The organism is Geojedonia litorea, from assembly GCF_042654525.1.
GTDB lineage: Bacteria > Bacteroidota > Bacteroidia > Flavobacteriales > Flavobacteriaceae > Geojedonia > Geojedonia litorea.
The window spans coordinates 57,672-115,342 of sequence record NZ_JBHSGP010000012.1; the positions used below are offsets into that span (position 1 = coordinate 57,672).

The window sequence follows — 57,671 nt, forward strand, 5'->3', positions numbered from 1 at the left end:
TTACTAATGGGGACGAAGTTCTGTGCCAAACTAATACCTTTATAGCTTCAGTTAACCCTGTTACATATTGTGGAGCGACACCCATATTTGTTGATAGTGAACCTGATAGCTGGAATATCTGCCCAAAACAATTAGAAATTGCTATTTCAGATCGCATAAAACTTGGCAAAGCCCCAAAAGCAATTATTGCCGTTCATTTATATGGCATGCCCTACAATGTTGATGAAATAAACAAGATTGCTGAAACTTATAAAATTCCAGTGATTGAAGATAGTGCTGAAGCACTAGGCAGCAGCTATAAAACTAAAAAATGCGGCACATTAGGAACACTTTCTACCTTGTCATTCAATGGTAATAAAATCATAACCACTTCTGCAGGAGGTGCTCTTATAACAAAAGATATTCAACTAAAGCAAAAAGCAGTATTGTTGGCTAATCAAGCTAGAGAACATTCAACTGAATACCTACATAACCAAATTGGTTATAATTATAGAATGTCTAACGTGTTGGCAGGAATTGGTCGTGGGCAACTTCAAGTTATTCAAAAGCGTGTAGAAGCTCGTCGAGCCATTTATAACATATATAAGGAGGAATTAGGTTCTATTGAAGAAATTGAATTTCAAAATGAAGCTGAAAGCTCATACTCAAATAGGTGGTTAACATGTGTCTTACTTCCAAAAGTATCTGATAAAGAAGGGTTAAGGCTTTTATTAGAACAACATAATATTGAATCGAAACCATTATGGAAACCTATGCATCAGCAACCCGTTTTTAAAAACTTAAAAAGTTATATTAATGGAGTTTCCGATAAGCTTTTTAGTAGAGGACTTTGCCTTCCAAGTGGATCAAACTTAACCCAAGAGGAACAATTTCGTGTCATCTCGGTCATAAAGAACTATTTTAGCAGTTAATGAAATCAGCCGTGGAATTCTTTATAAAAGTAATGCTATGAATCCAAATAAATCTAATGCACTCATATTAGGGTTTAGAGGCTTAAATGATGAGGCTTTTGATATCCTATATCAAAGCTTTAATATTATAGGCATTATTACTGATGGTGACGAATCCATTTCAACTAAAAATGATTTTAAACAATTTGAGTTTAAAGATATAACTCAACAAGTTTTAGAATTTCACAAAATCACACAAGTAATTATTGAATTGCAATCGATTGACCCTTATAAACTATTAGAGCAAGTCATCTATTTTTATAATTTAGGTCTTGAAATCAAATCACTTACTATTAAATCAACACATGAATCCAATTCACACAATACTTTTACAGTTAATAATTTAAAATTTACAGATTTAATTAATGAAGAGGTTGCCCCCTCCTATAGCGAAACGCTTTTAAACCATATGAAAGACCAAACGCTATTAATCACTGGAGCAGCAGGTTCAATCGGCAGTGAACTGGCAAGAATGTTGTTAAACTTTAATTTTAAGACTCTTGTACTATTAGACAATGCGGAATCTGCATTATATGAACTACAGCAAGAGTTAATTACTCGTAGCGTATTAAATGTTATTTATACGATTGGGGATGTAAGGAGCTACAACAGCATGGATTCGATTTTCAAATTATATAAGCCAACATTAGTTTTTCATGCTGCAGCTTATAAACATGTGCCATTAATGGAAGCGCATCCCGCCGAAGCCATTCAGACAAATATTTTAGGCACAAAACATATCGCTAATCTTGCTAAAAAACATCATGTAGAGCAATTTGTCTTAATCTCATCAGACAAAGCTGTAAATCCAACAAACGTAATGGGTGCTACCAAGCGGGCTGGAGAACTCTATATTGAATACTTAAACTCAATCTCTGACACACAATTTAAAACTGCTCGATTTGGAAATGTATTAGCATCAAATGGGTCCGTAATTCCATTGTTTCATAAACAGATAGAAAAAGGTGGCCCAATTACCGTGACAGATAAAGCGATTGAGCGATATTTTATATCCTTAAAAAAAGCCTGTGAATTGATACTTGAATGCACCGTTTTAAAAGATGAAGCGTCCATTTATGTATTTGAAATGGGTAAGCCTGTTCGTATTTATGATTTAGCTAAACTAATGATAGGCCTTAACAAAGCACATAATCAATCCGATATCAAAATAAGAATCACAGGTTCAAGACCTGGAGAAAAAATACAGGAAGAATTAGTTTCAAGTGAAGAAAATTCAAGTCCAACAGAACACAAATTTATTAAGGCTATTCAAGCATCAGCTCAAAACATTAGTGACTTTGAAACTAAAATATCTAAACTTTGTTCAAAAACTCACGAATTTTCAAATTTAGAACTCGTTGAGGGTATTAAAGCAATTGTCACTAATTTTACTCCTAACAATCCTATCTACAGTGAAATTGAACCAAAATCAAAACAATCCTAAAGTTTTCGGCGCTTCTTCTCTTGTTTCAAAAGATTGAGTTCTCTGCTTGTTTGACCAGCTACCGAAGTATTCTCTTCTGCCCTACGAATGAGATAAGGCATCACATCTTTCACGGGCCCAAAAGGCACATATTTAGCTACATTATAGCCTAAATTAGCAAGATTAAAACTAATATGGTCACTCATACCGTATAACTGACCAAACCAAACTCTATTGTCTTCTTTTGCAATACCATATTTATCCATGAGATCCATGGCTAAATAGCAACTGTACTCATTATGAGTACCCACAAACAATGAAATGTCCTTCAAGTTATTAAGAATATAAGCTAGTGTTTCGTTAAAATTAGTGTCTGTAGCTTCTTTAGATTCGCAAATTGGCGAAGGATATCCTTTTTCTAGAGCACGTTCACGCTCTTTTTCCATGTAGGCCCCACGAACAATTTTCATCCCAATGCTAAATCCTTGTTTTTTAGCACGTTGATGCAATCCTTTTAAATACTCTAAACGATCCCAGCGATATAATTGCAAGGTATTATAAACAACTGGCACACTAGTATTATACGTTCGCATCATCTCTTCAACCAAATCATCTGCTGCATCCTGCATCCAACTTTCTTCACCGTCAATTAAAACTTCAACATCTTTTTCTTTGGCCAATTTACACACCTTATGATAACGTGCTACTATTCTATCCCATTCTTGCTGTTCTTCAGTGGTAAATGTTTTACCTTCACCTTTCTTTCGATACAAATAAAAACGACCAAAACCAGTTGGTTTAAAAACAGCGATAGGCATAGCATCCTTTTCATGTGCAAAATTGATGATCTTCAATGTTTTCTCCATGGCAGCATCAAAATGAGATTCTATCTCCTTGCCTTCAACAGAAAAATCTAAAACAGAGCTTACTCCTTTTTCATACATTTTATCAATAACTGATAAACAATCATCTTCATTTACGCCACCGCAAAAATGATCAAATACGGTTGAACGAATCAATCCCTCAACCGGCAAATGCGCTTTTAACGCAAAGTTGGTAGCAGCTGTCCCTATCCTAACTAATGGTTCATGGGAAATCATTTTAAATAAAAAATAGGCACGCTCAAGTTCTGAATCACTCTTTAGCTGGAATGCGATTTCAGTATTATCAAAAAGATGTTCTCTGGTCATGTTATAAAAATATTCACAAAAATATAGATTCAAAATCTAATATTTTATTAAAAACTGCTTATTTTCACGCTCTCATTTAAGAATGAATTTCATGATCTCTATCACGTCAAATACATACGCGGTACACTTTAACGATACTTGTTATAAAGAACTTAATGCCTATTTAAAGGCGAATCGTTTTTCTTTGATATTTATTATTGTCGACACCAATACTCACGAACACTGTTTGTCGAAATTTATGTCACAACTCGAAACTGACGTGTCAATTGAAGTCATTGAAATTGAAGCTGGTGAGCAGCATAAAACTATAGACACCTGTGTTGGTGTTTGGAATGCATTATCTGATTTAGGTGCCGATCGAAAAAGTTTAATAATTAATCTTGGAGGTGGCGTTGTAACAGATTTAGGAGGTTTTGTTGCCTGTACATTTAAGCGCGGACTAAAATACATTAATGTTCCTACGTCTCTTTTAGCAATGGTTGATGCCTCTGTAGGCGGAAAAACTGGAGTTGATTTAGGGAGTTTGAAAAATCAAATAGGCGTTATCGATTCTGGTGAAATGGTTCTGGTAGACACCACTTTTTTAGAAACATTACCGCAAAACCAATTACGATCTGGACTTGCTGAAATGCTAAAGCATGGGCTCATTAGTGATAGAATCTATTGGAACAAAACCAAAGACCTATCTCAAAACACCTGGGATGAATTACCACAACTTATTTATGAATCAGTACATATAAAACACGAAATTGTTGAAAAAGACCCTTTAGAAAACAATTTACGCAAACACTTAAATTTTGGTCATACACTAGGCCACGCCATTGAATCATACTTTTTAAGCCATCCTAATAAGAAAGAATTGTTACATGGTGAAGCTATAGCAATTGGAATGATTATGGAGAGTTTTATTTCTTCTGAAATTTTAGGATTTTCAAAAGAAGACTTGTTAGACATTACCAATGTGTTTAAAACTATTTATGGACATGAAACTATAGAAACTGAAGACCACCAGGCCATTATAGAGTTACTTAAATACGACAAAAAGAACGAACACGGAAACATCAACTTCGTACTTCTTGAGGCTATTGGCCAACCAAAAATCGATTGTTTAGTAGACAACACTTTACTTATAAAAGCATTTGAGTACTACAAAAATTTGAATTAACTATTCAAATACCGCTCTTTAATCACATCACAATGATGGATTTCGTGTCCTATGATGATAAATCCTATAGCTCGAACGGAGATTGGACTGTTACTTGCTGTCCCTAGTTGTATCAACATTTCATCAGAGAAACTATCAAATAAAGTAACCGTTGCCTGTCTTACAGCCGCATACTCATTCAATAATTGATCCAACGAACGATTATTCGCTTTACTTGGTAAAACATAGTCATCTTGTTCAAAACCAGGTAAGGGAGTTTGGTCCTCTCTTGCTATTCTTAATGCACGATACGCAAATACGCGTTCTGCATCGATAAGATGCTGTATTATTTCTTTAATAGTCCATTTGCCTTTAGCATAACGATACTCAAGTTTCTCATTGGAGATCGATTTCAAAAAATTAATCGTACGCTTACCACCTACTTTTAGACCACTTTTAAGGTCAAGTCCTGCAGTTTTATCTATATAAGTCCCATAATATGGATTGAATTCACCTGGTTTAAGATTATCTTTTGTCATATTCATTAAAATTAATCATTAAAATTAATAAAAAAACCCATGATTACGAATGTAAATCATGGGTTAAATGTTGATTTAAATCGAACTAAAGCTCATTAAAAATAGTGTGCATTAATCGCTTTTTATCATTGATGCTTTCTTCAAGAGAAATCATACTTTCTGTTCTATAAACCCCTTCTATATCATCTAATAAAAAGATAATATCTTTGGCATGTGACGTATTTTTGGCTCTAATTTTACAGAAAATATTGAATTTCCCTGTGGTAATATGGGCAACGGTAACATACGGAATCTCATTGATTCTCTCCAACACAAACTTAGTTTGTGAAGTGTTATGTAAAAATACACCAACATAAGCTATAAACGAATAGCCTAGTTTTTTGTAATCTAAAGTTAAAGATGAGCCTTGAATGATACCGGCTTCTTCCATTTTTTTAACTCTGACATGAACAGTACCCGCCGAAATGATTAATTTTTTTGCAATATCGGTAAACGGAACCCGAGTATTGTCAATTAACATGTCTAAAATTTGATGATCGACCTCATCTAATTTGAACTTACCCATTATTTTAGTTTATTAAATTAAATACAAAAATAATAGAATTTTATTGAAGATAATGCATGTATTGTTAGATATTTTTCAATATCAATGAGAAATTCTCACTATTTATTGAAACGAAATCGATTTCGTCACCCACTTTTAGAGGTTCTGAATTTGCCTTTAAGACCTTGTTTTCCTTAGCATTAATCTCCTTATGGCCATAAAAACCATTTAAATCTTCAATTTTTTCAACAATGGGCACAAATTGTATGCAATTTTCAATTAATTTCTCCTGAAATAGGATGGCTATATCTAAATTACCATATAAAGTTTGGGCATTTCTAATAATGATATCAAAAAAAAGCTTTTCATTTTGAGGAATTTTAAAATATTCTTGAAACCCACCTCCTTTAACCTCTACTGTGGCGATATAATGTATCCCAACTAATAGTGATTTAAATATAAAACGTCTTGTTACCTCTCGTGGGTAGTCCTTAGCATAATGCCCAGCTTCAAAAAGTATTGTGGGCACATTATCACTTTGAAACGTGTCGCCAACACAATTTATATTAAATGAGTCGTCATACACGCCAACCTGATTAGGAATCTCCTCCTGAAGCACGCTGTTCATTTGAGCAATGATTTCCATAGCTTTCTTCCGATTTTCAGTAACTGTACAGCATTCATCCTGCGCCGGTGCTAAAAAAGAAACTGTGGCTGACTTATTAGTCTTTCCTGCACTAAAAATAGTACGTTGACCATGAAGATTAAAACAAAAATCTGGCTTAAACGATTGATAAAAGTTCATCAAAACTCTACTTTCTGGTTGCGATTGATCTTGAGCATCCCGATTTAAATCAATCTCATTCGCATTAACACGAGTATAAGCTTTTGCACCATCAGGATTGAGCATAGGGATAATAGCAAGTGTGCAAGACTTTAAAATGCATTTGATATGATGATCATCACAGTGTTTAAGTACATTCAATAAATCAAAAAGGGCTTTTGTAGTTGTACTTTCATTCCCATGCATTTGTGACCACATGAATATCTTTGTTTGGCCCGTTCCTAACAATATCACTTCTATAGATTCACCTAAAACGGATTCTCCAATACTTTTTATTTCAAAAGCACTATTATGTTTTTTAAGAAGTGGATTAATGTGATCATGCGTAATATAACGATGAGAAAGCGAACTTTCTTTATAGGTATTAAACCATTGATTAAGCAGGGATATTGTCATTGGTATTTTGATAGGATACAAATGTAAACATTTACGAATTTACATTTGTAAACATAAAAATTGATTGTTTTGTACACATCATTAAACAAATATATCAGCCATGCAGTATTGATCAGCACAATAATTGTGTTTAATATTTTTTAAACATTTAATGTATTATATATCAATTGTTTATTAGGCTTTATATAAAGTTTTTATTTTATTATAAAGTAAATAATATGTTAAAATATAAGCTGAATTTAAGTGAATTAGTTACATTTGTAACACCTGATTTCAAATATACAAGTTTACAATGATAAACAGTGAAGATTTCACAAAACGACTGCAAAAAGTAATGGATTTTTATGGTGAATCCTCTTCATCTTTTGCTGAAAAAATTGGCGTTCAACGTTCAAGCATTTCACATATTTTATCGGGTAGAAATAAACCAAGTTTAGATTTTGTCCTCAAAATCCTCTCCTCTTTTCCTGAAGTTGAATTATACTGGCTTTTAAACGGCAAGGGTGTATTTCCTACTTCTACAGATAACAAACCATTAAAAGTTACTACAAATAAGTTAGAATCGACTCCAACACATCAACAGGTTACTGAAAAGTTAGATAAAGACATTGAGCGCATCGTCATTTTTTATAAGGATGGTAGCTTTAAAAACTTCGATAATTTGTAACAAACCCAATTAATTTTCAATTACTAAATTCTCATAAAGGATGATTTTACAATTATTCTTTAGTAATTTTGTTGAAAATTAGGCTGAATGAAATTTATAGCACTATTATTTCTAGTCTTGACACTAAATTCATGTTTTCAGCATTCTAGAGACTGTCAGGACTACAAAACGGGAACTTTTCAATTTAATTACACAATAAATGGTATTGAAAAAACCGGAATGTTTAAACGTACAGATTCTTATAGCATCGATTATTTCGATAACAAAATTGACTCTTCTTCAGTGCGATGGATTAACGATTGTGAGTTTGTATTGAAGAAAATTAATCCTAAAAGCAGAGCTGAAGAAGATGCGATACATATGAAAATATTATCAACAACCGATAGCAGCTATACGTTTGAATATCAATTAGCCTTAAAAAAACCTAATCAGAATCAAATTGTAAAAAAAGGCCTTGCCATTAAAATAGAATAGAACAATGTTAGAATTTTTGCTTTCAAGTGATGCCATCATGGCCTTGATTACCTTAACGTTTTTAGAAATAATTTTAGGAATTGACAATATTGTTTTTATATCAATTGCGGCAAACAAATTGCCTGAAAATCAACGGAATAAAGTTACAAATATTGGACTATTATTGGCAATGGCACAACGTGTTATACTTTTATTTTTTGTATCCTTTTTAATTGGTCTGAACAAACCATTTTATGAAATAGACACTTCATGGCTGACAACTTCAGTGAGCTGGCAAGGTATAATACTACTAGGTGGTGGATTGTTTTTAATTTTCAAAAGTACATCAGAGATTAAGCATAAAGTAGAAAGCCCAAAGGAAGAAGATCTAAAAAACAAAAAAATAACCTCACTTTCTCAAGCCATAATACAAATCCTTTTAATTGACTTTATCTTTTCTATTGACTCTATTTTAACTGCTGTTGGGATGACTAACAATTTACATCAAAATCATAATTATAATTTGGTGTTAATGGTTATAGCGGTGGTAATTTCAATAATTGTTATGATTGCCTTCGCTAACCCCATACGAAAGTTTATAGACAAACACCCAAGTATGCAGCTTTTGGGATTGGCGTTTTTAATTCTAATCGGATTTATGTTAATTACCGAAGCCGCCCATTTATCTCATACCAAGTTTTTAGGAAATACCGTTGGTGCCATCCCTAAAGGCTATTTGTATTTTGCCATTGCATTCTCCCTATTTGTAGAGTTTTTGAGCCTTAGAATTGATAAGAAAAAGAAACCTAAAATTGAAAGTTAGTACTGAATAAAATCAAAAAAGAGTAATCTGCCCCTTACCATCTTTATTCCCGATATCATCATCGTCAGTAGTAGACTTTGATGCTTCATTAGAGGTAGTTGTTTCATTTTTAGATTCATTAGAAACCTCTGTTTCACCTACAACTTCAATTTCCTCTGCAGGAATTTCTTCTGGAGCATCATAGGGCAAAGGGTCTAATAAATTTATCTGATTTACCTTTTCTTTAGTAAGCTGATTGCCTAAAGCCGTTATTCCTTTTATGGCTATAAATTCTTCGAGATTCACTATAAGATTGTCTTTGCGGTCCTTACCTCGTTCTTTTGTAAACTCTACTTCGGCCAGAGGTTTCCAATCGGTTGAAACAATTTCCAAATGCGATTTAGAATGATCAGAAATAAAAACTTCTTCCTTGTTTTCATTTTCAATTAGAAAACGTTTTACAAAATAGCGCTCTTTTTCTCCATCAAAATAGATTACTGAAATGGGTTTTTTAGGCACCCATTTTTCTAACACAATCATATCATCATCAAAGTGAGTTGTCAGTTCAGGCAATATAGTTTTTACTGTACCCGATTGCGTTATTACCAGCAATCTGTCTTCACCTCTAAATTCGCCTATAAGCTCACCACGTTCATCAACATTTAAACGTTGTACAGCATCGTCAAACCAAATTTTACGCGGCTTTAAAGTAGAAACACCCTTTTCTTTGAGTTCTATTTTTTTAACCGAATATTTAGTAACTAAATTTCCTTTTGAAGCACGACCTTTTATAAGAACTTCAGCAAAATCTAAATCCCATTTCAGCTTTTTTATACTTCCAACTTGTCGTAAGAACACTGTAACCACTTCGGCTTCACCATTTGGATTAGCAGAAAAATACCATACTACAGAATTTGAACTACCATTGGTCAAGTCGTATTCTTTATCACGAGTTGTACCTGTAACGTAAAAACGCTTTACATAAGTTGGCCCACCTTTACCATCACGATAAATCATGTTGTAAATGGTACGTTTATCTTTTTTCTTGAATACAGCGACATGAATAATATCCTTGCCAACAAAGGTTTTTGCATCCACCTTGGTAATCATCATTTTACCATCTTTGGTGAATACAATGATATCATCAATATCACTACAATCGCATACATATTCATCGCGCTTTAAAGAGGTGCCTATAAAACCTTCTTCCCTGTTGACATAAAGCTTTGTATTTCTAATAACTACTTTAGTAGCATCTACATCGTCAAATGTGCGGATTTCGGTTTTTCGTTCTCTACCAGCTCCATAGTCCTTTTTTAGTCTTGTAAAATAGGCAATCGCATAATCTATTAGGTTGGCTAAATGATGCTTTATTTCTGCAATTTGATCTTCTAGGGCATCAATTTTTTGTTGAGCCTTATCTATATCAAATTTTGAAATACGTTTAATTCTGATTTCGGTTAACCGTACTATATCGTCTTCTGTAATGGCTCGTTTCAGGTGTTTAATGTGTGGCTGAAGTCCTTTATCAATAGCTTGAATCACGCCTTCCCAAGTTTCTTCTTCTTCAATGTCGCGATAGATACGTTTTTCTATAAAAATACGCTCTAAAGAAGCAAAATGCCATTGTTCTTCAAGTTCGTTGAGTTTAACTTCTAAATCACTTTTTAAAAGTTGAACTGTATTGTCTGTTGAACGTCGCAACATTTCAGAAACACCAACAAACAGCGGTTTATTATCTTCAATTACACAACCCAAAGGCGATATAGAAACTTCGCAATTTGTGAAAGCATAAAGTGCATCAATTGTTTTGTCTGGTGAAATACCTGAAGGCAAATGAACCAGAATTTCAACATCGGCTGCAGTATTGTCCTCTATTTTCTTAATCTTGATTTTACCTTTGTCATTGGCCTTTAAAATAGAATCTATCAACGAAGAGGTGTTAGTACTAAACGGAATCTCGGTAATGACCAAGGTGTACTTATCTAATTGCGATATTTTAGCACGAACTCTAACTCGACCGCCTCGCATTCCGTCATTGTAATTGCTAAAATCTGCAATTCCGGCGGTAGGAAAGTCAGGATACAAAGTAAAGCGCTTTCCATTTAAATGTTTTATTGAAGCATCGATGAGTTCAATAAAATTGTGCGGCAAAATTTTTGTGGATAGACCAACGGCGATCCCCTCTCCTCCTTGCGCTAATAATAAAGGAAACATTACGGGAAGATTTACTGGCTCTTTACGTCGACCATCGTAACTAGCCTGCCAACTTGTGATTTTAGGGTTATAAACAACGTCTAAAGCAAATTTTGAAAGTCTAGCTTCAATATATCTAGATGCAGCGGCACTGTCCCCTGTTAATATGTTTCCCCAGTTACCTTGGGTGTCTATCAGCAAATCTTTTTGCCCTATTTGCACCATGGCATCGGCTATACTAGCATCTCCATGGGGATGATACTGCATAGTGTGACCAACAATATTTGCAACCTTATTATAACGACCATCATCGAGGTCTTTCATCGAATGCATGATTCGGCGTTGTACGGGCTTAAATCCATCTTCTATGGCTGGTACTGCACGTTCTAAAATCACATAAGATGCATAATCTAAAAACCAATCCTTATACATTCCAGTAACCCTTGTAATGGTTTCCTGGTTGTCATCATGTTCAGTGTTCAAGTCGTCGTTCTCTTCTATCATTAACTATTAGATTTTTTATTTAATTTGATCATTTTGCTCAATGATTGCCTAATATATCTTCTTTTCTTTCTATTAACAAGTGTTACGTTAAACACTTCCTTACGTTTATTACCTTTTCGATCCTTTACATAAATGACAAGTGTTTTATAAAATAGGTAATTATAAAATTTATATGCCAATAAATTTTCCTTACTGAACTCTATTCTATGTTCTCTGTAATTAAAGTGATCAGACAATAATAAGCCTTTGTTTATAATAACCACCTTTATTCCGTCACTATCATATTCAAAATATTTTGAAATAAAATGAACCAAAAAAAACAGCACAATAAATGCAGTAAGAATTATAAAAAACGTTAGCGTTGGATTACTGGTTAAATCACTAAAAGCACTAAAAACCGTAGCTAAAAAAATGGCAAACACTATCAGCACAAAATATACCGATATAATGACGTTTTTAACTTTAGAGTTGTTAGTCCGCATTTGCCTCTTCTACTAAATCAAGTTCAACTTTAAGGTTATTAATAATAAATTCTTGACGATCGGGTGTGTTCTTACCCATATAGAATTCTAGTAATTCTTCAATAGACATGTCTTTATCTAGCATAACAGGATCTAACCTGATATCTTCACCAATAAAATGAACAAATTCATCTGGTGATATTTCTCCAAGTCCCTTAAACCTAGTAATCTCTGGCTTTGGTTTTAGCTCTTCAATAGCATTACGGCGTTCTTCATCTGAATAACAATAAATTGTTTTCTTTTTATTTCGAACTCTAAATAGTGGTGTTTGTAAAATATACAAATGCCCCTCTTTAATCACTTCAGGAAAAAATTGTAAAAAGAAAGTTATAAGTAATAAACGTATGTGCATTCCATCAACATCAGCATCGGTAGCGATTACCACATTATTATAACGCAAATCTTCTAACGATTCTTCAATGTTCAATGCCGCTTGAAGCAAATTAAACTCTTCATTTTCATAAACTACTTTTTTACTTAATCCGTAACAGTTTAAAGGTTTTCCTTTGAGACTAAATACAGCTTGAGTATTGACATCTCTCGATTTGGTAATACTACCTGAAGCTGAATCTCCCTCTGTGATAAATAAGGTGGTTTCAAGATTTCGTTCACTTTTAGTGTCGCCAAAATGAATTCGACAATCCCGTAATTTTTTATTATGAAGACTCGCTTTCTTGGCGCGATCTTTTGCTAATTTCCGAATTCCTGAGAGTTCTTTTCGCTCACGTTCGGCCTGCAGTATTTTACGCTGGATTTTTTCAGCGGTTTCAGGATTTTTATGAAGGTAATTATCTAAATGCGTTTTTAGAAAGTCGTTCACATAAGTTCTGACCGTTGGAAGTTTTCCGCCCATGTCAGTCGACCCCAATTTAGTTTTGGTCTGACTTTCAAATACTGGCTCCATTACTTTAATCGATACCGCAGTCACTACCGACTTTCTAATATCTGATGCTTCGTAATTTTTACCATAAAACTCGCGAAGTGTTTTTACTAAAGCTTCTCTGTAAGCTGACAAATGTGTTCCACCTTGAGTCGTATTTTGTCCATTCACAAATGAATGGTACTCTTCACTATATTGGGTTTTACTATGGGTTAAGGCAACTTCAATATCATCTCCTCTTAAATGAATAATTGGATATAACATGTCTGAATCGTTGATGTTTTCAGACAACAAATCCTTCAGTCCGTGCTCACTATAGTACTTTTCACCGTTATATACTATGGTTAAACCCGGATTAAGGTAAACATAGTTTTTGAGCATTTTGACTACATACTCGCTACGGTATTTATAATTTTTAAAGATGGTGTCATCAGGAATAAAGGACACTTTAGTTCCTTTTCTACGCGACGTATCATCAAGTAAATCTTGACTTGTTAGATTTCCTTGTTCAAATTCGGCTGAGGCAGATTTATTGTCGCGAGTAGATTCAACTCTAAAAAACGAAGACAAGGCATTTACAGCTTTGGTACCAACGCCATTAAGTCCAACAGATTTTTTAAATGCTTTGGAATCATATTTCCCTCCGGTGTTCATTTTAGAGACCACGTCTACCACTTTTCCTAGAGGAATACCACGACCATAATCTCGAACAATCACTTTATTACCTTGAATTGAAACTTCAATGGTTTTACCAGCACCCATAACATACTCATCTATTGAGTTGTCTAGTACTTCTTTTAGAAGAATATAAATACCATCATCTGGAGATGACCCATCACCAAGTTTACCAATATACATTCCAGGTCGCATACGGATATGCTCTTTCCAATCAAGGGAACGTATATTATCTTCGGTATAGTGGGTTTCTTGAGACATAAAAGTGTAAAAATTTAAGATAGGTTGCTAATATAGTATTTCAGTTATAAAAATGAAACCTCTATATAGTAAAGTAATTAACAATAAAAAGCCAATATTGTTGAGAACATTGGCTTTTTTTATAAAATAATTTATTGTTTAGACATTGAATAAGAAATGCATCACATCACCGTCTTTTACAATATAATTTTTTCCTTCAACACGCATTTTTCCAGCTTCTTTTACTTTAGCTTCACTTCCATAACTTACATAATCATCGTAGGCAATTACTTCTGCTCTAATAAATCCTTTTTCAAAATCGGTATGGATAACTCCAGCAGCTTGAGGTGCAGTAGCACCAATATCAACTGTCCAAGCCCTTACTTCCTTAACACCGGCCGTAAAATAGGTTTGTTGTTTTAAAAGTTTATAGGCCGATCGAATTAATTTTGAAGAACCTGGTTCATCTAAACCAATATCTTGAAGAAATAATTGACGTTCTTCAAAATCATCTAATTCATTGATATCTGCTTCGGTACCAACAGCTAGAACCAAAACTTCAGCGCTTTCGTCTTTAACTGCAGCCTTTACTTGTTCAACATATGCATTTCCAGAAACAGCACTGCCTTCATCTACATTGCAAACATACATTACAGGTTTATCTGTAATAAATTGCGAAGGTTTTACATAATCTTCATAATCGTCTTCACTAAAATCTAATGCTCTTATGGAAACACCTGCTTCGAGGTTTTTCTTTATATTCAACAATACGGCTTCTTCCTTTTGCGCTTCTTTATTACCCGTTTTAGCTGCACGTTTTACTTTTTCTAGCTTTTTATCAACCGTTTCAAGATCTTTTAACTGTAATTCCATATCTATGGTTTCCTTATCCCTAATTGGGTTTACTTTACCATCAACATGTACAATATTATCGTTATCAAAGCAGCGTAACACATGCAAAATTGCATCAGTTTCTCGAATATTAGCTAAAAATTGATTTCCTAATCCCTCTCCTTTACTAGCACCTTTTACTAATCCTGCAATATCAACAATTTCCACGGTGGCAGGTATAACACGTTCTGGTTTCACCAAAGATTCTAATTTTTGTAATCGTGGGTCTGGAACGTTTACCACACCAATATTAGGTTCAATAGTGCAAAAAGGAAAGTTAGCACTTTGCGCTTTGGCGTTCGATAAACAATTAAATAAGGTTGATTTTCCAACATTTGGCAACCCTACAATACCTGCTTTCATATCTTGTTATTTTGAGGCTGCAAATATAATTCATAGTTTTAATTATAGCTCTAATATTTCAAATTAAGTATGGATTTGTTATGCAGGCATATATAATTACGATAAAAATCAACTATTTTTGCTTTATACTAATTCAAAAACTTTAATATGAAACACATTTTACTCTTAATACTAACTATGTTTAGTATGAATTTAATGTTAGCACAAAGTGTTAGTGGAACTGTGTCGGACCTTGCCGGCAATCCGCTTATAGGTGTTAACATTTCTGAAAAAGGTACAAGTAATGGCGTAGTTACCGATTTCGATGGGAAATATTCCATTACTGTTGGTAGCGATGCTGTACTTATTTTCAGTTATGTTGGTTATAACTCCCAAGAAATTTCCGTTAGTGGTCAATCAACTATTAATGTGACCATGGAAGAAGGTGTAAGCCTAGATGAAATCGTTTTGGTTGGATCAAGAAGCCCAAGACGAACAGCAGTTGATACACCTGTCCCTGTAGATGTACTTGACGTTGCTGAAATTGCTAATACAACAGGTAAAGTTGAAGTCAATGACATACTTCAATATGCAGCGCCTTCTTTTAATGCGAGCAAACAATCAGGGTCAGATGGTGCAGATCATATCGTTCCTGCTTCTTTAAGAGGTTTAGGTCCAGACCAAACTTTAGTACTAATTAATGGAAAAAGAAGGCACCAATCTTCTTTAGTAAACATCTTTGGCACAAGAGGGCGAGGGAATTCTGGAACGGATTTAAATGCTATACCTGCTTCATCTATTAAAAGAATAGAAGTGTTGCGTGATGGAGCATCGGCTCAATATGGATCTGATGCCATTGCTGGTGTTATTAATATAGTTTTAAAGGATAATACTGGTGGATTTACCGGTGGTGTTACTTATGGTGCTTACAGTACTGCTATAGGTAGTGGCTGGGAAGAAGCTACTGGAGAAACTCTTTACAATGTTGAAGGTAAAAACAGGTTAGATGGAAAAGATAAAAGTTTTGATGGTGAAACTATAAAAATTGATGCCAATTACGGGGCTGCCCTAGGAAATAATGGAGGGTTTATTAATTTCACAACCGAGTTTCTTACCAAAGACAAAACTTTGAGACCAGGATTTTCTTGGAGAAAAGGCTATGGAAGCGCCGGAGTTGATGGGTTTAATTTTATGGTCAATGCAGCTGTTCCTATAGATGAAAACACCGAGCTTTACGCTTTTGGTGGTAGAAATTTTAGAGATACTGACGCCAACGCTTTCTCACGTGATAGTTTTGATGATGGTGATAATAGATCTGTTCCTAGTTTATATCCAAATGGATTTACCCCTAGAATTACTTCAAATATTACAGATGTTTCAGTTTCTGCGGGATTAAGACATAAAATGGCTAATGGCTGGAATGTTGATTTTAATAATACCTATGGAAAAAATAATTTCCACTATTATATTAAAAATTCAAACAATGCTTCAATGAAGGACGCTTCACCAACCGATTTTGACGCTGGTGGACATTTTCTTTCACAAAATACTACAGGAATTGACTTTAATAAATACCTAGAAGATGTTGCTTCAGGAATGAGTATTGCTTTTGGTATGGAATACCGTACCGAAAACTTTGGCATTTTCGCTGGTGAAGAAGCTTCATATGCACTTTATGACGAAAATGGTGTGCCTATCACAAACCCCGCTGCTCAAAACGTAGCTACCGATTCTAATGGTGACGATTTACCAGGTGGCTCGCAAGGTTTTCCTGGTTACAGCCCAGACAATGAAGTAGACAGAAGCCGAACTAACTATGGTTTATATGTAGATTCTGAATTAAATATTACCGAAGACTTCTTACTTAGTGGTGCTCTCCGTTTTGAAAACTATAGTGATTTTGGAAATACCATAAATGTAAAACTAGCGAGTAGATATAAATTTAGTGACGCATTTTCAATGCGAGGGTCTATATCAACTGGATTTAGAGCTCCATCTCTTGCACAATTGTACTACAACCTTATTTTTAATAATATTGTTGCTGGAGCTTCTGTGCCGTCATTACTTTCAGCAAATAATAGCACCGTTACTAAAGCTTTTGGTATAGGGCAATTAAAAGAAGAAAAAGCAGTAAACGCCAGTATAGGTTTTACATTTAGAAAAAATGGATTTACCGCCACTGTTGATGCCTATTCCATCTCTGTTGATGATCGAATTATTTTAACAGACAACTTTACAGACCAAGCTATTTTAGGCCCATTAAACGTAGATGCTGCCCAGTTTTTTGCCAATGGTGTGGATACAAGAACAACAGGTCTTGATGTGGTTTTAGGTTATGAAACTAATGTAAGTGATGATGGTAAAATAAAAGTTGGTTTAATAGGAAACGTAAACAAACTAAAAATTGATAAAATCCATAATGGAAACCTTAATCAATTCACCTTCTTTGGACCATTCTCTCAAGCCTATTTAGAAGCTGCGGCTCCTGACTATAAGTTTGGATTGAATTTAGGGTACTCATGTTCTAAATTTGATGCAATGGTATCTTTAACTCAATTTAGTGAAGTTACTTTACAAGATTTTCAATGGGTTGACACACCTGCAACAACGCAGGCAGAAGCCGATGCACTTTACCCTATAGCTACAGATATTTATGAAGCTGCATTAACGGTTGATCTAAGTTTAAGCTATGAATTTTCTAAAAGCTTAAAACTTACTTTAGGTGCCAATAATTTATTTAACACCTACCCTACACCACAATTTGATGGTTGGACAGACCAAGGTGGTCTAGCCGATTCTGTTCAAATGGGATCAGACGGAACTTATGTGTTTTCAAGACTTGGTTTTAGATTCTAAAATTTGACCTATAAACATAAAAAAAACCGAGCAATTTGCTCGGTTTTTTTATGGTATTAAACTCTTTTATTCTTCAGGATGCATAAAACGTTGCTTTCCTAAAAGTACTTCTTCTGTTTCTACGTGGTCTTCATCAGGAACACAGCAATCTACCGGGCAAACAGCAGCACATTGAGGTTCTTCATGAAAACCTTTACATTCTGTACATTTATCGGGAACAATATAATAAATCTCATCACTTACAGGTTCTTGAGCTGCATCAGCATCTACAGCCTTACCATTAGGTAAAACTACTTGACCAGTTAAGCTAGTTCCATCCTTATATCGCCAATCATCAGCACCTTCATAAATGGCTGTATTAGGGCATTCTGGTTCACAAGCGCCACAATTTATACATTCATCAGTTATAATTATTGCCATAGCATTTTTCTTTTCTAACTTTGCGAGCAAAAATAACGCCAAAACAATTCATAACCAAACCTTGTATGGATTTACAACAAAGAATTAACGCTTTTGTAAAATTAGGGGAGTTTTTAAGTCAATTCTCTAATGAAGGTGTAAAAAAGAAAGAAGGAATTGCTAATAATGATTTGTTTTATGAAGGTTTTTTACATCAAATCAATTTAGCACATGAACACAATGGTTGGTTTACAAAAGAAAACATTTTGTTTTCGTTGAATCAATGGTTTAATGCATTGATAAAAAGCAATCTTACGACATGGTTAGAAAAGTATAACTTTAATATAGTTCAGTCAAAAAAAGTAGCTGTAATTATGGCCGGAAATATTCCTTTAGTCGGCTTTCATGACTTTATTAGTGTTTTAATTTCTGGACATGATGTTGTTGTAAAACAATCTTCAAACGATAAGCACCTACTTCCCTATTTGGCCAAATATTTAGAAATTTTAGAGCCTGATTTTAGAGGTAAAATTGAATTCACAAACGATAGACTTAATGGATTTGATGCTGTAATTGCTACTGGAAGCAATAATACGGCGCGTTACTTTGAGCACTATTTTAAAGGTAAGCCCTCAATTATAAGAAAAAACAGAAATTCAGTTGCCATTTTAACAGGTAAAGAAACTCATTCTGAATTACAATTATTATCAGAAGATATTTTCAGGTATTACGGTCTGGGTTGCAGAAATGTTTCTAAATTATTTGTTCCTAGAAATTATAATTTTCAGGCGTTCTTTGAAGCAATGTATCATTGGAATCCTATTATTAATCTGGCAAAATATGCAAATAACTACGATTATAATAAGGCTGTTTACCTTATGAGTGAATTTGACATGCTAGAAAACGGGTTCTTAATGATTAAAGAGGATAAGAGTTACTCTTCGCCAATTGCGACCGTATTTTATGAATATTATGACGATATCAACCAATTGCACCAAAAGTTGGAAACTGATAAAGAGCAAATACAATGTGTGGTTGCAAATGGTGTGATAAAATCTGAAGTTCCATTCGGAAAAACCCAACAACCACAGCTTTGGGATTATGCAGACAATGTAGATACAATTGCATTTTTGTTAAAAATATAGTTGATAAATTATCATTTTATTATAATGAAATCAACAATTAATTAGCAACTTTGCATCGGTTTAAAAAATCATAAAAATTTCGGGATTAAGATTTCAAACTGCACCGACAGAAAGTCTGATTCCAATGAAACAAATTAAAATAACACAACTATGAAACGACATAATTTTAGTGCAGGACCATCAATTTTAAACCGCGAAGTCATTGAGAAGGCCTCTCACGCCGTTTTAGATTTTGATAACGGACTTTCGCTTTTGGAAATTTCACACCGAAGCAAACCCTTCGTTGATGTTATGGAAAACGCTCGTGCTTTGGCATTAGAGCTTTTAGGACTTGAAGGCAAAGGCTATAAAGCTCTTTTTTTACAAGGCGGTGCGAGCACTCAATTTATGATGGTCGCCCTTAATTTACTTGAAAAACGAGCAGGTTATTTAAATACAGGTACCTGGAGTGATAAGGCCATAAAAGAAGCTAGAATCTTTGACGACATCTATGAAGTAGCTTCATCTAAAGATGCTAATTATACCTATATCCCAAAAGGTTATGACATCCCTGCAGACTACGATTATTTCCACTGTACATCAAACAACACCATCTTCGGAACTCAAATTAAACAATTTCCAGATTCACCAATTCCAATGGTTTGTGATATGAGCAGTGATATTTTTTCGCGTACATTGGATTTTTCAAAATTTGATCTTATTTATGCCGGAGCGCAAAAAAACATGGGACCAGCCGGAACAACTTTGGTTGTAGTTAGAGAATCTATATTAGGAAAAGTCTCTCGTAAAATTCCTTCAATCATGGATTATAAAGTTCATATTGATAAAAGCAGCATGTTCAATACACCCCCTGTTTTTGCTGTATATGTTTCTATGCTAACTATGGAATGGTTAAAAGGATTAGGAGGAATTGCTGCAATTGAAAAAGAGAATGAGAAAAAGGCACAACTTATCTATTCTGAAATAGATTTAAATCCACTTTTTAAAGGCTTTGCTACAAAAGAAGATCGTTCTATAATGAACGCAACCTTTACATTAGCAAATGAAGATTTAAAAGAAACTTTTGATACCATGGTAAAAGAAGCTGGTATTAGTGGGATTAATGGACACCGAAGTGTTGGTGGCTACAGAGCATCCATGTACAATGCCATGCCATTAGAAAGCGTAGGTGTTTTAGTTGATGTCATGAGTGAATTAGAAAGAAAAGCATAACATATTCAAGTAAGTAATTATTTGTAAAAATTTTAAGTAAAATGAAAGTATTAGCGAATGACGGAATCTCTAAAAGTGGAATTAACGCGCTTGAAGAGGCAGGATTTGAAGTCATAACAACAACTGTTGCACAAGAACAATTAGCCAATTATATCAACACAAATAATGTCGTTGTGCTTTTGGTGAGAAGTGCAACAACAGTTAGAAAAGATTTAATAGATGCTTGCCCATCATTGAAGATCATTGGTCGTGGCGGCGTAGGTATGGATAATATAGACGTAGAATACGCCAAAAGCAAAGGTTTAAGTGTTATTAATACACCAGCAGCCTCCTCACACTCGGTCGCAGAGCTTGTATTTGCGCACATGTATGGTTTAGCTCGTTTTTTACATAATTCCAATCGCGATATGCCTTTAGATGGCGACACTAGATTTGGTGCACTTAAAAAAGCCTACGCTAAAGGAACTGAATTAAAAGGAAAAACTTTAGGAGTTCTTGGTTTTGGAAGAATTGGCCAGGCTACGGCTAAAGTTGCTATAGGTGCTGGAATGAAAGTTGTTGCTTTTGATCCATTTATTGACAAAGCCAATTTGGAACTAGACTTTTTTGACGGTCAAAAATTAAATTTTGAAATCGCGACAGTTTCTAAAGAAGAAGTCATTAAGAATTCAGATTTTATAACCCTACACGTTCCTGCACAAAAGGATTATGTGATTGGAGCTGACGAATTTAAAGCCATGAAAGATGGTGTAATTTTAGTGAATGCCGCCCGTGGTGGTGTAATCGATGAAGTTGCGCTGGTTCAAGCCATTAAAGATGGTAAAGTTGCACGTGCTGCATTAGATGTGTTTGAAAAAGAACCACAACCTGAAATTCAGTTATTAATGAACCCTGCCTTGTCCTTAACGCCTCATACAGGTGCAGCAACTAATGAAGCACAAGACCGAATTGGAACCGAATTGGCCTCTCAAATTATTTCTATTCTAAATAATTAAAGGACGGATTTTCCATTTAAAGTAAACAAGAAGCTCTTAAGTAAGAATCCTTAAGAGCTTTTTTTGTTTGTTAAAGTCCCTTTAAACAGTAGCTGTTGTGGTACATTTTTTGTATTTTTAAGAGAGGAATTGCTTAGGATGCTTGCATCCCAAAAAAATTAATGCCATGAAAATATTATTATACATTATTATTATTTCTGTTGGAATTTTAAGCTGTGGTCCCACAAACAAAATAGTTCCGCAAAATAATGCTGTTACTTCCATAGAGCAGGATACGGTTAGAATTGTAAATGACGATCTTGAGTACGAAATCATTATCATTGAACCAGGATTTAACGCTTGGCTTCAATCAATGGCACGCCCTGAAGGCTATTATTCCCAATCATTTTTAGAGAGTAGAAATCGTGTTTATGTTCAGGCCTGGAATCAACGGGTACAACAGCCATTTAACTACAATCCTAATCTATACGAAATGCAAATTGACTATCAACCGTTTATTGATTATGGTTACGACGTAAACTATAAATTGTACAATTATTTCATTTACTTTCAGTTAACATACAAACAACGCTTATCTAGTTTTATTCCTAGAATTTAAATTATATTTGCAGCGCAAAAATTCGCAATGCAACGATTTAAAACTTATTGGCAAATTCAACATAATTGGCAGTTACTTTTTCCATTGCTGGGAATACTGGGACTTATATACTGTTCCTACATAATTGCCTTACTTTTCTCAAAAAACTCTGGTGTAATTTTAACAACTATTATTACAGGCATAACTACTTACCTCTTACTAATATTGGTTTTATTCATTTTTAAAAAGCTAGAGAACAAATGGATCCTTACCTATAAATGGGAAATGATTCGCGTGTTTATAGTATTTGCCATTACCGGATCTACATCTGCCTTTATTGGAAAACCAATTATGGGGTTGATTGGAATTACTAAAGAAAACTTAAACCCTATCCTATACTGGATATTATTTATTATTATTGGGCTCATTTTTTATCAAATCCTATTAGTGAGCTTTGGATGGTTATTTGGTCAATTCAAATTCTTTTGGGAATTTGAAAAGAAAATGCTCCGTAAATTGGGATTAAAAAAATTTATCGATTAATGCAGTCAATTAGGCAACAGTTAGTATTTAAATTATCGGCACTTTTACTAGTGTTGGCTTTAACTGCTCCAACAGTTGTGAAATTTGGCCATATCTTCGAACATCATAAACACGAAGTATGTCATGGCGAATTACAATCGCATATCCATACCTTTGATATTGACTGTAACTTCTATAAATTTAAGCTGAAAAATACATTTACTTTTGTGAATGTTAATTTTGAGATTCCTGAATTTCCAGTAGTCAATCAAATAATTTATTCACAATATTCATTTTTAAGTCAATTTCAACGACTTCATTTTTCTCTCCGTGGTCCCCCATTAAATGATTTAGCATAAACATCATTTTTTACAAAATCATTTAATTAAAAAACACATGAGAATACTCTTATATGCAACGTTGTTTTGCATGACTTATTTAACAACAAGTGCCCAAAACTTTATTGAAGGGCACATCATTGATGAAGACCATACAGAAGCTATTGTTTTTGCCAACATTTATATGCCACAAATAGAAAAAGGAACAACTACTAATGAAAAAGGCTATTTTAAAATTGAAAATATAGCATCAGGAACCTATAAAATTGTTGTTTCATATATAGGTTATGAAACCAAATCCTTACAATTAAAAATCCCAACAGATACGCCTGTACGTATTGCTTTAAAATCTTCGGCTATAGAAATGGAGGAGATTATCGTTTCTACACCATTTCATAAATTACAAAGTGAAAATGTTATGAAGGTAGAACGCGAAAATATTTCAGACTTAAGGTCTAAAGGCGCAATGAATTTGAGCGATGGTCTATCTAATATTGCTGGAGTAGAAACTATTACTACAGGTCTTAGCATTGGCAAACCTGTGATTAGGGGTTTGAGCTCCAACCGTGTATTGGTTTATGCTCAAGGTGTCCGTCTAGAGAATCAACAATTTGGGGATGAACACGGTTTAGGCCTCAGTGCTGCTGGTATTGAAAGTATTGAAGTCATTAAAGGTCCAGCCTCGTTATTGTATGGTAGTGATGCGCTTGGAGGAGTACTCTACTTAAACCCAGAACGATTTGCTAAAGAGAATACATCTGCTGCCGATGGCAACTTTAACTATTTTTCAAATACCAATGGTTTTAACACCAACGCAGGTTATAAGGTATCAAAAGGAAAATTTAAATATATATTCAGGGCCGGATTAGCTGAACACGCCGATTACCAAACTCAAGAGTATCGGGTTACGAATACACGATTCAAGGAAAAGGATTTTAAGGCGGCATTAGGTTATCAGGCTTCAAAATTTAAAACTGAACTTCGTTATAATGTGAATGCTTCAAAATTAGGAATACCTGAAGAAATTGGAGTTCAATCGACAAATGTCACTCCTTTATTACCTTTTCAGGATATCACTAACCACATTTTTAGCTCAAAATCTGTTTTATTTTTTGAAGATTCCAATTTGGAAATCAATTTAGGTTATTTGTACAATGATCGTAAAGAATTTGAAGAACATCATGAAGAAGATGAAGAAGAAGAAGAGGAAGAACATGAAGTTCTTGAAGCCGCCTTACAAATGAAGCTTAAGACCTTTAATTATGATATAAAATACCATTTACCTGAAATTGGAAGATTTGAAACCATACTTGGAGTTCAAGGTATGAATCAAACAAACACTAATTATGGTGAAGAGCAATTAATCCCTAATGCTTCAACTAACGATTTTGGACTTTTGGCTACTTCCCATATCCATTTTGACCTATTAGACGTTCAACTTGGTGCGCGTTACGACAATCGCAATATAGATGTTGAATCAGGATTAACTAAATCCTTTAATAGTTTCAATGGTGCTTTAGGCTTTAAAACCAACATTGCTAATAAGATTACAGCACGTTTAAATTTTGCCACCGGTTTTAGAGCTCCAAACCTTGCTGAATTAACTTCAGACGGTTCACACGAAGGCACTAATCGTTATGAGATAGGAAATCCTAATCTCAAAAACGAACAAAATTTCCAAACTGATTTAGCCCTTGAATTTAAAAATGATCATATCGAACTATTTGTAAACGGGTTTTACAACAAAGTGAACAATTATATTTTCATTGCGCCTAATGGACAAATTATTGATGGTGATGATGTATTTGTTTACGAACAAAATGATGCCAAGTTATTTGGTGGCGAAATTGGTTTACATTTCCATCCTCACCCACTCGACTGGCTTCATATTGAAAGTAGTTTCGAATCTGTCACTGGAAAACAAAACGATAATAGTTATTTACCCTTAATCCCTGCAAATTCAATTAATAACAAAGTGCGTGTTGAGTTAGTTAATGATTGGTTATCTGAAGGTTATGCGTTTTTAAAGCTTACTACTACATTAAAACAGGATAATTTAAGTGAGTTTGAAACTATTACACCAGGCTATAACCTTTTAAGTGCGGGTATGGGTGGAAAAATAACTGTTTTGAATCATGAATTGCAAATAAATATTTCAGGTAATAATTTAACTGACAAATCATACATCCATCACCTTTCGCGATTAAAATCGGAAGGAATTTATAACATAGGAAGAAATTTTAGCCTAGGCTTAACTTACACCTTATAAAAAAAGCGGCCATTAGGTCGCTTTTTTCTTTATGTCTTCTGTGGTTTCTTTATTTGTAAACACATAAGTGTATAACCAAGTTAAGGTAAATGTCGGGATGACATCAACACCAGGTAATGCTTCTTCAAGAAAAGAAATACCAGCAGCAACCTTTCCTGTTTTACCTTTATAAAGTTTAGTCATTAACCACGCCGACAATGGAGCCCAAACAATATCAGACAATTCTCCAAATCCTGGGATGATAAATGACACGTAGCCTAAAGCATCTAAAATTAGGCTTAAAATCAACTTTTTATATTTGTTCATAATTTAAATTCAGAATTCAATTCAAGTTACTAAAACAAGAAACGTACCACGAAAAATCAAGACAATTTTTCACTAATCAATTTTAAAAACTCGTTTCTGGTTTCCATATTTTGAAATGCTCCTCTAAAACCAGAGGTTGTAGTCACCGAATTTTGTTTTTGTACACCTCTCATCATCATACACATATGGGATGCTTCAATAACAACGGCAACTCCTTGAGGTTTTAGGGTATTATTAATGCAGTTTAATATCTGTTCTGTAAGTCGCTCCTGTACTTGCAATCTGCGGGCAAATACATCAACAATACGAGGAATTTTACTTAAACCAACAATATAGCCATTTGGAATATAGGCAATGTGCGCTTTACCAAAAAACGGCAACATATGATGTTCACATAAGGAATATAACTCAATATCCTTTACAATAACCATTTCATCATACGACTCTTTAAACATAGCACTTTTTAAAATTTCGGCAGCATCTTGATGATAGCCCTGTGTTAGAAATTGCATAGCTTTAGAAGCACGCTCCGGTGTTTTAGTTAACCCATCTCGATTAACATCTTCCCCTAAATCTTCAATGATTTTTTTATATCGAGCTTTAACATCATCGGTGACCTGAATGTTATACTCTTCAAAATGTTTATAAGGCATTTTATTTGTTTTCTTTCTATAAAAATACATAAAATAACTTCTCCTCAATTATTTTCAATACTTATCAAAACATTAACAAACATGTAAATATTTTAACGTTTACTTATGAAAATAGCAAAATATACAACTGTAGTTTTGTAGACGACTGTAACAACACCCAAAGATTTCGGTCTTTATAAATACTATTTAAGCTTACCATCAATCAAATCTAATGACAGCCCGCTTACTCTACTTTTTAATATACTTCATTGCATTTCATACCGTTTTCGCACAAGAAAAAAAGACTTTAAATATTAATAAGACCACTGAAGCGCCTAAAATAGATGGTGTTTTGGATGATGAAGTTTGGCAAAATGCAGAAGAGGCTACAGATTTTATTCAGTTTAGACCCGAAATGGGAGTAATAGAAACCGAAGACCAAAGAACAATTGTTAAAATGGCCTATGATGACAATGCCATTTATGTCGCCGCATACCTTTATGATAGTCCAGAGCTTATTATGAAACAGGTCAACCAACGTGATAACTTTGGGCAACAAGATTTTTTTACTGTGGTTTTAAACCCAAATAATGATGCACAAAACGACACAGAATTTTTTGCGTTTCCATCGGGAAATCAGGCTGATGCGATTGTCTCTCCTGGTAATGGTAATGATTTTGGCTGGAATGGCGTTTGGGACAGCACAGTTAAGATTGTAGAAGACGGATGGATTGTAGAAATGAAAATTCCTTATTCTAATTTAAGATTTTCAAATCAAGCAATTCAAACTTGGGGGATTCAGTTTCACAGAAGGTTTAGAAGAGACAACACCCAGTACTCATGGAATCCTATTGATAGAACTAAAGGGAATACTGGTTTATATCATGGTGTGCTACAAGGAATTGAAAATATAAAACCGCCTACCCGATTAAGTCTTTACCCTTTTGCTTCAGGATTATTTACTACTATTGATGGAAAGAGTGAAAATAAGCAAAGTCTTGGATTAGACCTTAAATATGGTGTTACCGAAAACTTCACAATTGATGCCACTTTAATTCCTGATTTTAGCCAGGCTGGATTTGATGATGTTAGACTAAATCTTGGACCTTTTGAACAAATGTTTTCAGAGCAACGTCAATTTTTTACTGAAGGGGTCGATCTGTTTAATAAAGGAAATCTTTTTTATTCTCGACGTGTTGGTGGTAGCCCAGCTGAACGGCCGCAACTCAATGAAAATGAGGAGTTCGTTAACTATCCAAATACTATAAAAGTACTTAATGCGGTAAAACTTTCAGGCCGCACCAAGAAAGGACTTGGTGTTGGAATTTTTAACTCCATTACCGAAAAAACAGAAGTGACTATTAAAAACACAGATACAGATGAGTTAAGAAAAGCAATTGCAGAGCCTTTTACAAACTATAACATTATAGTTCTAGATCAGCAATTCAACAAAAACTCATCAGTTAGCTTAATTAACACTAATGTTACACGAAACGGTCATTATAGAGATGCTAATGTAACAGGTTTATTGGCCGACATTACAAATAAAAAGAATACATTTAATTTAGAAGCTGAAGTTAAGATGAGCTCACTTAATTTAGCTGATGGCAATCAAAATGGATATAGTACCGAATTTGAAATCAGTAAAGTAGGTGGAAACTTTCGTTATGGTATAGGTCATGATTTAGCTGACAATAAGTATGACATCAATGATTTAGGTGTTCAGTTTAGAAACAACTACAGTAATTATTCAGCAGATTTTTCATATCGAACTTTTGAACCAACAGAAAACTTCAATAGTTTGAGTATTGGCATAAGAACACAATATCGTCAACTCTTTAAACCTAGCACCTATACAGGCTTTAATATAGGAATCAATTTTGACGCGCAAAGCAAGAAGCTTCATAATTTTGGAATTAACTTTAATACCGAACCCGGTAAACAATATGACTATTTTGGTCCTAGAACGGAAGGGCGATATTTTATTTATGAAAATGCGGCAAGTCTAAATGGCTTCTTTTCATCAAATTCTAATAAAGTAGTTTCGTTTTTTTCACGAGTAAGCTTTTATACTCAATTTGAAAGTGATAGGGATTTATTTAGTTATTCATTTGATTTTGGACCAAGAATTCGTTTTAATGATCATTTTAGCTTGAGATATTCAATTGATTTTAACCGAACAGGTGGAAGTCGTGGCTATGTAACCGATTTTAATGCTGATATCATTTATGGTGAGCGCGATCAAGTGACTTTAGTAAATAGTATTCGGGGGAGTTATAATTTCAATTCTTATCATGGCTTATCATTATCGTTTAGAAACTATTGGGCAACTGTAGATTATGATGAGGATCTGTTTCATCTTTTAGAAAACGGAAAACTATCTAGAGAAAAAGGATACACTGTAAACGATATAGCCGATCCGAACATTAATTTCAATACTTGGAATCTAGATTTCTCATACACATGGCAATTTGCTCCTGGTAGCCAACTTTCGGCATTATATCGCAATCAATTGTTCAATTATTCAAATGCGGCTTCGGATGATTACTTTGATAGTTTAGAGACTTTATTTGAACAACCAATTCAGCATACGTTATCGCTTCGATTAGTGTATTTTATAGATTATAATAATGTGAAGCATCTATTTATGAATAATGAAGGTTGAATATTGTACAAAAGCACTTAAAGTAGTAAATTGTGGGCATGATTGAAGCCAAAAACATTCATAAGTATTATAAAGATTTACACGTATTAAAAGGTGTTGATTTAACTATTTCAAAAGGTGAAATAGTATCCATTGTTGGGCCATCAGGCGCAGGAAAAACAACACTTTTACAAATTTTAGGCACTTTAGATCACATCTCTTCCAAAACCGATGATCAATTACTTATCAACGGCACTAATGTGGTCAACTTAAAAGATAAAGCATTAGCAAAATTTAGGAATGAGCATATAGGCTTTATTTTTCAATTCCATCAACTATTGCCCGAATTTAGTGCTCTGGAGAATGTATGTCTTCCTGCTTTCATAAAAAACACATCCAAAGCCAATGCCGAAAAACGAGCCAAAGAGCTTCTGGATTTTTTAGGACTCAAAGAACGTTATCATCACAAGCCCAATGAGCTTTCTGGTGGTGAGCAACAGCGCGTTGCCGTTGCACGGGCATTAATAAATAACCCTGATATTATTTTTGCTGATGAGCCTTCGGGTAATTTGGATACAGAATCAGCAGAAAACCTTCACAATCTTTTTTTTAAGCTTCGAGATGAATTTGGACAAACTTTTGTCATCGTTACTCATAATGAAGATTTAGCCAATATGGCTGATAGAAAATTGACTATGGTAGATGGGAAGATTATAGATTAGTTTAGAAATCAAAGCTTTCTAAATTCTAAACTAACTTGACCATAACTCAACATTCCCTTTTATAATTTCACATATATTTTAGTGGTAATGCTTATGTTTAAATAAAGTAAGCGTCCCTTAATTCGCTATATTTGTATTACTTACATGGGGATATGAAAAAACTACTCTTAATAGGGCTTCTTTCAATTTATAGTTTTTCATACAATAGTATTGAAGCCCAAATTGTAGATAGTATTAGGCATAAAGAGAATACTTCCACATTATTTTCAGAACAAAAGCCTTTAGAAATTAAGCTAAAATTTTCATTAAAAGATCTCAAAAAAAACACCAATGACAGCACCTATATGGAGTCAATGCTCTATTATAAAAACGAATCAATTAATTGGGATTCTCTAAAAGTTAAATTAAGAGCAAGGGGGAATTTTAGACGCAATAATTGCTACTATGCCCCACTAACCTTAAAGCTAAAAAAATCAGCAATAAAAAACACTTGTTTTGAAGGTCATAAAAAGTTAAAAGTGGTGTTGCCCTGTTTAATAGAATCAAATAATGATGATTTTGTCCTTAAAGAGTACATGGCCTATAAGATGTATGAATTAGTTGCACCTGTACATTTTAAAACACGATTATTAGATTTAGAATATATTGAAGAAAAGGGCAATCGGACAAAATCAAACATGCTCAAAGCAATTTTTATCGAAGACATTGACGCTATTGCTGAACGTCTCAACGGGAATGAGCTTAAACGACGAATACATCCACTAGAACAAGACGATTTGGCATCCATTAGAAATGCCTTTTTTCAATATTTAATTGGTAACACCGATTATTCCACCAGATATATGCATAACGGGAAATTAGTGGTAATAGGCCAGAAAATAATTCCAGTACCCTATGATTTTGACATGTCAGGCCTTGTTAATGCCAGTTATGCTGTAGTCTCCAATATTCAGAATTTGACACTTAACATCTCCCACGTGACAGAACGTGTTTATAAAGGCTACAAAAGAGATCAAGCTTTATTTGAACAAGTAAGGAAGGAATTCATTGCTAATAAATCCAATATGATTAAAACTATTGATGAATTAGAAGTCTATTTTAAGGACAGAAATCAGTGGGTTCGAGCTAAAAAGTATGTTTCTGAATTTTTCGAAATTATAGAAGACGATAAAAGTTTTAAAATGCGTATAATTGATCGCACACGAAATGATTAAAAATTAAAGCTTTTATGACATTTATTGATCTCAAGGAATTTCTTGACACCAAAGTAGAACAATACAATAACCCAAAGTTTATTGAAACAGACCCAATTCAAGTTCCGCATTCATTTAGCTTAAAAGAAGATATAGAAATTTCTGGCTTTTTGACTGCCACAATTGCCTGGGGCAACAGAAAAAGTATCATCAATAATGCAAAACGCATGATGACTCTCCTTGACAATGCTCCTTATGACTTTGTCATAAACCATCAAGATTCCGATTTAGAAAAGCTCTTACCTTTTGTTCATAGAACTTTTAATGGTGATGATTTAATACAATTTATGGTGAGTTTAAGACACATCTACGAAAACCACAACGGTCTTGAACACATTTTTTCGACTTATGCCGAAAAGGATTCTCTTCAAAACAGTATTCATAAATTTAAATCACATTTTTTTGAAATAGACCATTTGGCTCGAACTCAAAAGCATATAAGTGATCCATTAAAAAATTCAGCCGCAAAACGCATTAATATGTTTTTGCGTTGGATGGTACGGCAAGATAATGCTAGTGTAGATTTTGGTATTTGGAACAGCCTCTCTCCTAGTCAATTATCCTGCCCTCTTGATGTACATTCTGGAAACGTGGCACGAAAATTAGGATTACTATCCCGAAAACAGAACGATGCAAAAGCATTACAAGAACTTGATCAGGCATTGAGAACATTAGATAAAAATGATCCCGTAAAATATGATTTTGCCTTGTTTGGATTGGGTGTTTTTGAATCATTTTAACTAATTATTCCTATCGCTTTGATTATATTTAGCCTCATTTAAAAACCAATTCAAAACAAATGAAACATTCCATCCTTTCGCTAATCACATTAGCAGTTTTTTCCATTTCAGCCCAAGAACGAACACTACCAGTTGATACTACGATAATTACCAAACATAACATCACAGTTAAAGGTGTTAATTTTTCATATACTGCTGCTACGGGAACACAGCCAGTATGGGATGCCGATGGCCAGCCTGTTGCAAGTCTCTTCTACACCTATTATACAAGAGATAACGTTAAGGATAGGGCTAGCAGACCTTTAATTATCTCCTTCAATGGTGGACCAGGTTCAGCTTCAGTTTGGATGCATATTGCTTACACGGGACCACGAATTTTGAACATTGATGATGAAGGTTACCCTGTACAACCTTATGGGTTTAAAAGTAATCCCCACTCTATCATTGATGTAGCTGATATTGTTTTTGTGAACCCTGTAAATACCGGATATTCTAGAATGATCCCTAATAAAGAAGGAAAAATGCCTGATAAAAGTTTGTTTTTCGGTATTAATGAAGACATCAAATATCTAGCAGAATGGATTAACACCTTTGTCTCTCGAAATAATCGCTGGGAATCTCCAAAGTATATTATTGGGGAAAGCTATGGTGGTACTAGAGTTATGGGCTTATCCCTAGAGCTTCAAAATAACCAATGGATGTACTTAAATGGAGTTATATTGGTTTCTCCTGCCGATTATAAGGTATTACGAGTTGGCGGACCAGTATCTTCAGCCTTAAACCTTCCTTATTTTACCGCTGCTGCTTGGCATCATAAAATGCTACCTCAAGACTTACAAAGTAAAGATTTACTAGACGTATTACCTGAGGCAGAAGATTATGCTATAAATACTTTGATTCCTGCATTAGCAAAAGGAGGATTTATTAATGAAAATGAAAGAAAGGACGTTGCTAAAAACATGTCGAGATATTCAGGATTAAGTGAAAAAGTAATACTTCAACATAATTTAGATGTACCAACTCAATTTTTCTGGAAAGAGTTGTTACGAGATAAGACTGGTCAAACCATTGGGCGTTTAGACTCTCGTTATTTAGGTTATGACAAAATAGAAGCAGGTACATCTCCTGATTACAGCGCCGAATTAACCTCTTGGTTACACTCATTTACACCTGCTATAAATCACTACATTAAAAATGAATTAAAGTTTGACACAGATCTTAAATACAACATGTTTGGTCCTGTGCGTCCATGGAATAATGACAATGATAATGTAAGAGATAATTTAAGACAGGCGATGGCACAAAATCCTTATCTACATGTATTAACTCAATCAGGCTACTATGATGGAGCAACTACTTATTTTAATGCCAAATATACCATGTGGCAGGTAGATCCTAGTGGTAAAATGAAAGATCGTTTTACATTTAAAGGTTATCGTAGCGGACATATGATGTACTTACGTTATGAAGATTTGATTTCCGCCAACGAAGATTTAAGAGAGTTTATAAAAAAATCATCGGCTAAAGGAAAAGCTGCTAAATACTAATTAACACAAATAAATAAGAATGAATCAATTTATAAAACCATTTTGGACAATTTTATTAGCTCTGATAATTGTACAATCCTGTGATAATAATACTAAACAACTTATCACTGATATTCCTTCACCCGCTGCTGAAAAAAGCTCTGAGCCCAATTTGCATCTTTCAAAAGATGGTAATGTGTATTTAACCTGGATTGAAATGACACCAGATACAACAAGCATATTAAAATTTTCCACATTAAAAGATCACATATCATGGTCACAACCAAAAACTATAGCAAGTGGTAAAAACTGGTTTGTCAACTGGGCTGATTTTCCTGGGATGACTTCATTTGGAGATACTAATTTAGCCACACATTATCTAGAGAAAAGCGCCAATGGAACTTACACTTATGATGTGAAATTAAAATTTTCAAAAGATGAAGGAAAAACTTGGGGCGAAGCTATAAAACCACATACTGACAATACAAATACGGAGCATGGTTTTGTGAGCAAATTAGCACTAGACGATGACAAGATGCTATCTGTTTGGCTTGACGGTAGACAATATGCCTATGCCGAAGAAAATGATTCTATAACCAAAGAAATGACTTTAAGAAGTGCTTCATTTAATGCTAATGGAGAAATGTTAAATGAATTTGTAATAGATTCAAGGGTTTGTGATTGTTGTCAAACCGATCTAGCAATGACCAACGAAGGCCCTATTGTTATATACAGGAACCGATCGGAAGATGAAGTTAGGGATATTTATTATTCAAAGTTAATTAATGATAAATGGACCAATCCAAAACCTGTTTTTAACGATAATTGGAATATAGCTGGATGTCCGGTAAACGGACCTTCTATATCTGCTTTGGGTAACACTGTAGCTGTAATTTGGTATACCTTACAAAATGATGCACCTCATGTTAAATTGGCATTTTCTAACAACAACGGCAATAGTTTTGAGACCCCTGTAACATTAAGCAACTCCTTTCCAATTGGTCGTGTAGATGTAGAACTCATTGATAACAACTCCGCAATTGTCACTTGGGTTGACAATGTAAATTATGAAACCGTGATACAAATGCAACGCGTTTATAAAGACGGCAGCAAAAGTGAACCATTAACATTAGCCAAAACATCTGAAAGTAGATCGAGTGGATTTCCAAGAATGGTAATAAAAGACAATATCGTCTATATAGCCTATACCTTGAGTGGTAAAGAAAACTTAAGTGTTAGAACTTTGGCTATTGATCTAGAACAGTTACAGCCTTCTAAAAACGAAATGCTTTAACGGGTAAGGTGTTACTTATTCTAGATTGAGTTTAACCAAGCTTTACGTAATTTAAGTTGCGATTGTGATGGGTTTTCAGAAGAAACTACTTTACCCGTTTCATCAATCTTTAAACCCATTTTGTTAAAAAATTCACCGTAATTTATAGGAGTATTTCCTTCAACATGAGTATTAAAAAAAGTACCTATAGAAGGAGAAGTCATTTTAGTTATTTCCTCAATAATGGAATCGTCGTCAAATGGTTTGTCTTTTCCGTATTTTAGGGTTAATTCCTTCATTAATGAAAGTAGATTGCGAGTACCTTGACTTTCTTCGAGCATAAGTATATCCAGACACATTCCTATCAATGCTCCTTTTTCATATACATTTACGTAATTTGAAGCGTATTGAGACTCGATTATATATTCACTCATTGAGGTGAAACTCATGGCGTCGTTAAATCGTTTTGAGTTACTTATTTTTTGCATCATCCTCACATAAAATTCCTCTTCAGAAATTAATCCCTCATAAACTTGAAAGTGATGTGCAAAATACTCGGTTACTCCTTCGTACATCCATAAATGTTTTGAAAACGTTGGTGTGTGATAATCAAAATAATGTACGTCTTCTGAGTGAACTCCCAAAGGTGTAACAATATGAAAAAACTCATGAGCAACAATATCAATTATGGCTTTTTCTAAATAAGATTTAGGGATATACTCTCCTAATACCAAAACTGTTGAAGTATGGTGTTCTAAAGCTCCAAAGCCCTTTGGGGAAGTAGCGCTTCCATCAGATAAAAACATATAAATATCATAGCGCTTTGTTGAATTAATTGGACCTAAGTAGGCCTTCTGCGCCTCCATCATTTTATAAACAGTTTCCTTAAGACCTTTTGCTGTGTATACTTTATTTGGTGAATAAAGACTCAACACTATTTTAATATCACCAACTAAAAATTCTTCAACGTCTAGTTCACCAATCATCATAGGGTTATCAGTAATGTCAAAATACCTTGGTGCAAAATAGCTTGATATTATTTTGTTATCATTTGTAAGTAAAGTTTTGGTTTCTTGCAGAGCAGAAGTCCTTACAAATTGAGCAGGTGAAGTGATATCTAATGTATACGCATTTCGTTTTAAAGAATCAAAATAGCCTATCAACCCATGCAGATTTAACACAAAATTATCGTTAGAAAAATTTGTGCCTTCAGGTGAAAAAATGGCCTTAAACGTTCCACTGCGTTCAATATCATAAGTATCATTGACCAAATAAGAGATTTTATCTAATTTAACGGCTTCAGAAATTAACCAAGAACTTTCATCAATCTTTTCAACCTTTAACGGATTTCCATCATAATCTAGAGCACTAAATTCCTCTACATAATTTCCAAAATTGCTGTATTCATAGGTGCCTTGTACAACTCTTGGCAAACGATAGATAACTTCATCTTGAGTAATTCGACCCGGATTAATGATTACAGGAGCTTTATCTTCGACAATAGCGGTTAAATCAATTGAAGTTTCTATAGGGTTGTTTTCTGCTAAATCAATACTTGTGCTTTTTGAGGCCGTCCCACAAGAAATTAAGGTAATACCTGCCAATAACAGGCCGAAAATTTTATTCATAAAGTTAATATATCAAAATCATTGGAGTCGTAAAACTACAATCATTTTAATTTTATAGCATAAAGATTTTGTTAAAATGTTGAATTAGTATATTAGCGAAATGCAAGCTCCTCTAATCAGTATATTAACGCCTTTTAAGAATACAGCTATCTATTTGCCTGAATGTCTTGACTCTATCATCAACCAAAATTATCAAAACTGGGAACTTATTATTGTTGATGACCATTCATCAGACCAAAGTTATTCGGTGGTTGAAGCTTATGCGAAAAAAGATTACCGAATTCGCTTATTTAAAAATTCAGGACATGGTATAATTGAAGCTTTAAGACTTGCATTTAAAAAGTCAAAAGGCGACTACATAACCCGAATGGATAGTGATGATGTCATGCATACTGAAAAGCTTTATTTTTTAGTCAATGATTTAATAACCTCTGGTAAAGGGCATGTTGCTTTAGGACTTGTAAAATACTTTAGTAATGAAGGCATTAGCGATGGATATGCTCGTTACGAAGCTTGGCTAAATGGTTTAACCAAACAAGGCAGTAATTATTCCGAAATCTATAAAGAATGTTCTATTGCCTCACCTTGTTGGATGGTGCATCGTGATGATCTTATACGTTGCGATGCCTTCAATCTTAATTATTATCCTGAAGATTATGATTTAACATTCAGGTTTTATAAGCAGCAACTAAAATGTATCCCATCCCAAAAGCTATTGCATTATTGGCGCGATTATCCTACCAGAACCTCAAGAACGCATGAACACTATGCACAAAATTATTTCTTGGATATTAAGCTAAGCTATTTTTTAGAACTCGATTATGATAAAAATCGACCATTAACGGTTTGGGGAGCAGGTTTTAAAGGTAAAACCATTGCCAAACGTTTGAAGTCCCAAAAAATCCCTTTTTTATGGATTTGTAATAACCCTAAAAAGATCGGGAAAAAAATATATGGAATAGAACTCCATAGTTTTAACCAACTCTCCACACTTACAAATCCTCAAAGCATTGTTACTGTTGCAAATGAAAATGCACAACGTGTTATTAGAAACTATTTTAAATCCCAGCAAATGGTTTCAATGACTGATTATTTCTTCTTTTGCTAGTCATTTAAAAACCTAATAAGTAGTATATTTAACTTTATTTTTTCAAAATGTTAAAACTCAAAAGAACAGACTCAAACGATCAAGATTTTAGAGACCTGGTAAAAGCTTTAGATACAGATTTGGCACTACGTGATGGAGACGATCATGACTTTTATAAACAGTTCAATAAAATTGATGCCATCAAATATGCCTTGGTTGCCTATGAAGGTGACATCCCTGTAGGTTGCGGAGCCCTAAAAATGTTTGATGCTGACACCATGGAAATTAAACGAATGTTTACCGTTCCAGAATCCAGAGGAAAAGGAATTGCCGAAAAAATTCTTAATGCACTTGAAAGCTGGGCCAGTGAATTAGGTTGTAATCAAGTTGTTTTGGAAACGGGAATCAATCAGCAAGAAGCTTTGGCCCTTTATAAAAAATCTGGTTTTGAGCGCATTAACAATTATGGCCAGTACATTGGTGTTGAAAACAGTTTTTGTTTTAGAAAAACGTTAAATTTCTCAAAAGCTTAAGAGGCTAATCAACAAGCATTTTCTATATTTGAGCATTACACTTTAAAAAAGAACCTTTTAGGAATGCAGTTTAAACACCCAGAACTTCTTTATGCTTTACTCCTACTCATCATTCCTATCATTGTCCATCTTTTTCAATTAAGAAAATTTCAAAAAGAGGCTTTTACTAATGTTCAGTTTTTAAAAGATATTACTTTACAAACCCGTAAAAGTTCCCAGTTAAAAAAATGGCTTATTCTACTAACGCGATTATTGTTATTGGCTTGTATAATTTTAGCATTCGCCCAACCCTACACATCAAACAAAGATAGTTTTAACACCAAAACCGAAACTGTAATTTATTTAGACAATTCTTATAGTATGCAGGCCAAAGGTGCTAATGGAACTCTTTTAAATAGTGCCGTAAAAGATCTCATTGAAACACTTGATGAAAATGAAACATTTAGTTTGTTCACTAATGATAAAACCTATAAAAATACAAGTTTAAAAGCAATCAGAAATGACCTTATACAGTTGTCGTACGCTCCAAATCAGATTAATTATGAGGCATTAATGCTTCAAGCTAAAAAGGAATTTTCAAAAGATAATAGCACGTTTAAAAGTTTAGTGCTTATTTCAGATTTTCAACAAAAAGGTGAAGCTTTAAATTTTGAAGACAGCGATCATATCAATCCACGATTGGTACAATTAAAACCTACCAACACCAACAATGTGGCTGTCGACTCTGTTTACATTTCAAATATGAACGTGGACATTTTAGAACTTACCGTGGTTTTAAAAAATCATGGAACACCAATTGAAACCTTATCTATTTCACTTTTTAATGATAATAATCTCGTTGCTAAAAATGCGGTTACTATAGAAAATGAAACTACTGCAGTATTCAATATTCCAAATAACCAACAGTTTAAAGGAAAAATAAGCATTGAAGATGCTAACCTTCAATATGATAATTCACTTTATTTTAATTTAAGTGAAAATGAAAATATAAATGTGTTGTCTATAAATGAAGCTGATGATACTTTTCTTAAAAAAATCTACACTAGTGATGAATTTAACTACTCATCTTCTAATTTCAAGGATTTAAATTACAATAGCATTGAGCGACAAGATTTCATTATCATTAACGAACTTAAAGAGATTCCGTTTTCGTTAATAAATGCGTTAAAATCGTTTACAGATAACGGAGGATATATTTTAATTGTTCCTTCAAATGAAGTTGTATTAGGTTCATATAATCAGTTATTTAATAATTATAACTTATTTAATTATCGTGTTTTAAATCCTAACGAAAAAAGAATTACTGACATCAATTTTTCGCATCCAATTCTAAACAATGTATTCGACAAAAAAGTGAGTAATTTTCAATATCCAAAAGTAAATGCATTCTATAATTTGGAATCTCTTTCTGGATCATCAGTTTTAAGTTTTGAAGATGGAAATCCATTTTTGTCACAGTCTGGTCAAGCCTTTAGTTTTACTGCCGCTCTTAACGACTCTAATTCAAATTTTAAAAACTCTCCACTTATTGTTCCTGTACTTTACAATATTGGCAAGCAAAGTTTAAAATTACCGCAGCTTTTTTATACTATTGGTATTGAAAATAAAGTGGATATTAAAACTACTTTAGGTCAAGATGAAATACTTAAATTACAATCTAATAGTAATTCGGTTATCCCGTTACAACAAACATTCATAGACAAGGTTACACTAATAACTAATGATGACCTCGATATGGCGGGAACATTTGATGTAATGAATAAAGAAAACATTATAAAGCAAATTAGCTTTAATTATGCGCGAGACGAAAGCAACCTTTCATACTTAAATTTGGATGCTTTTGATAAGGTTTCTGTGAATAACTCGGTCAGTGAAGCTTTAATGGAATTAAAAAGTGCGACAAATGTTAATGAGCTATGGAAATGGTTTGTTATTTTTGCACTAGCTTTTTTAAGTATTGAAATGCTCATCTTAAAATTCTTTAAATGAACGTACTCATAAAATCTGCCACAATTGTTGATTCAAAAAGCGATTTTCATAATCAAACCCTTGATATTTTAATTGAAAAAGGAATCATCACTCAGATTTCAAAACACATTGCCAATCCAAAAAAATACCAAGAAGTGAAGTTAGACAATCTTCATGTTTCACAAGGCTGGTTTGACAGTAGTGTAAGTTTTGGTGAACCTGGTTTTGAAGAGCGCGAGACTATAGCTAACGGATTAAAAACTGCTGCCTTATCAGGATTTACTAGTGTTGCCACAAACGCCAACACATATCCCGTGATTGATTCGAGTGCCGATATAACCTTTATTAAAAGTAAATCAAAAGATCACGCCATTAGCTTATATCCTATTGGGGCGCTTACAAAATCTGGTGAAGGCAACGATTTGGCTGAACTTTTTGACATGAAAAATGCTGGTGCAATCGCATTTTACGATTATCAAAAGGCTGTTTCAAATCCAAACTTAATGAAACTAGCCTTGCAATATGCCAGTAATTTTGGCGGTTTAGTCATGTCTTTTCCACAGGATTCAAATATTTCAGGGTCTGGAGTTATGAATGAAAACCGAACTAGTACTTCATTAGGTTTAAAAGGGAATCCAACTTTAGCTGAAGAACTTCAGGTATCTAGAGATCTGTTTTTGTTAGAATACACAAACGGCAAATTACATATCCCTACCATTTCAACAGCAAAGTCTGTAGATCTTATCAGAAAAGCTAAACAACAAAAACTTGATGTGACCTGTAGCGTAGCAATTCATAATTTGTTATTTACGGACGAAAAATTAACAACATTCAATACTAATTTTAAGGTAAAGCCTCCTTTAAGAACTCAAAAGGATATTGATGCTCTGATTGAAGGCCTAAAAGATGGCACTATAGATATGGTAACTTCTGACCACAATCCAATCGATATCGAAAACAAGAAAATAGAGTTTGATTTTGCCAAATATGGCACTATTGGACTAGAAAGCGCTTTTGGTGCTCTACAATCTGTATTTACTTTAAAAAAGAGTATAGAACTCTTAACTAAAGGAAAAAAACGCTTTGGGATTGAATCAAATGGCATTGTTGTAGGTAGTAAAGCAGATTTATCATTGTTTGATCCTAAATTTTCATATATATTCTCTAAAAACCATATTATTTCAACTTCAAAGAACAGCTTGTTTGAAAACAGCCAATTAAAAGGAAAGTCGTATGGCATCATCGCCAATAACCAATTGGTATTAAATTAAATTATGCAAGACACTATAAAAGAAGGCAGAACATTAGCCATTGTATGTTATTTTACATTTGTTGGGTTGATTATTGCCATAATTATGAATTTAGAAAAACGAAATCCTTTCACTTTTTTTCATGCACGTCAAATGCTAGGCTTAATAATCATGCTTTTGGTTTCTAATGTATCAGAAAAATATATTAGCAGTTGGCTTGGAACTGCTTTTTGGAGCATTACCTTCGTAGCATGGCTATACGGACTTTATACGGCTTACAAAGGTGAGCAAAAACCCATCCCTGTAGTTGGTGACTATTTTCAGGACTGGTTTAGAACCATTAGTTAAACTCTATGTACGATTTAAGCTTATTTCACATAACGCGGCCTTCTTCTATTAAGGAAAATGCGCCTTTACTCATCATGTTTCACGGATATGGAAGTGATGAAAACGATCTGTTTTCATTTTCAAGCGAACTCCCTGAAGACTTATTCATTGTTTCGGCACGTGCTCCGTATGCTATGCAACCCTTTGGAAATGCGTGGTACGCTATTCACTTTGATGCTGCACAAAATAAATGGAACGATACAGATCAAGCTATACAATCTAGAGATTTGATTTCTAAATTTATTGATGAAGTTTGTGAAACTTACCCAGTAAATCGAGATAATGTTACACTCTTAGGTTTTAGCCAAGGCACGATTTTGAGCTACGCTGTAGCCTTAACCTATCCGCAAAAAGTTAAAAATGTAATTGCTTTAAGTGGCTATATAAGCGAGGATATGTTACCAGAAACATTACCTAAAGACGACTACGCACATTTAAGTTTTTATTGTTCGCATGGTAGTGTAGATCAGGTAATTCCGGTAGAATGGGCACGAAAAACTCCAGAATTTCTATCGCGTTTAAACATTAAACATAGTTATTCCGAATTTCCAGTAGGTCATGGTGTTGCACCGCAAAATTTCTATGAATTTAAGAAGTGGCTAGAGCCTTTAATTGGTTAATGATATAACAAATAGTCTAAAAGCTTGAATTTTAATTCCTGTTTATCAACAATCTCATAAGTCAGCAACATTTCTCCCCAATATTTTCCATCAGAAAAATCAGCAATGATCCATTTATGATTTAAAAGCCTAACGGAATTGATTAGCATTTTGTTTCCAGTCATAGATGCATATGGAACCAATGGATGGTCCTCCCCTTCATATACATTGAGTTTATAAAGTTCATCTTTTATAAAAGGCACTAATTCTGAAATTCGATACCCTTGATCTTCAAAGTAACTCATAGCATCGTCATTGAACTCGATACTAAAGCGCATGAGTTCAAAATTGTTGTCCTTAAGCGTTAAAATCGAATCCTTATAAGTGTTTTCTTTGGCAAGTGATGTGGTAAGCTTTTTGTCATAATCTTCAATAATATGTTTGGAGTTCATAAATTGAAAAAGTACAAGTAGTAAAGTAAAAATAAACAAGTACATAAAAATATTGCGCTTCATATGCTAAAGAGTTATTTGTAAGTTATCGTATGCCAAAAAAACGTTTTTGGGTAATTTTTGTTGTACTTCGTCATGGAAACCCAATAATGCACTTATGTGAGTAAGGTAAGCCTTTTCAGGCTTCACTTCATTGATGAAATCAAGTGCTTCAATGAGATTAAAATGTGAAGGATGTGGCTCATCTCTCAATGCATTAACCACCAACACTTTTACACCTTGTAGTTTTTGAATTTCTTTAGAATCTACATTTTTCATATCCGTTAAATAGGCGAACTCACCAAATCTAAAGCCAAACACCTGTAACTTGTCATGCATTCCATCAATAGGTATAACTTCGAGGTTTCCTAAATTAAAAGGTTCATTTTTAATTTCAATAGGTTCTACGCTGGGAGCCCCGGGATATTTATTGTGATTTTCAAATATATAATCGAATCTTCGAGTTAACGCATTTAGTACGCGTTTATGTCCATAAACCGGAATTTCACCCTGTCTAAAGAAAAAAGGACGAATATCATCTAAACCAGCAGTATGATCGGCGTGTTCATGGGTAAATAAAATACCATCTATTCTTTTACAATTCGCGGTAAGCATTTGTTGCCTAAAATCAGGACCACAATCAACAACATAACTATAATCATCCCATTCTACCAAAACCGAAACACGAAGTCGTTTGTCTTTAGGATTAGTACTTAAACATACAGGATGGCTACTTCCAATAACTGGAATTCCTTGTGATGTTCCGGTACCTAAAAATGTAATTTTCAATCCAAAATACTTTGAAACAAAAATAAGGTTATTTTTTTGTTTACCATGCTATTTTAATACCTTTGTCCTAACGTTATAACCCCGATTTAAAGATGGAAATCACCCTTAAAGGCGATAAGGAATTTGATGAAGTTCCTTCATTGAGAACCAAAGCACTTCGTATTAATCTTAATGAGAACATTTATGGGACTTTTGCTGAAATTGGGGCAGGTCAAGAAACGGTTCGCCAATTTTTCAGAGCAGGCGGTGGATCTGGTACCATAGCAAAGGCTATGTCGGCTTATGACAAAGACTTTAGTGATGCTATTTATGGAATTGAAGATGACGGCCGTTATGTGACTGAAGCCCGCTTAAGGAAAATGCTTACGCATGAAATTGCTCTAATTGAAGAGCGCATCACAAGAGATAAGCATCCCAATAAAATGTTTTTCTCATATGCTAATACAGTCGCCACTATAGATTTTGCGAAAAAATATAAAGGACATGGCTGGGTTGGTGTTAAATATCAAGTAGAACCTGACCAAGAGTATAACGAAATTATTCTGCATTTACGCTTTAAGGAGAACGATGCACGTTTACAACAAGAAACTTTAGGAATTTTAGGTACCAATTTAATTTATGGGGCCTTTTATAAGTACAATGTGCCTAAAAAACTCCTTCGATATTTGTATGATCATTTAGATAAAGACCAAATTGAGATTGATACCATAAATTTTTCTGGTCCGGTATTTAAGGACGTCGATAATCGCCTAATGAGTTTGCAGCTTGTTAAAAATGGCATGACCGATGCCGTAATGTTTGCTCCAGATGGCAATAACGTACTCCCTGCTAGAGTATTATACAAAAAGAATATATTAGCACTTAGAGGTAGCTTTAGACCAGTAACCATGGTAAACATGGATATGTATCAGAAATCCTATGAGATGTTTTTGAAAGAAAACAGAGTGGTCGAAAAAAACACACAAGTTGTTTTTGAAATCACCTTATCTAACCTCCGTGCTGAAGGTGAGATTGATGAACAAGATTTCATGGATAGAGCTAGATTATTGTGTTCATTAGGGCAAACTGTTCTTATTTCGAATTTTCAAGAATATTATAAACTCGTTGAATATTTTTCACAATATTCTAAAAACAGAATGGGGCTTGCTATGGGTGTCAATAACCTAATTGACATTTTTGATGAAAAGTATTATCGTCATTTGAGTGGTGGTATTCTTGAAGCCTTTGGAAAATTATTCTTTAAAGACCTACGCGTTTACCTATATCCAATGGAAAATGAAGATGGTACGATTACTACAAGCGAGAATCTTAAAGTGCATCCACGTATGAAAGAACTTTACAAGTTCTTTAAGTACAATGGAAAAGTTGTAGATATAACCGACTACAATCCATCTACACTTTCTATTTTCTCACGTACAGTGCTTAAAATGATTGCCGATGGTGAAGAAGGTTGGGAAGCCATGCTACCTGAAGGTGTTGCAAATTTAATTAAAGAAAAAAGCCTATTTGGTTGTGAAACAGAACAGGCTTTTCTTGATGAGTAAAAAATAGAATTTAGTTCAATTTCTTATTTTATTTATTCTAGTATTTGTTCTGCGTGAATCTTTGCTTTCACCTTATCAATTACCTTTTCAATAACTCCATTTTCATTAATCACGAAAGTAACACGATGAATACCCTCATATTCACGACCCATAAATTTTTTAGGACCCCAAACTCCAAATGCTTCAATAACGCTTTTATCTACGTCGGCCAATAATGGATACTGAAATTTGAACTTCTTTTTAAAGTTGGATTGCTTTTTTTCAGTATCAGCACTAACACCTAAAATTTCATAGCCTTTTTCGGCTAAATCTTTGTAGTGATCTCTTAAATTACAGGCTTCAACGGTACAGGTTGGCGTATTTGCAGCCGGATAGAAAAATACTACTAGTTTTTTTCCTTTATAATCTTTTAATGAAATCGTATTGCCTTGTTCATCCGTTGCCGAAAAATTAGGAGTCTTATCTCCAGGTTTTAATGTCGTCATATTTATTACCTTTGATTTTTCGTAAAAATACAACTTTATGACCAAGCAAGAAAAGGTAGATTTTGTTATTAGAACCCTAAATGAATTATACCCTACAATCCCAATTCCGTTAGAACATAAAGATCCTTATACATTGCTTATTGCGGTATTACTATCAGCTCAAAGTACCGATGTGCGCGTAAACCAGATTACACCATTACTTTTTGAAAAGGCTGATAATCCTTATGATATGGTAAAACTTTCAGTTGAAGAAATTAGGGAAATTATAAAACCAGTAGGCTTATCTCCCATGAAAAGTAAAGGGATTTATGGACTTTCTAAAATTCTGATTGAAAAGTATAATGGCGAAGTCCCAAAAACTTATGAGGCTTTGGAAGCATTACCTGCTGTTGGCCATAAAACGGCAGCCGTGGTTTTATCTCAAGCTTTTGGTATCCCTGCATTTCCTGTAGATACACATATCCATCGCCTCATGTATCGATGGGGGTTTAGCAATGGAAAAAATGTGGTTCAAACTGAAAAAGACGCTAAACGTTTGTTCCCAATGGAATTATGGAACGATTTACATCTTCAAATAATTTGGTATGGAAGAGAATACTCTCCTGCCAGAGGATGGAATTTAGATAAAGACATCATCACTAAAACTATTGGTCGAATGTCTGTAATCAAGGAGTATTTGAAAACAAAAAAGTCCTGACGACTAACAAATCAGGACTTTTTCAGATTAATTTAGAAGTGCTTCAAACTTCATTTTATTACAATTAATAACACTTAAAGCCTTAGAATAATTTAAAAGAAAATCTATTGTTTCTTTTTTTGGGTTCAGGGTTTCTTTAATTTGAGGGTTTTTAGAGTAAAGTTTTGCCATTATCGCTTTTTTTAGGTTTAATATCCTATTAACGAGACAAAACTTTATTTATTGTATTAATTTGTTAAAATGATATTATTTTTATCTATGACCTTTCTTAAATTGATTAAGGCGTAGCGCATTCTACCCAGAGCTGTATTAATACTAACTCCAGTTCTATCAGATATTTCTTTAAAACTCATATCATTATACATGCGCATAATCAAAACTTCTTTTTGATCTTCTGGTAATTCTTCTATCAGGCGTCGAACATCTGATTCTACCTGATCTTTTATGAGTTGTTTTTCTGCATTTAAGCTTGAATCTCCTAACACCGAAAAAATACTAAACTCACCAGAGTTATCAAATTTTGGCATTCGACTGTTTTTTCTGAAGTGATCAATCACTAAATTGTGAGCAATACGCATGACCCAAGGTAAAAATTTACCTTCTTCGTTGTATTTTCCCAATTTAAGCGTTCTAATAACCTTAATAAAGGTATCCTGAAAAATGTCTTCTGTTATGTCTTTATCAAAGACTTTAGAGTATATAAAACTGTAGATTTTTTGTTTGTGCCTATAAATTAAAATAGAAAGTGCGTTTTCATCACCTTCGATATAATTTTTCACTAAAGCGGCATCAGCGATAAGTTCGTATCTCATAATCATTACTTTAAAAGACTAAAAGTCAATGTCGTGCACTTCTAGTTCGGGGTTAATTTTTTAAAGTAATATTATGTTATAGGCAAATGATTTTTACTGATTTACAACCAAATATAACAACAATCATTCCTAAAATGCAAAAAAACCTTTAAAAATTTAACATTTTATTCGGTAATAAACTTTTTTCTCTGATTAAATACTTATGGTATCTTTGCAAATCTTTAAGTATCAAATCTAATATGAGCATCACTATTTCTGAAGTCAATCCAAAACAAAACATCATAATAAAAGGGGCAAAACTTCATAATTTAAAAAATATTGATGTTGTAATTCCTAGAAACAAATTAGTGGTAATCACAGGTTTATCTGGTTCGGGTAAATCTAGTTTAGCTTTTGATACCTTATATGCCGAAGGTCAACGTCGTTATGTTGAAAGTCTTTCAAGTTATGCGCGTCAGTTTTTAGGCCGATTGAATAAACCAAAAGTAGATTACATTAAAGGTATTGCGCCAGCCATAGCTATTGAACAAAAGGTGAATTCTACTAATCCTCGCTCAACAGTTGGGACTTCAACAGAAATTTATGATTATCTAAAACTCCTATTCGCTAGAATTGGAAATACCTATTCTCCTGTTTCTGGCAAGTTGGTTAGAAAACATACAACATCAGACGTAATTTCATTAATAAAACAGTTTGATGATGGTGAGAAGCTGTTACTTCTGGCACCTATTATTTTGGAAGAAGGACGAAGTATGAGTGATAAACTTAATGTCCTTCAACAACAAGGCTATGCCCGAGTTAAATTAGACAATGAAGTTTTAAGAATTGATGAAGTTTCTGATAGATCACTGAAGGGCGCTATACATTTAGTAGTTGATAGAATTATTGTTAAGCATGAAGAAGATTTTTACAATCGTTTAGCTGATGCCATTGAAACCACCTTTTTTGAAGGTAAAGGCAGTTGTATTGTCCAATCACTTTCAACTCAAAAACAGTATGAATTCAATAATAAATTTGAATTAGATGGCATGACTTTTTTAGAGCCTAATATACATCTATTCAGCTTTAATAATCCCTATGGTGCATGTCCAAAATGTGAAGGTTATGGTGATGTTATTGGTATCGATGAAGATTTGGTTATCCCTAATACAAGTTTATCAGTCTACGAAAACGCTATATTCCCTTGGCGAGGTGAAAGTATGAGTTGGTACCGAGACCAATTAGTAAATAACTCTCATAAATTTGATTTCCCAATTCATAAGCCATACTTCCAGTTAACGAATGAACAAAAACAGCTCATTTGGAATGGCAATGAGTATTTTGAAGGACTGGATTCCTTTTTTGAAGAATTAGAGTCTAAAGCCTACAAAATTCAAAATAGAGTGATGTTATCACGCTACAGAGGAAAAACTAAATGTACGATCTGTAAAGGCAAACGATTAAGACCTGAAGCTAATTTTGTTAAAATTGGAGATGCAACTATTACCGATTTGGTAGAAATGCCTTTGGATAAGTTGGCTGAATTTTTTAACAATCTGAAATTAAACGATTACGATGCTAAAATTGCGGAGCGTTTATTAAAGGAAATCACCAATCGTCTTACTTTCTTATCTAACGTTGGTCTGGATTATTTAACATTGAATAGAAAATCGAATACCTTATCTGGTGGAGAAAGTCAGCGCATTAATTTGGCGACCTCATTAGGTAGTAGTCTTGTAGGTTCAATGTACATTTTGGACGAACCCAGTATTGGCCTTCACCCAAAAGACACCCAAAAACTCATAAAGGTTCTTATAGCCTTACGTGATTTGGGCAATACCGTAATTGTGGTTGAACATGACGAAGATATTATGAAAGCAGCCGATGAAATTATAGATATTGGACCAGAAGCCGGAACCTTTGGTGGTGAAGTTGTTGCGCATGGTGAATTTAAAGATATTTTAGTTTCGAATTCATTAACGGCAAAGTACCTCAATGGTTCTTTAGAAATTGAAGTGCCAAAAAAGCGTCGATCTTCAAAGTATCACGTCAACATTATTGGAGCCCGTGAAAATAATCTTAAAAATATAGATGTTACAATTCCGTTAGAAATGTTAACGGTAATAACTGGTGTTTCAGGAAGTGGCAAAAGTACATTAATCAAAAAAATCCTTTTTCCTGCGCTTCAAAAAAAAATAACCGATTTTGGAGATAAACCAGGACAATTCAGTGATATCACGGGTAATTTCAGCAATATTAAGCAAATTGAGTTTGTAGATCAAAATCCTATAGGGCGTTCATCTAGATCTAACCCTGTCACCTATATCAAAGCTTATGACGATATAAGGGCACTATATGCTAATCAAAAATTAAGTAAGATTAGAAATTATCAAGCTAAACATTTTAGTTTTAATGTTGATGGTGGAAGATGTGAAACCTGTAAAGGTGAAGGTGAAGTTACTATTGAAATGCAGTTTATGGCCGATGTCCATCTTACATGTGAAACTTGTAACGGGAAACGGTTTAAAAAGGAAGTTTTGGAGGTTACATTTAATGAAAAATCTATAGATGATATTCTAAATCTTACCATTGATGATGCTATCGCCTTCTTTTCTCAACACCAACAATCAAAGATTAAGAACAAATTGCAACCCTTGCAAGATGTTGGCCTTGGCTATGTTACTTTAGGCCAAAGTTCTTCTACGCTTTCAGGCGGCGAAGCGCAGCGAATTAAGCTGGCTTCATTTTTAGGAAAAGGCTCTAAGAGCGATAATGCGCTCTTTATTTTTGATGAGCCTACTACTGGTCTTCATTTTCACGATATCAAAAAACTATTAAAATCATTTGACGCTTTGATTGAACAAGGACATTCCATTTTGGTCATTGAGCACAATTTGGATCTTATTAAATGTGCTGATTATATTATTGACTTGGGACCTGAAGGAGGTGAGCGTGGTGGCCAACTCATTGCTAAAGGTACACCAGAAGAATTAGTTAAAAATGCTAATTCGGTAACAGGCCTATTTTTAAAAGAAAAGCTATAAGGTTTAATAGAACAAAAACGAAAACATTACTAATAATATAATAGTAGTTGGTATAACCATCATTAAGAAGGTAAAAGAAATAACGCCGCTTTTAAACAAGGTCCAAAACCAATGCTGACTATAAAAATTCTTCAAAGCCAAAAATAAGTACATAAAGGTAGAAAGTGCAACTAACCAATCAATCCAATCTGGAATTTCCCAAATTCTATTCAGTCCAAAAATTATACTGAAGACCATAAATAAAAAGGAGAAATAATAAAAGCTAAACACCAAATGATGTGCATATCTTCCTTTATTAAAGTAGAATATCTTTAACAGAAGTGCAAAAAGAGGCAACAGAAAAAACATGGCTATAGGTATACTATTAAAAAAAGTCATAATTATTGAACTCGCTCCCCTATTTCTATGAAATTTTAATAACTGACCATAAAATTTTCTAGTTAAATACCCTGCGTCCTCATCCATACCCATAGCCTGGTATATCTCATTATCTTCGGCATTAATAGCAATTAAAGAATCCACACTTCTTTCATTGTAATTAAATGTAGTATTGTATGTTTTATCCCCAGCCCTTCCCGTTTTTATAATTGAATCGGCAATTTTCAAATCTTCATCCTTCAATCCCAGAATTTTTTGGTTTTGTTTTAAGGGCTTCATCAAGCTTTGAATCTCTAAAGAGTCCAAGACAGGCTTTATCTCTTCAATACTATCTTTCTTTTTTGCTAAAGATTCTAGCTTATCCTTTTGCATTGCTGAATCTGCTTTTTCTGCAATATCACTCACAGTAAATGAGAGGATAAAAAAGAAAATAACAGATATAAAAAGATACATTTGAGCAGGATGCAAGAATAATAATCGCTTACCTTCCAAAAACTTTTTAGCTAAATATCCCGGACGAAACATAAGTGGAACGAAGCTCTTAAAAAATCGAGCATCAAAAGAGAAATAGTTACTTATTGTATTGTAAAATAAAACTCCAATGGTGAGATCATCATTAGACTTTTGACCACAATGAGGACAAAAATCAAATCCTTCCTCAAATTCTTTCTCACAATTGGCACAAGAAACGGTTGGTTTAGTCATAGTAATTGATTAGCGCTATAAAAATAATAAAATTCAGATTAAGGTAACATACTGATAATCAACAACAAATGATTTTTGGCACGCAAATTGGTTCTTTATGAGCAAATAGCGTAAGCCGAAAAGCTATATGAGTAGGCATCACTTTAAAATCTAATATTATGAAAAGATTATTACTATTAGTTACAGGGTTGTTGATTGGATTAACAACTGTTAACGCACAACATGCAAGAAAAGGGAAAGATTTTAAATCGGGGCATAATCGCTTTGCAGAGCCAATTTCATTTATTGAACGTGGTGTAGAATTTTTAATTTTTCCGGATGGAAGTTTTGACTTCAATACCAACATAGCAGATTCTTATTACAATGCTAATACTTTTTACCGAACAAGAGGCAGTAGAGAATCTTCTGTTAACGTCACTTTTGGTTCGCCAGGCAGTATAAGCCGAGTTCAGTTTTCTTCTCAAAGAGATCGTGGTGTTTTAATTACACATGATTATGATGGAAAAGTAAGACGTATTGGAAACGTGTTTATTAATTATGACAGGTTTGGAAGAATAACCAGAGCTGGTTCGGTTTATATGAACTATCAAAGAGGAAACGGTAACTTAAGACAAGTTGGAGGATTAAGAGTGAACTATAATAGATGGGGAGAAATTGTTCATTTGTCTGGTGCTGTAAACCATAGCAATGCCCATATGAATTACATCGATGACAATAGACAATGGGATGACCACTACTACTTTGATGACAGAGATCGTGATGATAGTGACATGTACTTTTACTACAGAAAAGGAAAAGATGTTAAAAAGCAAAAAAGATTAAAAGGAAAATAATTTTTTTGATTGATTGTCTAAAATCCCGTTAGGTATCCCCAATACCTTTCGGGATTTTTGTTATCATATATTCTCTAATCGAAAATTACTTTTTAATTTTTGTTGAATAATTTTGATGGCTTTTCATCTTGATAACTTCGCCTTTATCACCTCTTACAAATTGTAAGGCCTCCCCTAACTCTCCATTATCCCTAACTCGTTTAAAGGTATCTCCCTCGATATGTTTGTAAAATGTCATAGCCTCTGCTGGATTATCACTTGGCAAACCTACACTCACTAATTTACCGTTCCATTCCGAAATGTAATTTTCGCTCCACCATGGTTGACTACTGTAATAACCCGTATAGTCAGTTAAATTAACTTTAGTATTTTCTTCTTTTTTTACCGTTTCAACTTTATTCAATATTTCATGAATTCCATTAGTATAACGATTTGGATTTGTACCTCCTGCGTTAATCATCGCCGCATAAGCCATTTTTGTTTTTGGATTAAGTTGTAACGTGCTTCTATAGCCTGGACAGCTACCGCCATGACCGACCCATTTTGAGCCGTCAGATCCTTTATAAACTGAAAATCCTAACCCCCAAGTTAGTCCAAAGTCTTCGTCAGTCCAATGTACGTTATGCATATTTTTAAGGGTTGATGGTTTCAAAATTTCGGTGTCTTGAGCATCTAACAATCTAAACTGCCATGAAGCAAATCTTCCCAAATCTAATACATTGGAAGAAAAACCGGCTGCAGCCGTAACATTATTTGCTTCAAAAAAATTGACTTTAGAGCGTTCTTTTGTTCTATCTACAGCAGAATATCCATAGGCTAATTGTTTACCATACAAATCTTTTGGTAAATGGGTTCTAGTGTCCTTTAGCCTTAAAGGTTTTAAAATATGTTCGTTGACGTATTCATCATATGAAACGCCTGAAATTTCTTCAATAATATTTCCCAATAGGGATAAAGCCAAATTACTGTATTGCCAATAGGTAGAAGCCGGATATAAAGTCTCTTGAGTGGCCAATTTTGATTTCACTTCTTCCAATTTAGGAAATGGGAAATCAGGGCCTGTCCAATAGGGCACATCAGCCTGCCTTGGCAATCCAGATGAATGTGTTAGCAATGACCGTATTGTAATTGGCCCACTAGTTGCATATTGTTGCTTGAGATTATACCAAGGTAAGACATCTTCAATTCTATCATCTAACCGTAATTTACCTTCATCATACAGTTTCATAATGGCTACCGATGTAAATAGCTTCGAAATTGAACAAATACTACATAGGGTTTCTGATGTTGCAGAAACTTGATCTTCAATATTTGAATATCCAAAGGCTCCGGTCCAAAGCACTTCCTGATCTTTAACCACAATAGCCGAAATTCCTGGTAAATTATCAAAATCTTTTTGAGCATCTAGCCAGACTTCGATAAGCTTGTACGCCTCATTATAATTTTTTGTTTCTGATTGGGCTCCAATATATTGAAATGCAATAATGGAAATGGATAGATAGAATACTAATGTTTTCATTTTAATAGATTGATTTAGCTTCTTCTAAAATACAATTTTCTAAATCAAAAGAATGCAACTTTTTTAACTATATAGAATTTGCATTCTTCCAATAATTTAATTTACTGTAAATCAATACCATAATGCTTTGTTTCTTTTTTTGGCACGTTGTTTGTAAACTATAATATGAAAATTATTTTAAACTTTAAATTATGAAAAAGATAGCCCTATTCGTAACGACAGTATTCTTGTCTGTTTCGTCATTACAAGCAACCACCACCTCTAATTCAGCAAACATTTTAGCAAACACTTATGTGAGTGGTTACAACAATTCATTCATATTTGTAGAGGGCGGTATTGAGTTTTCGGTTTTTCCGGATGGTCAATTTGATTTTTATATGCCAAATTACGGTCCTAACGTTAATGTTGGCTTTAATTCACCTAATTTCTCGTTAAGTTTTAACTCGGGATATGATTATGGTCCTTATGTTCAATATGACGATTTTGGAGCAATAATCCAGATTGAAAATGTGCCTATATATTATGATTACTACGGACGAATAACTAGGGCTGGAAATGTAAACATTCACTATAACAATTTTGGTCGAGTATCTAGAGTTGGTGGTTTATATGTTTATTACAACCGTCACAATGTATTTAGTCATTTCAGTGGTTATATTAATATTTACAACAGACATTATGTTTACAGACCATGGCACAGATACTATACCATTCCTTCTAGGGATTATTGTATAGTATATAATAGACCATATAGAAAACACTATACACCTGTAAGATATACCTATTACAGACCTTATGTAAATAACTACAGATCAGTTAATGTTAATTCAAGAAGAGGGTCAGCTCATACTTCGGGTAGACGTACGCAGTACAATAGTATAAGTGAACGCTATAGACCAGATGCATCTAATAGACGCGGTGATAGTAGAATTGCAAACTCACAAGTGAGAAGCGAAAGAAACAATATTTCTAATAGGAATAATAGAACTCAAAGATCGGTTACACCAAATCAAAGGAATACCCAATCTAGAAGAGAAGGTTCAATATCAAATCAGAGAAATCAATCGCGTCAAAATGGAGCTTCTGTTAAAAATCAAAGACAAATGCGTTCTGAAAGAGCTACTAATGCACGATCACCACAGCGAAATTCGCAAAGTAAAAGTGTACAATCTCGAAGCTATGATAGAAAACCAAGTGTTAATAAAAACACAAATTATTCGAACAGAAAACCAAAAGCGACAAATAATCGTATATCTAGTAAAGAGCGTAACAAAAGTACACAACGTGCCGCTCAAAATAAAAGTAGAAAACAATCGGTTTCTAAAGCAACACGTTCTAAAGCTCCAACCAAAGGCAATAGAACCTCTAGAAAGCGACAAAATAATTAAAATAAATAATTTTTTGGTTGGTTAGTTGGAAAATCCCACTTGTAGTATGCCTCAAAGCACCTTGTGGGGTTTTCCCATTTTAGGAATTAAGCTTTCCAATTATAGTTTTAAGTATTTCTTTATCAATTGTGATAAATCATCTGAAACCTTCATTCTGTAAATTGCGATTACGTAAATAATAGTTACTATTACTGACTTCAAAATAATATTTAAGATAGCATGAAACCCAAAATCCCAGAAGTAAAATACCAGTGTAGAAAGGGTTATCAGTACACTTAATTTAAATGTTGAATCCGTGAAAGGAAGCATATGAAGTTTTTTCTTTACAAAAACAATTTTAATTGAGTTATAAATAATTACAGCCAGAAACGTCGCTAAAGCAGACCCATTGATGCCATACATTGGAATAAAAATCATATTAAGCACTACCGTAAGTATGGTTAATACAACTCCGAAGAGTAAAACCATCCTGTAATAATCGCTATTGAATAAAATAGCATTATTGTTTCCTAAAATATTATCAGTAAGTTTTGCTGAACTTATTAAAAATACCACAAAAACTCCATTTCTAAACTCTTCGGGAATAATAGTATAGAGTTGATTGATATTGACTATGATAAGTATAAAAATGAAACCACTTATTACATAAAGATTCAAAGATGAACGTTTGTAGAGATCTTCAAGTGCTGCCTTATTTTTATCATTCAAAAATTGTGCTGTCATTGGCAACATAATTTGGTGCATTGCTCTTTGTGGTACCGAAATTACAGTAGCAATATAAACTGCAACACTATAATAGGCGACTTCTTCAATAGCTATATACTGACCTAACATAAATTTGTCAACATCCAAAATAACAGTGGCGATTGATCCTGCAATAATAATCAGGAATGAATATTTTAAAATTGAATTTAAGTTGTCTATACGTCTTAATGTAAATACAGGCAACCTTATACTAAAAGCAGATAGCATCATTAATACCATTCTTAAAACATATACCCAAATAACACCATTTATAAACTGATTGACTGTTATGAATTCAAAAAATACAGCAAACAACAGTGCCATGATTCCCAAACGATGAAAAACTTCTTTTAAAAAATTGCCAAAAACGGTTTGCATCTGTGTTTTTGCCCAGGCAAAAAAGACTTCAAAATAAGCCATAGAACATGCGGCAAGAAAGATATGCCAAACATAATCCTTTACAATAGTATTTTCTTGAGATAACAAATCTCCTATGATGTCATAACAAAAATATCCTATCAATCCTAAAGGAATAGAGATCAACAAGGGCAAAAATAACATTAGGGTCAAAAAACTATTTAATGAGTTTTTTGTTTTAAAGGTTGAATAAAACTTTATTAATGTATTATGAACGCCAAAAGCCATTAAAGGCATCATAATATTAGCCGTAGATAATACAAAAGCTACTAAACCGTAATAAGTGTCACTTATAAAATTGGTATAGAGAAACAGCGTATTCACTGCGCCAATACCAAATCCAAGATAGGTTGTAATGGTATTTTTGAATGATTGGTTGATTACTATTCCCATGTACTTGATTAAAAGTTTTAAGATTCCAAATTACGATTTTTAGTAGTCATTAAAAATGTTTTTTGAAACTCTACTTTACCAAATCTAATTAGTCAAGATGATTTTTGACAATTTTGAAGTCAACTCTCTACGGCTAAATGGCTTTAATCCAATAGGATGAACTTGTAAATTATTAGTCTGGTAAGCTTCAAAATATAATGCAATTTGTGTTTTTATGGCTTCTTTTTGGTTATAGTAAAAATAGTGACCAGTGTTGGTTTGCTTTAAAATATCCTCTACATCTGAATCTCTTGGTCCAACAGCTAATATTGGAGTTTCAGCAGCCATATATTCAAACAGCTTACCAGGAATAATGGCTTTAGTATCCTCTGAATCAATTTCAATAAGCAATAACACCCGAGAACTCATTTGTGCTTTTATAGCCTCGTTATAGCTTACATAACCATGAATTTTCACAAGATCTCCCAAACCATTTTTTTTAATACTTGACAAAACATCTTCACTAACAACACCAAACAAATTAAGTTGAAAGGCATTTTTAAACGCATCAACTTCATCAATTAATTCTCTAATGGCTTGCCAAAGCTGGCTTGGATTTCTATCGGCAAGCAGAGAACCAATATGTGATAGTGTGAATTTTTGATCCTTTTCAGGTCTGGATACCTTATGATTGTCAAAACCGTTAGTAATAACAGTTATCGGTTTTTTAGTTTTTAATTGAAACTCGCGTTTGGTCACTTTGCTCGTCACAATAATCTGGTCAGCACTATTCAATACTTCCAATTCCATTTTGTGATGCTTTTCTTGAGACCTTTTGGTGAGTTTTAATGCTTTATGATAGCCAATGGTTGTCCATGGATCTCTAAAATCGGTTATCCAGTTAACATTTAATTTATTCTTTAACTGAAGCCCGATAAGATGTAAACTATGTGGCGGTCCAGTGGTAATAATAGTTCCTATTCTGTGCTGCGTAATATAATTTTCAAGAAATGAAACCGAAGGCTTTATCCAATTTTTTCGTGCATCGGGAATAAAAAAATTTCCTCGTACGTAAAGCATGAACCTTTCAAGCCAAGTTTGCTTTTTCTGTTTAGGAATTACACCTGAACTTATTTTTTTAGAACTTTTTCCAGCAATCAAATTGGCCCAACGATAAGGCTCTTTTATAGGTTGTTTCAAAACCCTGACTGTTTTTGAAACTTCATATTCAAGATTTTTATCTGTTATGGGATAACTAGGATTTTCAGGGCAATAAACTATTGGCTCGATACCAAAATCGGGTAAGTATTTTACGAATTTCAACCAGCGCTGTACGCCGGGTCCTCCGGCTGGAGGCCAATAGTAAGTTATTATAAGGACTCTATTAGACAATTATTTCTTTTTAAACTCGT

General features: G+C 33.8%; 52 protein-coding genes (2 of these 52 cut by a window edge). 31 read left to right on the forward strand and 21 right to left on the reverse strand.

The window, feature by feature from the left end:
• On the forward strand, positions 1–911 hold the 3' portion of the coding sequence (locus tag ACFO5O_RS06370; RefSeq protein WP_387962029.1) for a DegT/DnrJ/EryC1/StrS family aminotransferase. 181 nt of this gene lie to the left of the window's left edge; the window shows 911 of its 1,092 coding nt (coding positions 182–1,092); its start codon lies beyond the left edge, outside the window; it ends in the stop codon at positions 909–911.
• A gap of 37 nt (positions 912–948) precedes the next feature.
• The gene (locus tag ACFO5O_RS06375) at positions 949–2,394 is read left to right on the forward strand and encodes a polysaccharide biosynthesis protein (protein ID WP_387962031.1); all 1,446 of its coding nucleotides are present in this window, start codon (positions 949–951) and stop codon (positions 2,392–2,394) included.
• Here the strand turns inward: ACFO5O_RS06375 and ACFO5O_RS06380 are convergent.
• Complete coding sequence (locus ACFO5O_RS06380) at positions 2,391–3,563, reverse strand: proline dehydrogenase family protein (protein WP_387962032.1); 1,173 nt, start codon at positions 3,561–3,563, stop codon at positions 2,391–2,393. The two genes, ACFO5O_RS06375 and ACFO5O_RS06380, sit on opposite strands and share 4 nt — an antisense overlap.
• Positions 3,564–3,654: 91 nt before the next feature.
• Between ACFO5O_RS06380 and aroB the strand changes: the two genes are divergently transcribed.
• Positions 3,655–4,728 (forward strand): 3-dehydroquinate synthase, encoded by a 1,074-nt coding sequence (aroB, locus tag ACFO5O_RS06385; protein ID WP_387962034.1) that lies wholly within the window; start codon positions 3,655–3,657, stop codon positions 4,726–4,728.
• Here aroB and ACFO5O_RS06390 read toward each other — a convergent pair.
• The 3 genes from ACFO5O_RS06390 to ACFO5O_RS06400 form a co-directional block, all read right to left on the reverse strand.
• Positions 4,725–5,246 carry a DinB family protein gene (locus ACFO5O_RS06390; protein ID WP_387962036.1) on the reverse strand — a complete coding sequence of 174 codons (522 nt, stop codon included), beginning with the start codon at positions 5,244–5,246 and terminating at the stop codon, positions 4,725–4,727. The genes aroB and ACFO5O_RS06390 overlap by 4 nt on opposite strands.
• Positions 5,247–5,331: 85 nt before the next feature.
• Positions 5,332–5,811 (reverse strand): Lrp/AsnC family transcriptional regulator, encoded by a 480-nt coding sequence (locus tag ACFO5O_RS06395; protein ID WP_119029017.1) that lies wholly within the window; start codon positions 5,809–5,811, stop codon positions 5,332–5,334.
• A 64-nt stretch (positions 5,812–5,875) separates the two neighbouring features.
• Complete coding sequence (locus ACFO5O_RS06400; RefSeq protein WP_387962038.1) at positions 5,876–7,030, reverse strand: M14 family metallopeptidase; 1,155 nt, start codon at positions 7,028–7,030, stop codon at positions 5,876–5,878.
• Positions 7,031–7,322: 292 nt separating this feature from the next.
• On the opposite strand from ACFO5O_RS06400, the gene ACFO5O_RS06405 reads away from it, so the two are divergent.
• From ACFO5O_RS06405 to ACFO5O_RS06415, 3 genes are all read left to right on the forward strand, one after another.
• Positions 7,323–7,697: a helix-turn-helix domain-containing protein gene (locus ACFO5O_RS06405; protein WP_387962039.1), complete on the forward strand. Its 375-nt coding sequence runs from the start codon at positions 7,323–7,325 to the stop codon at positions 7,695–7,697.
• Between the two features lie 87 nt (positions 7,698–7,784).
• On the forward strand, positions 7,785–8,171 hold the full coding sequence (locus ACFO5O_RS06410) for a hypothetical protein (RefSeq protein WP_387962040.1): 387 nt from the start codon (positions 7,785–7,787) through the stop codon (positions 8,169–8,171).
• 4 nt (positions 8,172–8,175) lie between these two features.
• On the forward strand, positions 8,176–8,973 hold the full coding sequence (locus ACFO5O_RS06415; RefSeq protein ID WP_387962041.1) for a TerC family protein: 798 nt from the start codon (positions 8,176–8,178) through the stop codon (positions 8,971–8,973).
• 12 nt (positions 8,974–8,985) lie between these two features.
• On the opposite strand, the gene ACFO5O_RS06420 is transcribed toward ACFO5O_RS06415, so the two are convergent.
• The 4 genes from ACFO5O_RS06420 to ychF all read right to left on the reverse strand — a co-directional run bounded on the left by ACFO5O_RS06420 (position 8,986) and on the right by ychF (position 15,222).
• Complete coding sequence (locus ACFO5O_RS06420) at positions 8,986–11,652, reverse strand: DNA gyrase/topoisomerase IV subunit A (protein ID WP_387962043.1); 2,667 nt, start codon at positions 11,650–11,652, stop codon at positions 8,986–8,988.
• Complete coding sequence (locus tag ACFO5O_RS06425) at positions 11,652–12,134, reverse strand: hypothetical protein (protein WP_387962045.1); 483 nt, start codon at positions 12,132–12,134, stop codon at positions 11,652–11,654. Before ACFO5O_RS06425 ends, ACFO5O_RS06420 begins: the two co-directional genes overlap by 1 nt.
• The gene (locus tag ACFO5O_RS06430; RefSeq protein WP_387962046.1) at positions 12,124–13,989 is read right to left on the reverse strand and encodes a DNA topoisomerase IV subunit B; all 1,866 of its coding nucleotides are present in this window, start codon (positions 13,987–13,989) and stop codon (positions 12,124–12,126) included. Before ACFO5O_RS06430 ends, ACFO5O_RS06425 begins: the two co-directional genes overlap by 11 nt.
• Positions 13,990–14,127: 138 nt before the next feature.
• On the reverse strand, positions 14,128–15,222 hold the full coding sequence (gene ychF, locus ACFO5O_RS06435) for a redox-regulated ATPase YchF (RefSeq protein ID WP_387962048.1): 1,095 nt from the start codon (positions 15,220–15,222) through the stop codon (positions 14,128–14,130).
• Between the two features lie 147 nt (positions 15,223–15,369).
• Between ychF and ACFO5O_RS06440 the strand changes: the two genes are divergently transcribed.
• Complete coding sequence (locus ACFO5O_RS06440; RefSeq protein ID WP_387962050.1) at positions 15,370–18,057, forward strand: TonB-dependent receptor; 2,688 nt, start codon at positions 15,370–15,372, stop codon at positions 18,055–18,057.
• Positions 18,058–18,123: 66 nt separating this feature from the next.
• On the opposite strand, the gene ACFO5O_RS06445 is transcribed toward ACFO5O_RS06440, so the two are convergent.
• Positions 18,124–18,477: a 4Fe-4S dicluster domain-containing protein gene (locus ACFO5O_RS06445; RefSeq protein ID WP_387962052.1), complete on the reverse strand. Its 354-nt coding sequence runs from the start codon at positions 18,475–18,477 to the stop codon at positions 18,124–18,126.
• 65 nt (positions 18,478–18,542) lie between these two features.
• Between ACFO5O_RS06445 and ACFO5O_RS06450 the strand changes: the two genes are divergently transcribed.
• The 7 genes from ACFO5O_RS06450 (at position 18,543) to ACFO5O_RS06480 (ending at position 25,514) form a co-directional block, all read left to right on the forward strand.
• Complete coding sequence (locus tag ACFO5O_RS06450) at positions 18,543–19,601, forward strand: acyl-CoA reductase (protein ID WP_387962053.1); 1,059 nt, start codon at positions 18,543–18,545, stop codon at positions 19,599–19,601.
• A 150-nt stretch (positions 19,602–19,751) separates the two neighbouring features.
• Positions 19,752–20,813, forward strand: coding sequence for a 3-phosphoserine/phosphohydroxythreonine transaminase (gene serC / locus ACFO5O_RS06455; RefSeq protein WP_387962055.1), 1,062 nt, complete (start codon positions 19,752–19,754; stop codon positions 20,811–20,813).
• A 41-nt stretch (positions 20,814–20,854) separates the two neighbouring features.
• Positions 20,855–21,808, forward strand: coding sequence for a D-2-hydroxyacid dehydrogenase (locus tag ACFO5O_RS06460; RefSeq protein ID WP_387962057.1), 954 nt, complete (start codon positions 20,855–20,857; stop codon positions 21,806–21,808).
• 166 nt (positions 21,809–21,974) lie between these two features.
• Complete coding sequence (locus ACFO5O_RS06465) at positions 21,975–22,406, forward strand: DUF6146 family protein (RefSeq protein WP_387962059.1); 432 nt, start codon at positions 21,975–21,977, stop codon at positions 22,404–22,406.
• A 27-nt stretch (positions 22,407–22,433) separates the two neighbouring features.
• Positions 22,434–22,928 (forward strand): DUF6787 family protein, encoded by a 495-nt coding sequence (locus ACFO5O_RS06470; RefSeq protein WP_387962061.1) that lies wholly within the window; start codon positions 22,434–22,436, stop codon positions 22,926–22,928.
• On the forward strand, positions 22,928–23,266 hold the full coding sequence (locus ACFO5O_RS06475; protein WP_387962063.1) for a hypothetical protein: 339 nt from the start codon (positions 22,928–22,930) through the stop codon (positions 23,264–23,266). Before ACFO5O_RS06470 ends, ACFO5O_RS06475 begins: the two co-directional genes overlap by 1 nt.
• A 37-nt stretch (positions 23,267–23,303) precedes the next feature.
• A complete protein-coding gene (locus tag ACFO5O_RS06480) occupies positions 23,304–25,514 on the forward strand; it encodes a TonB-dependent receptor (RefSeq protein WP_387962065.1) in 2,211 nt (736 codons plus the stop codon).
• Between the two features lie 12 nt (positions 25,515–25,526).
• On the opposite strand, the gene ACFO5O_RS06485 is transcribed toward ACFO5O_RS06480, so the two are convergent.
• Together ACFO5O_RS06485 and folE are read right to left on the reverse strand one after the other, a co-directional pair.
• Positions 25,527–25,820, reverse strand: a complete 294-nt coding sequence (locus ACFO5O_RS06485) for a hypothetical protein (protein ID WP_387962067.1) — start codon at positions 25,818–25,820, stop codon at positions 25,527–25,529.
• A 56-nt stretch (positions 25,821–25,876) separates the two neighbouring features.
• Positions 25,877–26,473, reverse strand: a complete 597-nt coding sequence (gene folE, locus ACFO5O_RS06490; RefSeq protein ID WP_387962069.1) for a GTP cyclohydrolase I FolE — start codon at positions 26,471–26,473, stop codon at positions 25,877–25,879.
• Between the two features lie 211 nt (positions 26,474–26,684).
• Here folE and ACFO5O_RS06495 point away from each other — a divergent pair, with 211 nt between their 5' ends.
• The 6 genes from ACFO5O_RS06495 to ACFO5O_RS06520 all read left to right on the forward strand — a co-directional run bounded on the left by ACFO5O_RS06495 (position 26,685) and on the right by ACFO5O_RS06520 (position 34,631).
• Positions 26,685–29,117, forward strand: a complete 2,433-nt coding sequence (locus ACFO5O_RS06495; protein ID WP_387962071.1) for a DUF5916 domain-containing protein — start codon at positions 26,685–26,687, stop codon at positions 29,115–29,117.
• 38 nt (positions 29,118–29,155) lie between these two features.
• Positions 29,156–29,818, forward strand: coding sequence for an ABC transporter ATP-binding protein (locus ACFO5O_RS06500; RefSeq protein WP_387962073.1), 663 nt, complete (start codon positions 29,156–29,158; stop codon positions 29,816–29,818).
• Between the two features lie 152 nt (positions 29,819–29,970).
• Complete coding sequence (locus tag ACFO5O_RS06505; protein WP_387962075.1) at positions 29,971–31,032, forward strand: hypothetical protein; 1,062 nt, start codon at positions 29,971–29,973, stop codon at positions 31,030–31,032.
• 14 nt (positions 31,033–31,046) lie between these two features.
• Entirely contained in the window at positions 31,047–31,811 is a 765-nt protein-coding gene (locus ACFO5O_RS06510; protein ID WP_387962077.1) for a TIGR02757 family protein, read from the forward strand.
• Positions 31,812–31,870: 59 nt separating this feature from the next.
• Positions 31,871–33,358, forward strand: a complete 1,488-nt coding sequence (locus ACFO5O_RS06515; RefSeq protein ID WP_387962079.1) for a S10 family peptidase — start codon at positions 31,871–31,873, stop codon at positions 33,356–33,358.
• 19 nt (positions 33,359–33,377) lie between these two features.
• Complete coding sequence (locus ACFO5O_RS06520; RefSeq protein WP_387962081.1) at positions 33,378–34,631, forward strand: exo-alpha-sialidase; 1,254 nt, start codon at positions 33,378–33,380, stop codon at positions 34,629–34,631.
• 20 nt (positions 34,632–34,651) lie between these two features.
• Here ACFO5O_RS06520 and ACFO5O_RS06525 read toward each other — a convergent pair whose 3' ends face one another.
• Positions 34,652–36,238: a M61 family metallopeptidase gene (locus ACFO5O_RS06525; protein WP_387962083.1), complete on the reverse strand. Its 1,587-nt coding sequence runs from the start codon at positions 36,236–36,238 to the stop codon at positions 34,652–34,654.
• Between the two features lie 100 nt (positions 36,239–36,338).
• Here ACFO5O_RS06525 and ACFO5O_RS06530 point away from each other — a divergent pair, with 100 nt between their 5' ends.
• The 6 genes from ACFO5O_RS06530 (at position 36,339) to ACFO5O_RS06555 (ending at position 42,083) form a co-directional block, all read left to right on the forward strand.
• Positions 36,339–37,346: a glycosyltransferase family 2 protein gene (locus ACFO5O_RS06530; RefSeq protein WP_387962085.1), complete on the forward strand. Its 1,008-nt coding sequence runs from the start codon at positions 36,339–36,341 to the stop codon at positions 37,344–37,346.
• Positions 37,347–37,393: 47 nt separating this feature from the next.
• A complete protein-coding gene (locus tag ACFO5O_RS06535) occupies positions 37,394–37,858 on the forward strand; it encodes a GNAT family N-acetyltransferase (RefSeq protein WP_387962087.1) in 465 nt (154 codons plus the stop codon).
• 63 nt (positions 37,859–37,921) lie between these two features.
• The gene (locus ACFO5O_RS06540) at positions 37,922–39,847 is read left to right on the forward strand and encodes a BatA domain-containing protein (protein ID WP_387962089.1); all 1,926 of its coding nucleotides are present in this window, start codon (positions 37,922–37,924) and stop codon (positions 39,845–39,847) included.
• Positions 39,844–41,097, forward strand: a complete 1,254-nt coding sequence (locus ACFO5O_RS06545) for a dihydroorotase (protein ID WP_387962091.1) — start codon at positions 39,844–39,846, stop codon at positions 41,095–41,097. The genes ACFO5O_RS06540 and ACFO5O_RS06545 overlap by 4 nt, the downstream gene beginning before the upstream one ends.
• A gap of 3 nt (positions 41,098–41,100) precedes the next feature.
• Positions 41,101–41,424 (forward strand): DUF4870 domain-containing protein, encoded by a 324-nt coding sequence (locus ACFO5O_RS06550; protein ID WP_387962093.1) that lies wholly within the window; start codon positions 41,101–41,103, stop codon positions 41,422–41,424.
• A gap of 5 nt (positions 41,425–41,429) precedes the next feature.
• Positions 41,430–42,083, forward strand: a complete 654-nt coding sequence (locus tag ACFO5O_RS06555) for an alpha/beta hydrolase (protein ID WP_387962095.1) — start codon at positions 41,430–41,432, stop codon at positions 42,081–42,083.
• Here ACFO5O_RS06555 and ACFO5O_RS06560 read toward each other — a convergent pair.
• Both ACFO5O_RS06560 and ACFO5O_RS06565 read right to left on the reverse strand, forming a co-directional pair.
• Positions 42,080–42,514 carry a hydrolase gene (locus ACFO5O_RS06560; RefSeq protein WP_387962097.1) on the reverse strand — a complete coding sequence of 145 codons (435 nt, stop codon included), beginning with the start codon at positions 42,512–42,514 and terminating at the stop codon, positions 42,080–42,082. The two genes, ACFO5O_RS06555 and ACFO5O_RS06560, sit on opposite strands and share 4 nt — an antisense overlap.
• Positions 42,515–42,580: 66 nt before the next feature.
• A complete protein-coding gene (locus ACFO5O_RS06565; protein WP_387962099.1) occupies positions 42,581–43,342 on the reverse strand; it encodes an MBL fold metallo-hydrolase in 762 nt (253 codons plus the stop codon).
• Between the two features lie 92 nt (positions 43,343–43,434).
• On the opposite strand from ACFO5O_RS06565, the gene ACFO5O_RS06570 reads away from it, so the two are divergent.
• On the forward strand, positions 43,435–44,886 hold the full coding sequence (locus ACFO5O_RS06570) for a TonB-dependent receptor (RefSeq protein ID WP_387962101.1): 1,452 nt from the start codon (positions 43,435–43,437) through the stop codon (positions 44,884–44,886).
• Positions 44,887–44,918: 32 nt separating this feature from the next.
• On the opposite strand, the gene bcp is transcribed toward ACFO5O_RS06570, so the two are convergent.
• Positions 44,919–45,371, reverse strand: a complete 453-nt coding sequence (gene bcp / locus ACFO5O_RS06575) for a thioredoxin-dependent thiol peroxidase (RefSeq protein ID WP_387962103.1) — start codon at positions 45,369–45,371, stop codon at positions 44,919–44,921.
• A gap of 37 nt (positions 45,372–45,408) precedes the next feature.
• Here bcp and ACFO5O_RS06580 point away from each other — a divergent pair, with 37 nt between their 5' ends.
• On the forward strand, positions 45,409–46,068 hold the full coding sequence (locus ACFO5O_RS06580; protein ID WP_387962105.1) for an endonuclease III domain-containing protein: 660 nt from the start codon (positions 45,409–45,411) through the stop codon (positions 46,066–46,068).
• A gap of 227 nt (positions 46,069–46,295) precedes the next feature.
• Here the strand turns inward: ACFO5O_RS06580 and ACFO5O_RS06585 are convergent, their stop codons facing one another.
• Positions 46,296–46,880, reverse strand: a complete 585-nt coding sequence (locus tag ACFO5O_RS06585; protein WP_387962107.1) for an RNA polymerase sigma factor — start codon at positions 46,878–46,880, stop codon at positions 46,296–46,298.
• Between the two features lie 239 nt (positions 46,881–47,119).
• On the opposite strand from ACFO5O_RS06585, the gene uvrA reads away from it, so the two are divergent.
• Positions 47,120–49,903 (forward strand): excinuclease ABC subunit UvrA, encoded by a 2,784-nt coding sequence (gene uvrA, locus ACFO5O_RS06590; RefSeq protein ID WP_387962109.1) that lies wholly within the window; start codon positions 47,120–47,122, stop codon positions 49,901–49,903.
• A 3-nt stretch (positions 49,904–49,906) separates the two neighbouring features.
• On the opposite strand, the gene ACFO5O_RS06595 is transcribed toward uvrA, so the two are convergent.
• Positions 49,907–50,986 carry a DUF3667 domain-containing protein gene (locus ACFO5O_RS06595; protein ID WP_387962111.1) on the reverse strand — a complete coding sequence of 360 codons (1,080 nt, stop codon included), beginning with the start codon at positions 50,984–50,986 and terminating at the stop codon, positions 49,907–49,909.
• Positions 50,987–51,144: 158 nt separating this feature from the next.
• On the opposite strand from ACFO5O_RS06595, the gene ACFO5O_RS06600 reads away from it, so the two are divergent.
• Positions 51,145–51,819 (forward strand): hypothetical protein, encoded by a 675-nt coding sequence (locus ACFO5O_RS06600; RefSeq protein ID WP_387962112.1) that lies wholly within the window; start codon positions 51,145–51,147, stop codon positions 51,817–51,819.
• 85 nt (positions 51,820–51,904) lie between these two features.
• Here the strand turns inward: ACFO5O_RS06600 and ACFO5O_RS06605 are convergent, their stop codons facing one another.
• The gene (locus ACFO5O_RS06605) at positions 51,905–53,338 is read right to left on the reverse strand and encodes a serine hydrolase domain-containing protein (RefSeq protein WP_387962114.1); all 1,434 of its coding nucleotides are present in this window, start codon (positions 53,336–53,338) and stop codon (positions 51,905–51,907) included.
• 191 nt (positions 53,339–53,529) lie between these two features.
• Between ACFO5O_RS06605 and ACFO5O_RS06610 the strand changes: the two genes are divergently transcribed.
• Positions 53,530–54,726 (forward strand): hypothetical protein, encoded by a 1,197-nt coding sequence (locus ACFO5O_RS06610; protein WP_387962115.1) that lies wholly within the window; start codon positions 53,530–53,532, stop codon positions 54,724–54,726.
• A gap of 99 nt (positions 54,727–54,825) precedes the next feature.
• Here the strand turns inward: ACFO5O_RS06610 and ACFO5O_RS06615 are convergent, their stop codons facing one another.
• The 3 genes from ACFO5O_RS06615 to ACFO5O_RS06625 all read right to left on the reverse strand — a co-directional run.
• On the reverse strand, positions 54,826–56,280 hold the full coding sequence (locus tag ACFO5O_RS06615) for an oligosaccharide flippase family protein (protein ID WP_387962117.1): 1,455 nt from the start codon (positions 56,278–56,280) through the stop codon (positions 54,826–54,828).
• A gap of 84 nt (positions 56,281–56,364) precedes the next feature.
• On the reverse strand, positions 56,365–57,651 hold the full coding sequence (locus ACFO5O_RS06620; RefSeq protein WP_387962119.1) for a glycosyltransferase family protein: 1,287 nt from the start codon (positions 57,649–57,651) through the stop codon (positions 56,365–56,367).
• Positions 57,652–57,671, reverse strand: partial view of a YfhO family protein gene (locus ACFO5O_RS06625; RefSeq protein ID WP_387962121.1) — the final stretch only. The gene runs 2,404 nt beyond the window's last position; 20 of the gene's 2,424 nt are visible here — the last part of the coding sequence; its start codon lies off the right edge, out of view; its stop codon occupies positions 57,652–57,654.

What these genes read in the sequence shown, in the direction of transcription:
- ACFO5O_RS06560 (WP_387962097.1), bottom strand. Translation starts at nt 42,514, where the DNA reads ATGAACTCCAAACATATTATTGAAGATTATGACAAAAAGCTTACCACA.
- ACFO5O_RS06425 (WP_387962045.1), bottom strand. Translation starts at nt 12,134, where the DNA reads ATGCGGACTAACAACTCTAAAGTTAAAAACGTCATTATATCGGTATAT.
- ACFO5O_RS06615 (WP_387962117.1), bottom strand. Translation starts at nt 56,280, where the DNA reads ATGGGAATAGTAATCAACCAATCATTCAAAAATACCATTACAACCTAT.
- ychF (WP_387962048.1), bottom strand. Translation starts at nt 15,222, where the DNA reads ATGAAAGCAGGTATTGTAGGGTTGCCAAATGTTGGAAAATCAACCTTA.
- ACFO5O_RS06485 (WP_387962067.1), bottom strand. Translation starts at nt 25,820, where the DNA reads ATGAACAAATATAAAAAGTTGATTTTAAGCCTAATTTTAGATGCTTTA.
- ACFO5O_RS06495 (WP_387962071.1), top strand. Translation starts at nt 26,685, where the DNA reads ATGACAGCCCGCTTACTCTACTTTTTAATATACTTCATTGCATTTCAT.
- ACFO5O_RS06510 (WP_387962077.1), top strand. Translation starts at nt 31,047, where the DNA reads ATGACATTTATTGATCTCAAGGAATTTCTTGACACCAAAGTAGAACAA.
- ACFO5O_RS06595 (WP_387962111.1), bottom strand. Translation starts at nt 50,986, where the DNA reads ATGACTAAACCAACCGTTTCTTGTGCCAATTGTGAGAAAGAATTTGAG.
- ACFO5O_RS06470 (WP_387962061.1), top strand. Translation starts at nt 22,434, where the DNA reads ATGCAACGATTTAAAACTTATTGGCAAATTCAACATAATTGGCAGTTA.
- ACFO5O_RS06580 (WP_387962105.1), top strand. Translation starts at nt 45,409, where the DNA reads ATGACCAAGCAAGAAAAGGTAGATTTTGTTATTAGAACCCTAAATGAA.
- ACFO5O_RS06420 (WP_387962043.1), bottom strand. Translation starts at nt 11,652, where the DNA reads ATGATAGAAGAGAACGACGACTTGAACACTGAACATGATGACAACCAG.
- ACFO5O_RS06460 (WP_387962057.1), top strand. Translation starts at nt 20,855, where the DNA reads ATGAAAGTATTAGCGAATGACGGAATCTCTAAAAGTGGAATTAACGCG.
- serC (WP_387962055.1), top strand. Translation starts at nt 19,752, where the DNA reads ATGAAACGACATAATTTTAGTGCAGGACCATCAATTTTAAACCGCGAA.
- ACFO5O_RS06480 (WP_387962065.1), top strand. Translation starts at nt 23,304, where the DNA reads ATGAGAATACTCTTATATGCAACGTTGTTTTGCATGACTTATTTAACA.
- ACFO5O_RS06525 (WP_387962083.1), bottom strand. Translation starts at nt 36,238, where the DNA reads ATGAATAAAATTTTCGGCCTGTTATTGGCAGGTATTACCTTAATTTCT.
- ACFO5O_RS06550 (WP_387962093.1), top strand. Translation starts at nt 41,101, where the DNA reads ATGCAAGACACTATAAAAGAAGGCAGAACATTAGCCATTGTATGTTAT.
- ACFO5O_RS06610 (WP_387962115.1), top strand. Translation starts at nt 53,530, where the DNA reads ATGAAAAAGATAGCCCTATTCGTAACGACAGTATTCTTGTCTGTTTCG.
- ACFO5O_RS06415 (WP_387962041.1), top strand. Translation starts at nt 8,176, where the DNA reads ATGTTAGAATTTTTGCTTTCAAGTGATGCCATCATGGCCTTGATTACC.
- ACFO5O_RS06505 (WP_387962075.1), top strand. Translation starts at nt 29,971, where the DNA reads ATGAAAAAACTACTCTTAATAGGGCTTCTTTCAATTTATAGTTTTTCA.
- ACFO5O_RS06440 (WP_387962050.1), top strand. Translation starts at nt 15,370, where the DNA reads ATGAAACACATTTTACTCTTAATACTAACTATGTTTAGTATGAATTTA.
- uvrA (WP_387962109.1), top strand. Translation starts at nt 47,120, where the DNA reads ATGAGCATCACTATTTCTGAAGTCAATCCAAAACAAAACATCATAATA.
- ACFO5O_RS06380 (WP_387962032.1), bottom strand. Translation starts at nt 3,563, where the DNA reads ATGACCAGAGAACATCTTTTTGATAATACTGAAATCGCATTCCAGCTA.
- ACFO5O_RS06600 (WP_387962112.1), top strand. Translation starts at nt 51,145, where the DNA reads ATGAAAAGATTATTACTATTAGTTACAGGGTTGTTGATTGGATTAACA.
- ACFO5O_RS06390 (WP_387962036.1), bottom strand. Translation starts at nt 5,246, where the DNA reads ATGACAAAAGATAATCTTAAACCAGGTGAATTCAATCCATATTATGGG.
- ACFO5O_RS06530 (WP_387962085.1), top strand. Translation starts at nt 36,339, where the DNA reads ATGCAAGCTCCTCTAATCAGTATATTAACGCCTTTTAAGAATACAGCT.
- ACFO5O_RS06395 (WP_119029017.1), bottom strand. Translation starts at nt 5,811, where the DNA reads ATGGGTAAGTTCAAATTAGATGAGGTCGATCATCAAATTTTAGACATG.
- ACFO5O_RS06445 (WP_387962052.1), bottom strand. Translation starts at nt 18,477, where the DNA reads ATGGCAATAATTATAACTGATGAATGTATAAATTGTGGCGCTTGTGAA.
- ACFO5O_RS06475 (WP_387962063.1), top strand. Translation starts at nt 22,928, where the DNA reads ATGCAGTCAATTAGGCAACAGTTAGTATTTAAATTATCGGCACTTTTA.
- ACFO5O_RS06585 (WP_387962107.1), bottom strand. Translation starts at nt 46,880, where the DNA reads ATGAGATACGAACTTATCGCTGATGCCGCTTTAGTGAAAAATTATATC.
- ACFO5O_RS06500 (WP_387962073.1), top strand. Translation starts at nt 29,156, where the DNA reads ATGATTGAAGCCAAAAACATTCATAAGTATTATAAAGATTTACACGTA.
- ACFO5O_RS06540 (WP_387962089.1), top strand. Translation starts at nt 37,922, where the DNA reads ATGCAGTTTAAACACCCAGAACTTCTTTATGCTTTACTCCTACTCATC.
- ACFO5O_RS06400 (WP_387962038.1), bottom strand. Translation starts at nt 7,030, where the DNA reads ATGACAATATCCCTGCTTAATCAATGGTTTAATACCTATAAAGAAAGT.
- ACFO5O_RS06430 (WP_387962046.1), bottom strand. Translation starts at nt 13,989, where the DNA reads ATGTCTCAAGAAACCCACTATACCGAAGATAATATACGTTCCCTTGAT.
- ACFO5O_RS06410 (WP_387962040.1), top strand. Translation starts at nt 7,785, where the DNA reads ATGAAATTTATAGCACTATTATTTCTAGTCTTGACACTAAATTCATGT.
- ACFO5O_RS06375 (WP_387962031.1), top strand. Translation starts at nt 949, where the DNA reads ATGAATCCAAATAAATCTAATGCACTCATATTAGGGTTTAGAGGCTTA.
- bcp (WP_387962103.1), bottom strand. Translation starts at nt 45,371, where the DNA reads ATGACGACATTAAAACCTGGAGATAAGACTCCTAATTTTTCGGCAACG.
- ACFO5O_RS06515 (WP_387962079.1), top strand. Translation starts at nt 31,871, where the DNA reads ATGAAACATTCCATCCTTTCGCTAATCACATTAGCAGTTTTTTCCATT.
- ACFO5O_RS06405 (WP_387962039.1), top strand. Translation starts at nt 7,323, where the DNA reads ATGATAAACAGTGAAGATTTCACAAAACGACTGCAAAAAGTAATGGAT.
- ACFO5O_RS06545 (WP_387962091.1), top strand. Translation starts at nt 39,844, where the DNA reads ATGAACGTACTCATAAAATCTGCCACAATTGTTGATTCAAAAAGCGAT.
- ACFO5O_RS06605 (WP_387962114.1), bottom strand. Translation starts at nt 53,338, where the DNA reads ATGAAAACATTAGTATTCTATCTATCCATTTCCATTATTGCATTTCAA.
- ACFO5O_RS06520 (WP_387962081.1), top strand. Translation starts at nt 33,378, where the DNA reads ATGAATCAATTTATAAAACCATTTTGGACAATTTTATTAGCTCTGATA.
- aroB (WP_387962034.1), top strand. Translation starts at nt 3,655, where the DNA reads ATGATCTCTATCACGTCAAATACATACGCGGTACACTTTAACGATACT.
- ACFO5O_RS06450 (WP_387962053.1), top strand. Translation starts at nt 18,543, where the DNA reads ATGGATTTACAACAAAGAATTAACGCTTTTGTAAAATTAGGGGAGTTT.
- folE (WP_387962069.1), bottom strand. Translation starts at nt 26,473, where the DNA reads ATGCCTTATAAACATTTTGAAGAGTATAACATTCAGGTCACCGATGAT.
- ACFO5O_RS06555 (WP_387962095.1), top strand. Translation starts at nt 41,430, where the DNA reads ATGTACGATTTAAGCTTATTTCACATAACGCGGCCTTCTTCTATTAAG.
- ACFO5O_RS06535 (WP_387962087.1), top strand. Translation starts at nt 37,394, where the DNA reads ATGTTAAAACTCAAAAGAACAGACTCAAACGATCAAGATTTTAGAGAC.
- ACFO5O_RS06570 (WP_387962101.1), top strand. Translation starts at nt 43,435, where the DNA reads ATGGAAATCACCCTTAAAGGCGATAAGGAATTTGATGAAGTTCCTTCA.
- ACFO5O_RS06465 (WP_387962059.1), top strand. Translation starts at nt 21,975, where the DNA reads ATGAAAATATTATTATACATTATTATTATTTCTGTTGGAATTTTAAGC.